Genomic DNA, 55,806 nt, shown 5'->3' on the forward strand with positions numbered 1-55,806 from the left:
ACAATATTTTGGTTACTTTTGTCTTGTCATGTTACAAACATAACATCAAAATACAAGAATTGCAATAGTAAGGTAATAAATAAGTTGATAATGAACAAGATAGGGCCACAAAGGGAAATGTATAAAAGCGCTTTCGCAGAAATGCGGGTGAACATTTCCGCTGAAGACAGAAAGGCCGCTATTGACCACTTGCAAACTACGCGGGCCACTATAAGCAGGTACATAAACGGTGACATAAGGAGCCTCACAACTGCCAACAAGCTTTTGAAATTTTTGGGCACCCGCATAAATGAACGTACAGCAGAAATAAATGCTATACGGGTATGATAGACCAGTTAACCAATACGGAACTGATAGCAGAAATAAGAGAGATGCGAAACTCTTTTGCGCCGTTCCTCAATAATAAAGGCATATCCGTTTTAAAGGAAGCGGAAAGAAGGTTAACCGGGGGCGAATCTTCAAACCTGGTTAACCCTAAAAAAAAGACCCTGAAGCAACGTAAGCGCGAAGCCTTTACGCACTTCCTTTTGAAATGAGCAATCAATTTCTAAATCTATAAAAACAACCAAATCATGAAACTAATCTACACAGAACAAACAGCCGGAACGGTAGTGCTTGCAATAATCGCAGTGGCAATGATATTGAGTTTAGCATACGCGATGTATAAGAGCCGCCCCGCAAAAAAATAGATAACGTTATTAGTATTGATAAGCAGTTCACAACGGGCGGCTGTTTCTACACCGCCCTTCAATTCAGCAATCCCAATAAAAGCATATAACCAATGTCGCAAAAATTTTTCCTAAACCTGAAACATGGAAGTTTCAGCGAAAGGCCAACGCATGCCAATGAGAAAGTTTACAGCTTCACAGAAATCGAAGCACACTTAGTAAACATCACTTTTAAGCCGTCCCAATACGGCGAAATAATGAAGCTACATTTAGTAGATGAAAACAATTTCTACATGGTTTCATTGTTCGTCAATACCGGTGCAGCCCACGCGTTTTTCAACCTGGTAAAAAGCCTGCACCTTATTGAGAAATTCAAGCTAAAGCTTGTACCCAAAGAAGATAAAACGCTTTTATGCGCCGAGCAATTCGGCGCACTGGTAAAATGGTACAGAGACTATAATGTAATACTCCCGGCTGACGCAGCCCAACGCACGGAATACTTCACGGAAATGATTAAGCACGAAATCTTGCCAGCACTTCAAAAGCTTCCTAATCCTTTCCCCTTACACCCACACTATAAGCCGTTGCCGAAAAGAGCGCTTTACGGCGGTTATTTCAATGCTCAACAATCTTATGCCCGCGTAGTAGGCCCAATGTCTGAAGCTGAAAGAACAGACGTTGGCTATGGAAAAGGGTAGTACAAAATATTTACTGGCTGATGTTGTAGGCGTTAAGAAAAACGTGTACGGCAAGGCGGGCGACAAAATTACTGTTGTTTCGGTTTTTCACAATGTCGCAATAGTTCAGGACGCAAAGGGCGTAAAGTTTCCTTGTGCCCTAACGAACCTCACATGATTACACCCCCGTGAAAGGCCAGGGTTGCCGGTCCCATCAAAACCGGGTGTAGTTCTTTGGCACATAATCCCCAGCACAACCCCGGCGTAAAGCCGGGGCTTTTTTAAACTTCTCAATTCTTTTTATACATGCTTAAAATGTCTGCTATTGGCAATCTTGGTAAGGATGCCATAATTAACAATGTAAACGGTCAATCAGTTATAAACTTCAATATAGCGCACACGCACAGCTACACAAACGCCCAGGGTGTAAAAGTCAATGAAACTACTTGGATAAGCTGCGCATACTGGACGCAAAAACTACGTATAGCCGACTATCTTCTAAAGGGGCAACAGGTTTACGTTGACGGCATTCCTTCTATTAAGACTTATGAAAGCAACGGCAGGCAAAGTACCTGTTTTGCACTGAAAGTGTCTAACATAACCCTTTGCGGCTCCCCAAAAAATAATGAAAGCGCCGCCAGCAACCAGCCCGCGGCCGCAACGCAACAAAGCACGGGCGATATAACGGGCGATGTTGAGGACTTGCCATTTTAAACCACACATAAAAACTACAACGATGCAAAAGAGCCACATTCTTTTATTATGTTCATTCATCGCCGGTATGACGTTTACCCTTTTAGTACTATACCTGGCTTCAGCGCAAGCCGTTGCGTTAACCTGGGTTATGGCCTTCGCTCCTTTATGGCTACCAATAGCAGTTATTGCCAGCTTTGCAATTGCTTACGTTGCCTGCCTGCTTGTCCCTGTCTTCGCTGCCTTGTTTCGGGACCTTGTAATAACCCCAAAGCATTCACCCAATAAACACATATAACCACCATGAAACAAGACTTAAAAACAAAAGTAGCTACAGCGTTGAGCGTTGTATATACCAAATGCAAATCCGAAAAGGCGTTTTCCTTAAGTGCGGTAATTAGTATGCTCAATATCACTTCATCCTTTGGCACTATTATCAAAAGAACCGGGGTTATTGAAAGGGTAGGAGCATACGAAGAAAATGCCACCGCTGTTTATAAATGGAAAAAACAAGAGCCTTGCGAAGCTTTGGCAGCGGAAGTTTACGCTTCACTGAAGGAATACCAACAAGTAAACAACCAAAATACAAAGGCAAAGGCGGCAAAGCTTAATGGCCCAGCAGTTCAGCTTGACTTGCCTGGCTCATTTCAAACGGATGGAATTAAAGATGTTACGCCGCACGTTGTTGAAGAAATACCGTTAGATGGTAGAATGCTGTCAGTAAAAGAATTGCTTTTGCCTAACGTGCATCCTTACCCACACAACCACGGACCTTTTTTCACTGCTGATGCTTTTGGCAACGCTATTCCCAATTATCCCCCCGGTCAATACCCTGTAGCCCTTAATGCCGAAATAATGGGCGTTATTAACGCTATGGCTGCAAAGATTGATTACCTGTATTCACAACTTAAAAACTAAATACATGAAACACTTTCTTGCGAACGGCGAACATACGCCGGACGAGATACGGCAGATATTGGAAGACAATTCCGACGGGTGGGAAAAGAAAACATATACCCGGCAGCTTACAGCAGAGGAAATAACGGATTTGAAGGATAGTAACGCCACTATTGACATTGAGCAGGCGCGGTTAACGGAAGTTCTGAACGAAGCAAAGCGGGTTTATAAGGACGCAATGTCCCCGCTTATTGAGGAAAAGAAAGAGGCGCTTAAGGCGATACGCACGAAGCACAGAGAGGTAACAGGAACGGTTTACAAGCTGCCGAACTATGAAAGCGGTATGATGGAACTGGTAGACGAAACCGGGGAAATTATAGAAACCCGCAGGCTGTTACCCAATGAAAAGCAGGGCCGCATGTTCATAATGGACGGTGCACGGGCAGTAAATCAATAAGGCGAGCAATGAGCCGCCATAAACCAATAACAATTTTTACCTATTCAATTTTTACACATGGACGACAAATTATTAATGAACCTTTCGCCTGACAGTGAAGGCAAATACCCTGACATTGTTTACCGTACCGGCTCCGCGGAAGTAATAAGAGAACCGCAGGTAGTAAACCTTTCAGGTGACATAGAAAGCGTTGGGCGCTTTATTGATAAGCGAATTGTTAACCTGGCTTTAGATGAAAACGGCGAACTGAACGAAAATGAGGTAAAAAAAGCTGACCTGCACGGGCTGCAGCATGTAGATGCCAACATTGCCGTAATACTGGTAGATGTTGAAAAAGGGGAAATTGAACTACTGTTAGACCCGGAAAACTACTACGGTGCAAAAGTAAAGGGAACATTAAGCCAAGCGTCAGAGCTTGAAATATTCGAAGTTAACAGCGGGGATATGTACAGCCGCGAAGAACTGATAAAGTTGATTAAGTTTAACCGGTTCCTTTTTGCCGATGAAAAAGAGCAACAAAACCTGTTATTGGCCTTTCAAAAGTTCAAAGCTGATATATTCCTGAACATTCACAAAGAAGACGACAATCGCGGGAACTTCAATGCTGTGTTTAATCGTACAGTAAACACCCAGGTGCCGTTAACTTTTAAGCTTAACACCCCTATATATAAGGGACAGCCAAAAGAAAAGTACGAGGTTGAAATTTGTATCAACCCTGGCGCCACAAATGTTCAGTTTTATTTTGAAAGCGTTGAATTAAAAGACCTTTTAAAAGTCCGTAAAGAAGAAATCATAGCAAAGCAGTTGGCGCTTTGTAAAGCCTTCCCGATCATCAACAAGTAATCAAAATTTCATCACTTAGTAAATCAGTAAAGGCCGGGAAACCAGCTTTATCCGGCCTTTATTTTGCCCATATTATGAAAAAGATTGCATTAGATATTCTTTACATTTTAGCAATGGGTGTTTGGTGCTTCGTTTACTGGTTTGTTTATATCGTCCTGGCTTTTCTTGCTTGCATCTGTTTAGGTAAATACGCCCTTATAGGCATAATTGCTTACCTGTTTATCCGCGGGTATGCAGAAGCAAAAATGTAAGCACCCTACTTGTGGCGATACTTGCCGCCGGGAAACAAAGCCCCGCAAAACCTACGTACTTAAACGCTCACCAATAGAGCGAAAACCCTACAAAATACGGCGTTACAGCCTTAAGCGTTCTAAAGTCAATAAAACCGAATATAGCCCCAAAGCAAAGCAATACATCATAGATAATCCGCTTTGCAACATACAAAGCCCCGTTTGCACTTACTTCTCACAATGCGTTAACCACAGGAAAGGGAAACAAAGCATAGAACTGCTATTAGATGAAACTTATTGGGAGCCTTCTTGTATCGCCTGTAACAACTGGATTGAAGAACACGACGCATGGGCAAGGGAACGCGGGCACAAACTTTCACAGCACGCAATCAGCAATAACACTATAACCAATGAATAAAATTGAAGTCCCCGCTAACGAAGTCTTGCAAGCCAAAGAAGATTTTTTTACTAACAACATGGACTTATCTAAAAAGTTTGAAGGAAGGCCATACCTGTATTTAATGGGCCTTCTTAACCTGGCGGCAGATGCTTACAAAAAAGCATACGAAAGTGGTTACAGGGCCAAAGAGTTAGAAAACGTAATAAACAGCAAGTAAATGAAATATACACCCTTACAAGCTACAGAGGCCCTACACAGCGATGCAAAAGAAGCACTAAGGGCATTAAAGGGCCTTCAGCAGTTAGAATACTTTGAACGAATTTTTAGCCCAGGTGAACAAGGTAGCATAAAAGCTTTGGCAACTGGAATGGAAATTAAAGCAAACATTGTTTCTGTGATTGTAACTGAAGTGTTGCGAACCGAAACCACGGCAACAATGACTGAAGAAGAAAAGAAAGCTGAAATAGCCGACATACTTAAGCGCACTAATGCCCGTATTGAAACCCCGCTTCATACCAGAGTGTAATTTTTAAGCATTAACACCTTATACCAATGAACAAAACAGTAAAAGAACTTTTAAAAGATGCCTACAACATCTTAAGCCACCCGGCAGTATTAGCGGCCGCGGAGCGGGTAGCCGGTCCCTATGATAAGAAAGCCCGTGCCGTTGCTGATGAACTTGAAACGTACTTAGTAATGGCATGCGACGGGGTGGACGCAATAGCCAAAGCGCGTACAGAGCAAATAGTAAAGCACAGCTACACGCTTAGTCACGACGTTAAACACAACGTTGCGGGCACACTGGTAACCGCCGCCATAGCCTTGCTGCAAGAAAACCCTTCAGACTTCCCGGACGACTGGAATAGGGCCAGAATTGCCCGTATGCTTGCAAAGGATGAATTAGGACGTATCGCACACGCTGGCGGCTTTCTGGCAGCAGAGTATGCCCGGCTGAAGTTCATAACTGAAACGGCTGAAGATAATGAGTAGCAAAACGGCTGTAAAGATTACGGGCTTAAAAGAAATAGCAGACGGACTTATAGGACAACAGGGGCGCGTTTATTTGGACGCAATCAATTTAAAGGGGGAAAGAACACCCTACGAACTTACACTACTTGAAGGATGGGACCGCCACGGCCTTGCGGTTGCGGTGCAATCTGTCCGCCTTTGCTCCCCTGACGTTCTAACGGTTCACATAAAATCAATAAAAGTCATACGCTCAAATTCCTTTTAGATGACAAAAACAACAGTTAAAACTTCTTCCGGTAGTATTATACAATTTACCCCGTCTGTACCGGCGCATGTAAAGCCGAAGGTTCAAATAGAGCGCACCGATGACGACGGGGTAACCTGGTATGAAACTGCATGCGGGCGCGTTTTCCGGGCGGACCTGTTTGATAAGATGTTTAAGACCAAACGCGGCACAATACGGCCTATAAATTACCGGGAAGACATTAACAGCAAGCGCAAGAATTAAACAGCATCATTAACGCTACAAAGGATTTATAGAACATGGCAAAAGACCCCGCAGCACTACTATATATTGATAAATGGTTTGTTGCTACAAAGGAAATGAAAGCGGATTGCCGCGGCTGGTATCTTAACCTTATACTGCATCAATTCGACAAAGGCGACTTGCCGAACGATGTTGAAGAACTTGCAAATTTGGCTGATGTACGCATTAGCGAGTATCAACAATTTCAACAAGTGTGGGAACAAGTGTTGAAGCATAAGTTTCAACAAAATGGCAACAATCGGTTAGCAAATGCTTTTGCAAAACAAATTTTGGCGAACAGAGAAGTTTATAAAGAAAAGCGCGGCCACGCTGGAAAAATCAGCGCTTTTTGTAAGTACGTTCGTAAGCATTTATGCCAAGATGAAAACATTATTTTTTTAGCAAAACAAAACATTGACTTTGACAATGTTGGCGAACTTGACGCTAACACAATTCAACACTTGTTTCAACAAGTGTTAGAACAAATGCCGCAACAAACACCTGAACAAAAAGTTAACTATAGAAATGTAAATGTAAATGTAAATACAAGTAAAGAAGATATAGGGGGTGTGGGGGAAAAAGAAGAAACCCGTACAGCAGCTAACGAAGTTTCAAAAAATGTCTTTTTGGTCCCTGAAATGGTTGCCGTCTTCAAAGAGTTTCAGCCCCGCTACCATGTGCAACAGTCAAAAGATTTTCCCGCCCTGCTTTTACTGGCCCAAACAATCGGTGAAGCTGAAAAAGTAAACTACTTAACGCCTGCCGGGTTTGAAACGGTTAAGCGAACCTGGGCGGCAATAGCCGAATTTGTGGCAAAGGATTCGTTTTACGGGCGTTTCTCCCTTGCGCAGATAGAGAAACATATTCAAAGCATTTTCCTCAAAATGCAAGAAGCTAATTCGCAAACAGCGCAAACCAGCAAGCAGGCTGTAAAGACCACAACCATACAAAACAATGCGGATGCTGCCGACGCGGCCCGCCAAATATTAGCGAACAAGTACGGCGCAAATGCCGCGCAAGCGTAAAACATGCAAGACTTATTCGGCAACGAAATAAAACCCGGCAAGCTTGTTAACGGCAAGCTTAAGAAACGCAAATCTGAAGCTGCACACGAAACCCTTATAGCCGTACACGGCAAAGTAGAGGGTAAGAAATGCCGCCAATGCGTTTTCTTCTACTACGTCACATATTCAAAAAGCTACCCCAAATGTTTGCAGTCAGGATGCACGGGCCATACACCTAATCATGATTGGTCTGGACGCTGGCAGGCATGCGGGAAGTTTGAAGAAAAGCAATCAAAAAAGTAAAATTCAGAAGGATGCAAGAATTATTATTAGATACTATTTACGAAGGGGATGCACAAAAAAGGTTGGCTGAATTGCCGGCCAATTCGGTTCATTGCTGTGTCACTTCGCCACCTTACTATGGGTTAAGGGATTACGGTGTAAAAGGGCAACTTGGGTTAGAACGAACGCCACAGGAATACATTGATAACATGGTAAGCGTTTTTAGTGAGGTAAGGCGTGTCTTGCGGGAAGATGGTACACTATGGTTAAATATTGGCGATAGTTATGCAGCTGGGCCAAAGAAGCGTAGCGAAGAACAAGCTTGTAGGAAATCTACCCTTAAGGGTTCGTTAGGTGGGCAAGTCGCATGTAAGGACCAGCCCAATAAAATTACCGGCGATTTGAAGCCTAAAGACCTTATCGGTATTCCCTGGATGTTGGCTTTTGCTTTACGTGCAGAAGGTTGGTTTTTAAGATGTGATATTGTTTGGGCTAAAAAGAACTGTATGCCCGAAAGCGTAAAGGATAGGCCTACGCGCTCACACGAGTTTATTTTTTTACTATCTAAATCCCCTAAGTATTATTATGATTTTGATGCAATAAAAGAGCCTTGTATTTATGATTTGGATGGGACTGGCACCGCTAAGAGAAAAGCAAGGCAGAAACACTCAAATAAAAGTATGCCTATTGGTGTTGTTGCTGGTATTCGCCCTTTAAGTGATAAGCAAAGGGGGCATTCCCGGCGGCATGAAGGTTTCAATGAACGTTGGGACAATATGACACACAAAGAACAGTGTACCGGTATGCGTAATAAGCGCGATGTATGGACAATTGCGCCCGCTCAATTCCCTGATGCACACTTTGCAACATTTCCTGAAGAAATACCTGAACTGTGCGTTAAGGCAGGATGCCCCGTTGATGGCGTGGTATTAGACCCTTTTATGGGTGCCGGTACTACAGCATTGGTTGCTTCAAAGTTGGGAAGGCATTTTATAGGTACAGAACTAAACCCAAAATACATAGCAATCGCAAATAAGCGACTTAAAAACGTTTTGGGCATGTTTAGCCCAATAAAGTAACTTTTATGAACCAGCACACTGAAACAATAGTTTGCCCCGAATGTGAAACGTTGCAGGCTGCAACGGTACTGCATAGCTGGCCCTGGTGGACCTACGTACATAAATGCAGTCATTGCCGGTATATCATTTTAGAAAGTGAATGGCAGCGCCCGCTTAAAGCTTTGCCTTTCATTTCCTTCAACCGGAATTACTCACCGGTAGCAATAGGCCAAATACGCCTACAACTTACGCAACAGCTTTCCGATAAAGCAACCCAGCTAAGGGAGCTACAAAGGGAAATTGATTGCATAAAAAATTCTCTAATCAGCACGGGCCTTAACCCAAACAGCCCGTTTATTCAAATCAACTAACAATGAAACTACTTCGCTTTTTCGCCATTTCGGTGCTTTCGTTCTATACAGGCTATCTCATAGGATTTGCTGGCCATCACCCCTTGGCGTTACTCGCAATGTCTATTTTATTTTACCTCGCCATTTTAACAGAAGACGATTTTTTAACCCTTGAAAGAAAAAGGATGAAATGGAGCCGGGCAACTTTCCCCGAATCTACGGCCCTCAGCAGTCTATCAAAGGCTAAGGGAGAATTAGACGAAATACAAGACAATATTTTGGCGGGAACTAAAGACCCTACAGAATACGCAGACGCTATAATGTGCCTGTTCGACAGTGCCGCCCGTGACGGCATACCCGCTGAAGAAGTAATAAAGGCATACGCCAATAAGCTTAATATCAACAAAGCCCGAAAATGGGTTATAAACTCTGATAATTCTTATTCGCATTTAAAAATGGAATAGACCTATTTACTTCATAAGGAAAGGAAAGGCTGTTTCTTGGTCCTTTATACAATGAACTACGAAATTGACCGCGCCATTTTCATCGAAAAAGATTACGGTTTGTAGTGGCTCCATATAATTCGTAGTGTATTTATAAAATTCAAAGTTTTCGTTTTCTCCTGTTGATTCATAATAGCCTGACGTTTTACATAGGTTTCTGAAATCTTTGTAATCATAAGTGTAAATATGATCTTGATGATGACATCCGTCAAGTACGATAACGTTGGTGCATTTCCTGTAATTCATAATAAAAAATTTGATTACCAAAGTAAAAAAAAATTTAAAAAATGAAGGTAAAAATTGAAATCAACTGCGAAGACGAAAAAGACATAATGGTACATCTTTCAGTTATCCGCCAACAGATACGGCAGGCTTTAAAGCAAAACCCAGGTAAAGCCCGTCACGAATTACAGGACGAAAATTGTTACGGTGGCCACACTGTTATGATTGAATTAGAAAAGTAATGACTTTCAAAGAAATACAATTAAAAACAAAGTATTACAAAGGCGGCTTAGTGAAAGAAAAGCGAAACTGCCGCCACCGCGAAACGCTTTGTACAATCTACGTTCTTGCCAAAGATGAAATAAATAAACGTGTATATGCCTCTATCAATGGCCTTCCGGCTATTTGGTGCGACGCACAATATTACAGGAAATGGAAGAAAGAAAACCCGCTTAAAAAAGCAATAGCATGAACTTACCCGCAATTGTACAGAAAGCCGCTTTAACGGTCCCTAATACCCAGGTAGTACAATACCTGCCACCAACAGACAGAAAGATAGTACAGGCAGCATTACAGCCCCAAATAAGGCAGCTACAGCCCGGTATTGTTCTAAACGACCTTATTACCATACTAACCAGCATTTACACCATTGCCGGCCAAAAGTCAGAGCCGCAAACCTTGGCCCTATATGCTGAAGCTTTTTATGTGAAGCTGGCGGAAAGTTTTCCTATGATAACGCTTGAAGAAATAAAAACAGCGCTTACAAAGGGGGTATTTGACGAATACGGGGAATACTTTGGCCTGAACGTTAAAAGCTTTGTTTTCTTCGTTCGCTCATACCTGGAAAGCGCAACCAGAAAGCTTGCGTTTGAGCAACATGACAAGATAAAAGCCCGGCTGCAGGAATACCGGCCCACGCCTCAAGAAGTGGCCGAAATAACAAAACAGTACATAAACGAACTTTATTGCGACTATTTAAACGGCAAATTGCGGGTTGACTTCATCCCGGCTCACTACTACGACTATCTTTTGTCTTTGGGCCTTGTAAGCCCCGTTTTAGACCGTACACGCGCATTGTTGCACTACACTACTAACATTGAAACGAATAAGCTTCGGTTTATACGCCCTGAACACATCAACGAAGAAGACGCAAGCAAAGAAAGCGCATTGCACAGCATTGCACGCCGGTTTGCCATCGTTGATATGTTTCGGAAGCTTAAATTGAATGAGAAAGAATCAGCATTTAATTAGTTCTGTTTTTTAAAGAATCTAAACAAATCGCTTGAAAATGAGTAATTACAGCCATAGACGATGCCTTTTTTTGTTTGGTTGCAAGGTGCCAACTTAAACAAGTAAATCCCAAACCAATCAAGAAAATTCCAACATTCTGGCAAGTATGTTTGAAGTTCCAAATTCTGTAACTCTTTGTTCTAACTGCAATGGTGGAGATTGTAAGTGCAAGCATGGGTATGGCCAAAGGGTATAAAAATCCAATAATCTTTGAATTGTAATTCATGCTCTTTATTTGATATTCATTTGCATGCCTTTCATTATAAGCTCTCGCTAATAGGATGAAAGGTTCAATATTGTCATTTTTATCAATATTGTAGTTTAAGTAGGTGAGAGAGTTGACTTTAAGTGCACGCAATAATTGTGAATCCTTAGGCAAATAATCTTCTTTTGCGTTAACTGTTTTGGCATATTTCCCACCGAAATAAATCTGCCCTTGATTCAAGGGGACGCCGAATACCAATGAAAACCCAAGAATAATTATTGCTTCATGCTTATTAATACTTATCATTCGTTTCTTTAATGCTGCAAGCTTTCCTCTATAAAAAATAAGCAAATGCAAGGAGCAAAAAAATATGGACCCTATTAAAACCTGATTTAAATAATTAGTGATAATTGGCAAGACGTCTCCCATGGCTTAGAATTTCAAACAAAATAGAGAATAAAAAATTAATGTCAAAGAAGGTCTGCATTAAATGTGAGTTGAATAAATCTTTAAAACAGTTTTATAGACGTCCTGACAACGGCAAACTGCAGAACACTTGTATAAGCTGTAAAGTGAAATACGCATGTACTTACCAAAAGAACGGTGCAGAAAAGAGGCAAATGCCTTTAACTGGAGAATTGCTTCACTGTAATAAGTGCGACGCAGATAAAGACACCACCGAATTTAGTAAGCGTACCGGCAGGCCTGGGTATTTTCAACCCTGTAAGGCCTGCAAGCGCGATTATGAAGCCGCCAGGCGCTTTGAAAAGATAAACAAGCGAAAGCGAATGTATTTACGGGAAGAAGATATGTACGACCTTCTCGCACCGGTAAAATTATTTCATTGATAATGATGGTATTGCTGCTTATTTAAGTCCCCTACATCTTTTTTCAAGTTGAATCCTCTTTTCATCATTCTGCACCCCAACAAACGGATTATCCCCACGTCTGTAAAGAGTTTTTGAAAAAAAAGAAGCGTCAAAAAAGTTAAGTGTGCTATTATCGTTTTCAATATCAATTGCCTCAATTGTATAGCATATATAGAAGTCATCTTTTAACCAATAGGACAGGTGCATTGTGAACAATGGGAAAAAGCCTTTTTCAGCTATTAGTTGTCCGGGTGACAAGCTTGGGGCAAAATCATAAACGTTATTATTCATATCAACCAAATAGGCAGTGACTTTTGAAAACTTAGCACTTCTCCTACCAATATTTTGAAAGTCAGTTCTTATTTTAAATGTGTCATTATTCACTGGAACAAGCGTTGAAGCCGCGATTATGAAATTCGGTGCGTTATTCTTTAAATTGGTTTGTTCTTTAATTAATTCAGCTTGCGCTTGCTCTTCTGCCCTTTTTTCAGCTTTATATGAGTAGTAATAGCTAACTAAGAGCGGAAGAATCCAAGGCAATCCCCAATGAAGAAATTTTTTTAAAAACGTATCCTTTTTAGGTGGCAATTTGGGTGGTTCAGGGTTTTGCTCTTTCATAGATGGTGGCAGAAGCGTTGGGGGCTTTTTCTGATTAGTGTTACTCTGATTTGTATTGTTTGAATTAGGTTTTTTTTTTCGATTTGCTGCCATACTTAAACTGTTTTTTGCTGGTTAGGAGTTGACTTAATAAAATTAATAAAAAAAGATTTATTCTAAAGCCTTCATCAAAGCGGCTAAAATCTTATCATAAACGCTCATATTACTGCCGGTCCCCTCAATCAGCGACCATGTAGGCGCTTTATGTTTAAGACCTTTGTTGCATAGCAAAGGCCTGTTACTTGCTAATACTATTGATTTGTTCCTTCCTGATATGCGGTAACTTTCGTTTGCTTCGTCAAAATGCAACCGTTCTACTTTTGGCATGTAAGCGCGTCTATCTTTCTCTATTCTTATATAAAACAACATATTCACAATGTGTGGATAAACTTAAAATAAAATTCCGTTACTGAAAACGATACTTGCAACATCGCATCCCTCTTATTTCGGCTATTCAAACTTTTAGAGATATGATAAAGATTGAAACCGATAAAGCAATTAAAGACTTTAAAGACCTTGGCAAGCAGCTTTCGCAAAAGCAGCTTGCCAAGGGTTTGTCCAGAGCCATCAACAGAAGTATGATGCAGGGGCGAACCGTGGCGCGTAGAAAAGTGGCCAGCATTTACAACATTCCCCAGCGTGCCCTTACCGAATCCGTAGCCCTAAAGGCCTCGACTTCCAACACTTTGACAGCGTACATTCAAGCCGGTGCAAAAACATTGCCCTTAACCACATTTGCGCCTCAATTTGATACCCCTACAAAGTCGCTAAGAGTTACAAAGCGTGGTGAAATGCGTGTTAGAGACCGTACCCGTAAGGGGAAAAATACGGGTAACGGGGTGAGCTTCGAAATCTATAAGGGCAAACGGGAGCGGTTGCCGTTCGCATTTATGACCCCTAAAATAAAATCTGTGTTTGGTAGGGGTAAGTACGCAAGCAGGGGCTTTGAGCGCAGAAATAAGCGTGTTAAGAACAAGGGCAACGACTTACCTATACAGTCCCTTAGTTCAGTGTCAGTGCATACAGCAGTCATCAATAAGTCTTCTCTCTCTGCTATTCAATCTAAGGTGGCCGACGTGCTGCCCAGAGAATTACAGCACGAATTAAACTACCGATTGGGCAAGATTAAGCCCACGAGCACGCGTTAGTGCCGAGTGTCTCATATTGGGACTCGCTTTCCCATTTTGGGAAAGCGCGGGTCCTTCCGAAGGGGGTCGCATGCGGTTGGCTACAAGCGCAGAACTTCGGTAGATACAGAAATTTTCATAGTTGACAACCTGCGCCCTAAATGTCAATTTCGGAAATGGCTCAAATGTAGGCGGATAAAGGGTTTGAGCCTTTAACATTTCTCCAAAATAAAACCGGTCTAATCTGTCAATTATGGCGAGGCCTCAATTAGAAAGAATTTCGCAAAGGGAATACGCCCGCCGGCTTCAGGTTAGTAATGAAGCAGTAAGCAAGGCCGTACGGGAAGGCAAAATAAAAAAGGGCTGGGACGCTAAAGCGGGTAAAATAATCGTGGAGCATGCCAATACTGAATGGGGAAGTGTTCACATGATTAATAACATCGAAAAGTTTTTGCCCGGCAGCGCTGAAACCCCAAATCCACCAAGCCAAGATTTGCCGGCGAACGCTGAAGGCGATTTTACATTAACAAACAAAACCACTTATGCGGAAGCGCGCCGCGCAAGTGAAATTTTACGCGCCCGGCAAATTTCTTTAGACCTTAAAGAACGAGAAGGTGAATTAGTAAACCGGGATGAAGTCTACAAAAAACTGTTTTCTTATGGCCAGGAAATTCGAAAAACTTTTACGTTAATACCTGACACCTGCATAGACAATATCAGGGCAGCAAAATCGCGTGCAGAAGCTCACAACGTTTTAACTAATGCAATATATACGGCTCTTGAAAAAGTCACATCAGAAAATTTGGATTTGAATTTCTAAAAGGAATGGCTTTTTTAATTCAGGGCTTTATTGATGGCTTACGACCCGAACCGCGGCTAACTGTTACGGAATGGGCGAACGCTCACCGCGTGCTGGATAGCAAAGCCGCGGCAGAGCCAGGCCCGTATAAAAGTAGCCGTACGCCATACCTGGAAGAAATAATGGATAAGCTTAGTGTTACCGACATTACCCGTAAAATAGTGGTAATGAAAGGGGCACAGATCGGATTTTCGGAGGTTGGATTTAATTTCTTAGGTTATGTTATTGACGTGGCGCCGGCTTCTTTCCTGCTGGTAATGCCAACGCAAGATACTATGGAGCGCAACAGTAAGATGCGTATTGCTCCAATGATTGAAGCAAGCCCGCGTTTGCGTGAAAAGATTGGCCCTAATACCAAAAAAAACAGCGGCAACACTATACTACAAAAGGAATTTCCCGGCGGCGTTTTGATTATGACCGGTGCAAATTCGGGGGCTGGGTTGCGTTCAATGCCCATTCGTTTTTTGATGCTTGATGAAGTGGACGGCTACCCAATGGACGTAGAAGGCGAAGGGTCGCCCATAGGTTTAGCAGAACAAAGAACGGCCACGTTTCACAATAAGAAAATTTTTGAGATCAGTACGCCGACTGTTGAAGGCTTAAGCATTATTGATGCTGATTTTAAAACAACCGATCAGCGGTATTATTATGTACCATGCCCACATTGTGGCGCTGAACAGACTTTAAAATTTTCTCAACTGAAGTGGGAGCCGCGAAAATGGGATGAAGTTGTATACCAATGTGAACATTGCGGAGACTTGATAGAGGAAAGGTATAAGCCAACAATGCTTTCAGCAGGTAGATGGCAAGCCACTATGCTGGAAAATGCAAGTATATATACAGTTGGTTACCATCTTAACGCTTTGTATAGTCCTTTGGGTTGGAAATCCTGGGCTGAAGTGGCCCAACAATGGGATGATGCACAGGGCAACGATTCAAAACTGAAACTGTTTTATAACACTGTACTTGGTGAGACGTGGAAAGAAAAAACGGACGCGCCGGAATGGGAAAGGCTTTACGAACGCAGAATTGATTACCCGCTTAACAAACCATTCAAAGAGGTTGTATTTCTTACTGCCGGGGTGGACGTACAGGGTGACCGTTTAGAACTTGAAATTGTTGGGTGGATGCCTGGCAGGAAAACCCAGCAAATAGATTACAGGGTATTCATGGGCAATACCTCTAACCATAAAAACGATGTTTGGCAGGAATTGAACAAAGTTGTTAGTGAAGTTTGGGAAAGAGAGGACGGCGCAGCTTTACCGCTTCGTCTGCTTGTCATTGATAGCGGCTATAATACCGCGGAAGTGTATAAATGGTGTAAGCAGTTTTCATTTTCCCGTGTTATACCAATTAAGGGCAAGGATACATTAGAAAATTATTTTGCGCCGCCGAGGGTGTTAGATACCGTGAAGCATGGTAAGAAAATAGGCAAGCAAAAAATATGGCTTGTAGGTTCGTCTTTCATTAAGGCCGAAGTGTACAACACTTTCCGTCAAGTGGTAGACCCTGATACAGGCGAAGTGCCGGACGGCTTTTGTTACTTCCCACAAGCCCGCGACGCAAATTATTTCCGTGGCCTTACTGCTGAAATACAACAGGACGTAAGAAACAGGAAGGGATATATAAACAGAGTATGGGTTAAAAAGTACGATCGGAACGAACCCTTAGATACGCGCGTTTATAACCGTGCCGCCGCTTCCATTATTGGTATGGATAGGTGGAGTGAATCCCGGTGGAAACAAGAAGCTGAAATGCTCGCAACAGCCATACCCATAAAAGAAACAGTTACGCAGCCAAAAAAACCTGCACAAAAAAGTAAACCAAAGTCCAGCTACTGGAATCGCTAAAATTAAAATCATGGCGGAAATCACTTATCAGGCTTTTCAAAAGCCGATTGAACAGCGCCTAATAGATGCCGCATGCATTTATTGGGAAGTTGATCGCTCGTATTTCTCAAACGCAATACCAGATATGTTAGAGAGCCAGCGGAAGGCTATACTGTATTATCTGGTTAAGCAGCATACGGATTTTACTTATGCAAGCATTGCAAAAATTTTTGGGCACAAATCACATTCCCACGTTGTGAGGCTCACCCAAAACATTGAGGCTCGTATGCATGTTCAACCGGAAATAAGTAGAGCAATGAACCATATAACGCATTTGGCATCAAAGCTTGACGCACAATTTATTACTACAAATGTGCAATTCATTAATAACCAACTTCAAATTACCGCACAATGGCCCAATATACAGTAGCCCAATACACAGCAATTACAGCCGCCTACGCCCAGGGTGTAACGCATGTTGAGTATGGAGACAAACGAATTATTTACCGGTCCCTCAATGAAATGAAACAGATTATTGAGGAAATGCAAATTGATTTAGGGCTTAAAAAAGTCACAAGAAAGAAATATGCACAATTTACAAAAGGCTTACAATGAATTTTATAGACAAACTTATCGGATATGTAAACCCGAAAGCCGGGTTTCAGCGGGTGCAAAACCGTGCCCGCATGCATGCGATGGATGGCCAGGTTAGGCGCTATGAAGGTGCTGCAGCCGGGCGCCGGCATGCCAGTTGGATGGCAAAAGCAAATCCGTCAGTAAACCAGTTGATTAACAAAGATCACAAAACTTTGGTTGGCCGGGCCAGGGATTTGGCAATAAACAACCCGTACGCAAAAAAGGCGCCTGTTTCCATTGCAAACAATGTTGTAGGTACTGGTATAATACCTACGCCAAAAGTGGTACAGGTAGTAAAAGATGGCAAGGTAGTAGCCGCGGGGATTAGCGAACAAACAGAAAAATTATTAGCCGCCGCCTGGAAAGAATGGGCCGAAAATTTAAGCTGTGATTATGACGGGGACTTTAATTTTTACGGGTTGCAATACATCGCTATGCGAACTATAGCAACATCCGGAGAAATTTTAGCCATAAGAAAGCGGGTTAAAACCGATGTTAACAAGTTCGGCTTTCAGATCAAGCTTTTGGAAGGGGACTATATTGATACTTCAAAGCACAGCGATAAAGATAGTGGCGGTGGTTATACCCTGTATGGCGTTAAATTCGATGCACAAAACAAGCGTTCAGGCTACTACATATTCGATCGCCACCCTTCAGACGGCAGCGCTCAAAGCAGCTTTGTTAAGATTGAAGATATAATACATGTTTATGATGTGGAACGAGTTGGCCAAACTCGCGGCGTACCTTTTGCGGCTTCTACGTTATTAAAGCAAAGGGATTTAGACGACTATGAAGATGCTGAATTGTTGGGCAAAAAAGTGCAATCTTGTATGCCAATTTTTGTTACAAAAAATGACGTTGACCCGGACAATGCAAGCGAAGAAGAAAACATAGAGAGCTTGGAGCCTGGGCAAATAAACTATTTACGGAATGGCGAGAGTGTTACACTTGGCAGCACGCCGGTAAGTGCCGGCTTCACCGACTTCACCCGCACACAGCATCGTGCTATAGCTAATGGGTATGGCCTGACATACGAGAACTTTACCGGCGATCTTTCAAATGTAAATTTTTCTTCCGGCAGAATGGGCGCTTTGGAATTTGCTAAGACGGTTGAATATTGGCAATACCTCATGTTCATTCCTCACTTTTGTGATAAGGCTTTTACCTGGTTTGTTGAAGGTGCAAAGATTGCGGCGGGAATAAATAAAGATTTGGTAATCAAATGTTTATGGACTGCCCCGCGCCGGGAAATGATAGACCCAATGAAAGAAATTTCTGCACAAAGGTTAAATGTACGCAGTGGCTTTACAACCTGGCAAAATGTGGTAAAAGAAAACGGGTACAACCCCGAAGATATTTTAGCCGATCTTAAAGCGGCCAATAAAATGTTTAAAGATGCTGGCTTAATAGTCGAATCCGACCCAGCTACAGAAGTTGCATTGAAACAACCCGCACCTGTTAAAAATGAAGCTGGTAACGCTCAAAGCAAAGAAGGAAAGTAAGTATAAAAATCAAAAGTGCATTGTGAACGGTATAACGTTTGCCTCTATCAAAGAGGCCAAACGTTATACCGATTTGTATTACCTGGAAAAGGCCGGTGAAATCTCTGCACTGCAACTTCAGGTCCCGTTTCCTATCGTAATCAACAGCCAAAAGGTCTGTACGTACGTTGCTGACTTTGTTTATCTAACCAAAAAAGGCGATCGTGTTATTGAAGATGCCAAAGGCTTTAGGACTGGAATTTTCAAGCTCAAAGCAAAGCTTTTGTTAGCTATGTATGGCGTAACTATTAAAGAAATTTGATTTTGTCTCAATCTTGTCTCAATGTGCCCTAAAAGTCTTCGGTAATTCGTCGTCGTAATGAGTAATAAGACAATCACACAAAAGCAGGATGAACGTTTTTACACTCGTGCGCAAGTTGATAGCGCCACGATTGTAGACACAGATGCTGAAAAGTCCTTTGAAGTAACGTTCGCCACTGAAACGCCGGTTTTTCGCCGTTCCTGGGAAGAAAATTTTAATGAAATTCTTTCCTGCCTTCCCGAGCACATTAGGAGCGAAAGGCTTGATGAAGGTGCTGTGCCATTGCTTGACAATCACGACCGGTGGAGCGGTGTTAAGGGTCAATTAGGTATTGTGACTGAATGGAGCGTTAAGAACAAAGTTTGCCGGGCTAAAATCATGTTTTCTACCCGTGAAGAACTGAAGGAAATTTGGGGCGATATAAAGGCAAAAATCATTCGCTCCATAAGTTGCGGGTACAATGTTTACAAGTATATCCGCGAAGTTGTTTCTGATAACTCAATACCTAATTACACGGCTACCGATTGGGAGCCAATGGAAATTTCTTTAGCTCCTGTACCTGCGGACTTTAGAAGCAAAATACGCAACGACAGCCAAGTAGTTGCACACGATGTAATCATAGAAAATCTTTCACCCGTTCAAAATGTACGTTCAAATATGGAAAAAGAAACAGAAGTAGTAGAGAAGACTACTACAAACCCACAGCCGGAAGCTGGTAGCCGTTCTGCTACTCCTGTTGCGCCCGCTGTTGATGCGGCACAGGTGCGTGCCGATGCCGTAAAGGCCGAAAGAATCCGCGCCGCTTCAATTCGTACCCGCGTAGCATCCGCTAAGCTGGGCGAAGAATTTGCTAACGACCTTATCGAAAGAGGCGTAACACTGGAAGAAGCAAGCAATGAAATTTTTGCAAAACTGGCAGCGAACGACACAACACCGGCAGTTCGTAACGCTTCTGTTACTTCTGCAACAATTGTGGTTGATGAAGTGGAAAACACTCGTAAGGCAATGAGCGATGCGCTTTTGCACCGTTCAACCCCTGGCAGCGTGAAGCTGGAAGGCAAAGCCCAGGATTATAGGTTTATGAGCATGATGGATATGGCCCGCGCCTGCCTGATTGCAAAAGGCGAAAAAGCTTACGGCTACAGCCCTAACGAACTTATCAGCCGCGCCATTGCTACAACCGATTACCCATTGCTGTTAAACAGTACCGTAGAGCGCACTATACGTAAAACTTACGAGGCGTTACCGGTAGAGTGGAAGCAGATTGCAAAGCAGATTACCGCTAAAGATTTCCGTGAAAAAACCGGTATTGCATACGATGGTAAAATAACTTTTGAAGAAATCGCACAAGGCGGGGAATATACCGAAAGCAAATTTCTGGAAAACGAAAGCGCAAAAATTAAACTGAAGACTTACGGCAAGAAGGTAAGTATCACAAGGCAGACGATTATAAATGATGACTTAGACGTATTTTCTAAGTTGCCTTCTCTTATTGCCCGCGGCGCGGCTAATTTCCAGGCAGATATGGTTTGGGGATTACTTACCAACGGAACTACGAAAACGCCTGACAATGTAAACCTATTCCACGCAAGCCACGGCAATTTGGCCGGTAGCGGTGCAGCCCCTTCAGAAACAACTTTAAGCGCTGCAAGGGTGGCAATGTGGAAACAAAAAACCCTTGCTGGTGAACCAATGCCAATTGCGCCCAAACATATTATTGTGCCTATTGAATTACTCACTACCGTTGAAAAGCTTTTAACGGGCATAGTTGCGAGCACAACCGGCGACGTAAATATTTGGGCAGGGAAACTTTCACCTATTACAAATCCGCGCTTAACTAATGCTACTGCCTGGTACTTGGCGGGTGATATGCAGGAAAACGAAGGCTTAGTGTATGCTTACCTGGAAGGCGAAGAAGGCATTTTTGTTGACAAGGAAATAGATTTTAACAACGATTGCGTTGTAACAAAAGCTCGCTTAGACTTTGCCGCCGCGGCATGGGATCACAGGCCATTTTACAAGAACCCAGGCGCTTAATTGATGCCTTTAGTTTAACAGAAGTCAAAAAAAATTAAGAAAATCAGCCGGGCTTTAAATGGCCCGGCTATCAAACAAAATAGTATGAAAAATTTTCGCGCAAACGGGGATTCAATACAGCCAATTGCAGGCGTTGGCGGCGTAGTTGGTGGCAGCATCATTGCAATTGTTAGCCTTGTTGGGATAGTGGTGGCTGACGCCGCTGAAGGCGAGGCGTACACGCTTCAGCTTAAGGGCGCGTTTAGCGATGTTCCAAAAGCTACAGGTGAATCATGGGCTGTTGGTGATAAGCTTTATTTAAAAGCTGACGGCACCAGCCTTACTAAAACGGCAACGAACAACACATTTGCGGGCTACGCTTATGCAACAGCGCAAAGCGCCGACACAATCGGCAGTATTCTTTTAGCCAACTAAACTACTAAGGCCCCTTAAGATGGGGCCTTATTTGAAACATGGGTAACATTTTTGACGGCATACAAAATACAGCATTTGACATTGTTACTCAAACATTCGGCTACCCTGCATTCTGGACGCCTTCGCAGCAAGATGCTTTTAGCCCTGAATTTACCGGCGAATTTGGTGAATATGGATTAGAGCCAAACGGCGAAACGCAAACCGCTCAAATTCTCTTTAAAGAGCCTACCGAGAAGTTTGGCCTTAGTGACAATGACTACGAAATAGATGCCTATTACATGGAGTACCGTAAAGGAACTTTTCTTGGTCTTAAGTCTTCAGTTAATGCCGGAAGTCTTGAAACGGTTACTATTGAAACGCAGGACGGCCCAACAGATTTTTTTGTGAAGGGAATTAAGGCAAAATACGACGGTAGAACCATTATCGCAACACTCGTTACAAAATGAATTACGAAGTAGCAGAATTGGAAATAGCGGCGCGCATTAACGAAAAGCTTATTGCTGCAGGCTTGCAGGGTTCATTTGTGGCAGTAGCAATACCAGACACGGAAAAAGCCGCGCAGGACGTTGAAAAAGACATTGAGCGCGGAAGGGTTATAGTTGAGCACGTAGATAGCACCTTCGACCCTGATCAGGGCACGGACGTTTCAATAGTTTCGGAACGGGTAAAATTCAGGCTTTCTTTTTTGGCGCGTTCTCTACGCGGTCCCGTAAGCGTTTATAAGTTGGTTGAATTGTGTAAGCTGTATTTAGTTGGCTTCAAACTTTCTAACTCCGAAAGGCTGGTACCGGTAAAGCACGGCCGGCAACAAGTCGAAGAAAACCAATACCAGGTTTATTTAGAGTTTGAATGTAAGACGCTAAATGTACAGGTAGATGAAACGCCGGAGCCTGCTATTGGTGGCCCATTGTCGGGTATATCCTGGGAAGAACAATTCAACAACTAAGCATGAAAAAATATGTTTATACGGCGGTTAACCCCTGCCATACGATTGTAAAAATTAATGGCGAAGAAGTGCACGTGTCTTTTGTTAAAGACGAAGTGTATCTACTCCCGTCAAACGAGCCGGAAATTTTGAAGTTGATCGAATCCGGCTTACTTGAAATTCTAAAATCAAAAAACAAATATTCAAATGGCGACTAATTTCATTCACGGGGTTGAAACCATAGAAATTGATAACGGGTTGGTTGCGGTTAACGAAGTTAAGACCGCCGTTGTGGGGTTGGTTGGTATAGCTCCTAAAGGCGACAAAAATAAAATTGTTCTTGTGCGGAATACCCAGGATGCCGCGCAGTTTGGCATTCAGGTTCCGGGCTTCAATATACCGCAGTCGTTAGCGCATATTCTTGCGCAGGGCAATGGTGCGATTTTAGTGGTGAATGTTTTTGACAACGTGGCGCATACAACTGCTGTAGCTGCTGAAAGCAAAACTGTTGCTGATGGTAAGCTGAAGCTTGCAAGCGCTCCTATTGGCCCTGTTACGCTTTCTAAGCCTGACGATTCGCCGTCTGATTTTGTGCTTAACACAGATTACACCTTAGATGATTTTGGAAACTTCCAGGTTATCAAAGGCCGTATTGCTAATGGCACTGTAATCAAGTTTGCTTACAAAAAATTAAACGCAGCAGCCATAACAGAAGCGGTTATTAATGGTACTGTTGCGGGCAATGGCGCCAGAACAGGGCTGAAGTGTTATGATCTTGCTTTCAATCAATTTGGTTATAACGCCAAAATTTTTATTGCTCCTGGCTATAGCGCTATTGCTGCTGTAGCAGCGGAAATGCTGGTGGCAGCTAATAAGTTCCGCGGCGTTGCCGTACTTGATAGCACCTATGGTATGAGTGTTTCCGATGCCATTGCCGCACGCGGCGGCGCTTCATCTTCCAACTTTAATACTGCCGACGAAAGGGCAATTCTTCTATATCCCTACCTGAAGGCCTATGACGAAGCTACGGGCAGCGATCAGGTAGATTTTCCCTATTCTGCATTTTACGCCGGTGTAATGGCGGCTACAGATCGGGAATTTGGCTACTGGTTTTCGCCATCAAACAAACCAATTCGCGGTATCACAGGCGTTGAAAAACAAATTTCTGCCAGTCTTAACGACGATACCGCCGACACAAACATATTAAACGCCGCCGGTATAACCACTGTATTTAACAGCTTCGGCACTGGCTTTCTTGCGTGGGGTAACCGCAACGCTTCATTTCCTGTTAATACGACGCCTAAGAACTTCATTTCAATGCGCCGCATTGCCGACGTAATACACGAATCCCTTGAACAGGCGTGTATGCAGTTCTCCGACCGGCCTATTAACATGGCTCTGATTGATGACATAAGACAGACCGGCAACAACTTCATAGGGATTCTGGTAGGTCGCGGGGCATTAATTGAAGGCTCCCGCGTAGTGTTTAAAAAGGCAAACAACCCGGACCCCGATTTAGCCAACGGCCATGTAAAATTTGACATTGAGTTTATGGGCGCCACGCCAGCGGAAAGAATTACTTTCTTATCTCGCCTGGATATTTCGCTTTACTCAAACCTGCGATAAGCAAACGGCATAGCAAACAATCTTTTTCAACTAATATAATTTTTTAAAAATGAGCATAAAGGTTAACAGGTGTACCAATGCCAATGTTTACGTGGATGGCAACTCGTACATGGGCCGCGCCGAAGAAATTACCCTGCCGGAGTATCAGGCAAAAATGTCCGATCACAAGGCGCTGGGTATGGTAGGCGAAAGCGAACTGCCGGCAGGCCTTCAAAAAATGTCGGCTAAGTTCAAATGGAACGCGATATACGAAGATGTGATGAAGAAAACGCATGACGTGTACAGCGCGTTTCGTATAATGGTGAGAACCTCTGTTGAAACCTGGGAAGGCGGCACAAGGGTTTCACAGGTGCCGGCAGTTATATACTTAACCGGCAACTGGAAAAAAACCGGCGGACTTGGTTTCAAGGCGCAGGACAACGTAGAGACTGAAAGCGAAATGAATGTTACCGCCTATAAAATGGAAATCAACGGTGAAGAAATTGTAGATATTGACATTCTTAACAACAGGTGGCGTGTTGCCGGGGTTGACCAGTTGGCAACATACAGGGCAAACCTGGGCCTTTAAAATTACATAATGGCCCTTCAATTGCGGGGGCCTCTTTTATAGCGAAAAGAGCAAACAAAAACAAACATGGAAGCAATGTTAATCACTGAAGAAGTGGTATTTAAAGAACCAAAAAAAGCTAATGATTTTCCTGCCGGGGAACATGAAATAAGGCATAGCGAAAAAGGCAAACAGTTGATATACGTTCTTCTCGCTGATGAACGCATAGCCAAAGTGAAACAAGGTACGGGCGCCGCGGTTGAGCAGGCAACAATGATGATGGGTAACGATAAGTCGAAGTACCTTAGTTCTCTAATGGCGGGCTGCATTGAAATTGACGGCAGGCCTTTAGTAATGGAAGAACTTGCTGAACTGCCCATGAAAAGCTATATGCGGTTGCAGCTTGCATTTTCAGAGCTAAATTTTTAGCAAGCGCTGAAAACATTATGTTTTTGGCGCATTTCTCAAATACACCGCTTTCAGAGCTACTAACCTGGCCAACCTCTAAGCTTCATTTCTGGTACAATGAAGCACATGCATTGTACAAAAAAATACATCCACAAGGCGAATGAGTGACGCACAAATGAGAATCGCAGTTGTGCTTTCAGCGTATGACAAAATGAGCGCTGTTATTAACGCTTCCGTTAATAAGGCTCAAAGCAAACTAAAATCTTTTTCTAAAAGCGCCGATGCGCTTGCAGATAAATCTTTCAAGACCGGCCAGCAATTAATTGCTGGCGGTCTTGCTATTGGGGCGCCGATCTACAAAGCGGTTCAAGCTGCTACGGAGTTTGAAACAAAGATGATTGACATTCGCAAGCAGATGCAGCAAGACACGCCGGAAACGGTCAAGGCAATGACGCAAGACGTTATGAAGCTTAGTAAGCAATTGCCAGTTGCCACCGGTGAAATACAGGAAATGATAGCGGCAGGTTTGCGTATGGGTATTGCGCAGGACAAGATAATAGACTACACGAAAGATGTTACAAAAATGTCTGTTGCCTTTGACATGGGCGCCGGCGAGATTGCGGACAATATGGGCAAAATTGCAAACGTGTTTAAAATTCAGGTTGCAGAAATTGGGGACTTTGCAGACACTATTAATTATCTGGATGATAACACAATGGCCAAAGGCTCTGAACTAATAGACGTGCTGCAGCGTATTGGCGGTAGTGCAAAATCGTTAGACAAGAATGCGGCGGCTGCATTGGCATCTACAATGCTTTCGCTGGGTGAAAGTTCAGAAACGGCCGGCAGCGGCATTTCTGCTATGCTTAATAGGCTTTCAGCCGCTACAATGCAAAGCAAAAAGTTTCAGGACGGGTTAGGTATGTTGGGCATTAACTCCGCAAAACTGCAAAAAGACATGTCCAATACCGCTACAGCCCAAGGGGCCATAATGGAAGTTTTCTCAAAAATACAAGGACTTAAACCGGAAAAACAAACAGAAGCTTTGGTGCGCCTGTTTGGGCAAGAGCACGGGCCAAAGCTGCAAAAGCTTGCAAACAATGTTGGCGAATTTAGAAGGCAGTTAGAGTTAGTGAATGGCCAGCAAAAAGGCAGCATGGATAAGGAGTATCAGAAACGCGTTGCTTCAAGTGCGGCTCAAATGCAGATATTCAAGAACCGCATACAGGAGCTTTCCGTTAAAGTGGGTTCAGCGTTGTTGCCAACACTAAATAAGATTGTTGCTTCGGCGGGTAAATGGATGGATAAAATTAGTGGCTTTATTGATAAGCACCCTAAGCTAATATCTGGCCTTGCTATTGCCGCTTCCGCTGCTTCTGGCCTTTCTATAGCTGGGGGGTATTTGAGTTTTGTCGTTGGTGGCCTGGCAAAAGGTTTCAGCATCGTGAGTAAAGGGGTCGGCATCGTCATTCGCGTTTTTAAATACTTGAAAGATGCTTTTTTGATTTTGCGCATAATTTTTATGGCATTCCCTATTGTTGGCTGGATAATGGCGATTGCTACAGCGGCATTCTTTATTATAAAGTATTGGAAAAATATTTCTGCATTTTTTGCAGGGTTATGGGGTCGGGTAAAGAATGTTTTTTCCAGCACCTGGACTTTTTTAAAGCGCCTGTTTTTGAACTATACACCGCATGGCCTTGTAATCAAGCATTGGGACAAAATCACGGCCGCGTTTAGTAATATTTGGGGAAAAGTTAAAGCTGTTTTTTCTGGCTGGGTAAGCTGGGTTTTTGGTCTTGGAAAAACGTTTATCAATGCCGGCGCCAACATTGTAACAAGCATTTGGGAAGGTATAAAATCAATGGCTCACAAACCTATTGAGGCGGTTCAAAATATGGTTGGAAAAATACGACGCTTATTACCTTTTAGCCCTGCTAAAGATGGTCCGCTAAAAGACATTCATCGTATTAAGCTGGTTGAAACTATAGCGGAAAGCATTAAGCCCGCAAGTATGATTAATGCTATGAAGAAAACCGCTTCTTTGGCGCTTAACTTTCTAACGCAGCCATTCCAGCAAAACACAGTAAGGCCTGCTGCTGCCGGCAGTGGCGGAATGAATGTGAATATTAATATAAATCTTTCAGGCAGTGCGACGCAAAAGGATGCGGAAATGATTAGGGCTGCTATTAAGAAAGAATTTTCAGCGCTATTGGCACAGCATAATAACCAAAAGGCCCGTGTAGGGTTCATGTAAAACATGTACGCACAACTTGGAAATATTAGGTTTGAAAATTTAAAAGGCTTTACTGAATATTCTAAAGCCGGTTCTTCCACCTACGCAGAGCATCAACTATTAGACGGTAAACCGAGGCTGCAGCTTACTGGCCACGGCCTGGAAGAAATAACAATAGCAATGCGGCTCCACGCTTCTTTTTGTAATCCCGAAAACGAGTTAGAAGCAATACGCAATTTTCGCTTGAATGGCGAAATATTGCCATTGCTTTTTGGTAACGGTAGGCTGGTGGGCAACTTTGTTATTGTCAGCATGACGGAAACGACCGAAGACGCAGACGCGCAAGGCAATGTTTTTTCTTACATCGTTAACTGCTCGCTTCGTGAGTATGTTACGAATGATAAGCTGCAACAAGAACAGGCACAGAGCCGGCGCCGGGCCGCATCCGTTGGGGATATTAGGCCGGTGAGTGTTATAAAGACTAACCCACCGACCGGCGCGGCTATTGTTTCTTCTTTAGTTTCCAGAACAGAAAACAGCGCCGCCGCCATCAATAACACAATGATTGAGCGCGGCGGCATTGAGAACCCGGTGAACCGAAATAAGGTGCTTTCAAATCTTAAGCTAATTGCTGAAAAAGTAAACGACTTAACGAACCTCACAGGTGAGGCAACAAGCCCAGCCTTTGGCGATAATAGTTTACAGGTAGCAGCTAACCGGGTTTTAAACGAGGCAAACAAATTCATTGATATTGCCGCAAACAAGGCCTACCCGCTGGCCGGGCCGGCAAATAAAAATTTGCGTGAAGCTGTAGTAGGTTTGAAGTCAACAGCCAGGAAATACGTTAACAAAACAATCTTAAGGCGATGATAAGGCAGATAACTACAAAAGGGGGTGAGCGTTGGGATAACATAGCCTTGAGTGAGTATGGCAACCCGGCCATGATGGGGGACATTATTGCCGCTAACCCTGGCATTGATATTACAGACACTTTGCCCGCCGGCGTTGTGTTAGACATACCTATAATACAGAAAGCAGATGTTGCAACCAGTTCCGAAAACGTTCCGCCCTGGAAAAGATAACTATGCAGGTACCAAAAACGACATACGAAGTACTTTACAATGGAAAAAATATTACTGGCGACATATTGCCGTATGTTCTTTCTATCAATTATACAGACCGTGCAACCGGCGAAGCTGATGAACTTGAAATAGTTTTAGAAGATAGTGCGAAACTGTGGCAGCTTGACTATTACCCAACGCACGGCGATACTGTTAGTGTTCAGTTTTTTGACTTAGGCCGCACGCTTAATTGCGGCGCGTTTACCATTGACGAAGTAACTGCTTCGTTTTCCCTGGACGGCGATATAGTGACAATAAAGGCCCTTGCTGCAGGCATTCATAAAGACTTGCGCACCGTTAAATTTTATGCTCACGAAAAAAAGACTTTACGTGAAATAGCCAATACTATTGCTTCCCGGCATGGCCTTACTGTAGAGGGTAATATACCAGATGTTCGTATAGAGCGCAAAACACAGTATCAAAAAACTGATCTGCATTTTTTGCAAGAATTGGCACATGATTACGGGTATACTTTTTCAGTTCGTGAAAACAAGCTAACGTTTACCAACATGCTTGAACTGGAAAGCAAGGAAACTTCGCTTATCATAAACCGTAATGAGGTTACGCGTGTTGAGGTAACAGACAAAACCGCACAGACTTACAGGACTGCCGATATAAAGTACCACCACCCCCGTAAAAAATCAACTATTGTTTTTACAAAGCCGGAAAACGAAACGGCTTTCAAAAGTGCAAAAGCCGACACGCTTGTAATGCGTAAGCGCATAGAGAACAAGCAACAGGCCGAAATAATGGCTACGGTAGCTTTATACCGCGCAAACAGCCTGAAGCAAGAAGGCACGGTAGAAATGCCGGGTAATGTATTCGTTTTGGCTGGCAATAGCGTTCAGCTTACCGGGTTCGGGATGGCAAGCGGAAAGTATTACATAACAGAAAGCACACACAGCGTTTCAAGGGACGGGGGTTATGCTTCTGCCGCACAAATCAAACGTGTTGGCCTCATTTCAAAAAATGACTACTAATGACCTGTTTAAAATATGGCCTTGTTTCGGAGGTAAAGCCAGGCTTTGCAAAAGTTTCGTTTATTGAAGACGAATTTGTAACAGACTGGATGCCCGTTATTGTGCGAAAAACAAAAACGGACAAAGAAAGCTGGCAGCTTGAAATTAACGAGCACGTTGTATGCCTTATGCTGCATGACTGTGACGAAGGTGTAATATTGGGCGCCATCGTAAATGATGAAGACACGCCAGACCCCGGCGAAGGCGCCGGCAAGTTTCGCAAGCTCTTTTCCGATGGCACTTTTATAAAATATGATAAAGCAGCACACGAACTTACTGTTGATGTTAAGGGGGATTTGAAGGCAGTAACAACCGGCAAGGTTGAAATACGGGCGGGTGGAAAAGCTGATGTGCAAGCTGCCGGCGATATTACGGCGCAAACGCCAACAAAAGCCACCATACAAGCCCCTGTAATCAATTTGACTGGCAATGTAGTTGTTTCAGGCAGCTTGCAGGCGGCGGCAATATCTGCAATAGCAAGTGGCGGCTTCGATGGCAAAATAACCAGTAATGCAAACATTGAAACAACCGGGGAAATAAAGGGCGCGGACATTAAGGCAGGTGCCATTAGTTTATTAACTCATAAGCACGGCGGCGTGCAAACCGGCGCGGGATTAACGGGCACACCAGTATAAAGCTAATTGCGTTCCCTAAAATGCAATTCTCTTGGGTATCTAAACAATTTACGAACATCAGTTCCATATCTTGTAAAATCCGCTCCTTTTTCAACGTAAATCAATCCTGAATGATTTGGGTGGTTAGCTAAAGATTTCATATAATATCCGCCGCCGTGGTTTCTCTCGTCTGGTGGGTACCCTAAAAATCCTGTTACATATACCTCATCAAAAATGAATTCCATTTGCCACAATACCGCATCATCTGCTGAAATAATTTCATAAGCCTGGTCGTCATAATTGTATTGGCAGTCCTTGCATGATTCTTTTATTTCCACTACATTATCACGAATTATCGCCAGGGTAATCCCTTTTGAATCTCTTAGTACATAATCAACCAATAACTTTTGGTTTTCTACCTTTGCCTGAAATGTTGGAGCTTTTGTGTCACCTAAAACAAATTCGACTTTCCCATTTCTATTAGAAGCTTCTGTTACAGCATCTCCAAATATTCTTACAATTGGGTATTTGCTTACACGATCGCTTTGCAATTCTGCAAATTTTCTTTTTATATTTTCATCTCGGTTTGTATTATATAGTTTAATTCCAGCAACCCCTGCCCCGGAGATTATCATTATAACTCCAATTATAATTCTTGTTTTTTTGACTTTTTTCGATGGCTTATATTCGGTTTCTTTCGTAACATAATCCCATAATGATATTACGGCCCCTACAATCAAAAGAATAAGTGAAACGGTATACATTTTTAAAAAGTCATTTTAATAAAGGAGCGAAGCTCCTTATTTATGGTCTACGCTACTTGTAATTTTTCTTTCCTCTTGTTTTTTAGTGTGGTTAAGTCATGAAGGTTCTGCATGTTTAACCAAAATTCGGCCGGTATTTTTAAAACCTCTTCCAGCTTAAGTGCTAAGGCGGGGGTTATATTTCTCTTGCCTTTAAATATTTCACTTAGATTGCTTCCGTGTATATCAAGTGCTTTAGCTGCTTCTGATTTTCCTAATCCCCTTTCTTCAATCTCGTCTTTCAGTACTTCGCCTGGATGGATAGCCAGGGCTGAATAAATAGGCTTTTTGTCGTGATCAAGTACGACATTTGCAACTTTGCTCATTTTAAAAAGTTTTAATTAGTTTTAATTAGTTTTATTGCTACCGTGACTAATGGTAGTCTGTTAGTTCGTGAATTTCTGCTATTTCAATGATTTGTGACCCGTCTATTTGTTTCAAAATTTTAAAAACAATTCTGTATTGATCGTTTACCCGTATGCTATGAAACCCTTTGTAATCGCCTTTCAGCGCCTCAAAATGTAGGCTTCCAAATAATTTGAGTTGCGCAGAATTTGTAACGCTTCTCAAAATAGAAACCTTCTTTATAAACGCCCTCACAATTCCTTCGTTATAAACTGGTTTTCTCCGCTCCTTACCATGTGTAAAGATGTATTCCAGTTCGGGGTCTATAAATATAACAACCATAGCAGTAACTTTTACCAAAAGTAGGTAAATTCTTTTATTTACCAAAATCTGGTAAATAATTTTTGTCTCAATCTTGTCTCAATGTGCCTTAGCAATGTTTGCATCTTGCGCCCTACATGGCAACCTTAGATAATATAACGTCTCCCGTATGGGGAATAAGTACTAAAGGCTACGGGGTAGTAGTTGAAGGGTTGCCGGCTATACGTCAGTGTATTGACTTGATTTTGCGAACAACAAAAAGAAGTGACCCGCTAAGGCCGGAGTTTGGTAGCGACATTTATTTACACATCGCTTCGCCGCTTAACATCGGCATACCGAATATTAAAAAGGCCATTATTGAGGCTTTGGAAATTTGGGAGCCGCGCATAAAAGTTACTTACGTAGATCACTACTTAAAGGACGTTCATAACCCGGTCTTCCCAATTACCTATAAACTTGTTGACGAAGATTTAGAGGACAGTATAATTTTCGACTTGCTGGACGGTGTTAAGTCGGATGCCCAGGACGATGAAATAATTTTGCAAGCGCCATACCCGCTCAACCCTGATGCATTCCCTTACTTTATAACGTTTGTGAAGAATGGGGCGGACGTTCCGCCCATGCCGTGGCCTATTGGTTATGCTACGTTGGAAGATTTGTTTTCCTGGGTAACGACAAATTGGGGGTATACTGGCCGCTGGTTTCAGCTTGCTGACAAGTTTGTATTGTATATGCGGGCTGAAGGCGTTGAAAGTGCAAGCCTTGCTATTTCAGTTTTGCCTGTTGTGCGTATTTCATGTGAGTTCCCGCCCTTGCCCATTGACTTTCACTTTTCAATTTCATTTATAGTTAACGGCGCTGATGCTTTACCGCCTATGCCCGCTTTTGCAGGCATGGGCCAGGTGCTGGATTGGGCGCGAACAAATTGGAGCGAATACGGCGACTGGTATGTAGAAAGCCGCACCGCATCCGGGGAGTTAATATTTAGCGAATCGTTTACCAACGAATTTGAAGACGTTGGGCCTATGGCTGTTTACAGTCTTGTTTGTATTTCACGTCTACAAGGGTTTGAAGGCTCGTTAGAAATAATAGCCGAAGCCGATTAGTTAACATGGCTGATCTTTTGAAATTCATTCACGAAGACGCGGACACGATAATAGCGGAGTTGAAGGCCGATTTAGAAACCCGGCTTAATAGGCAGCTTGCGCCGGCAGATGTTGAAATGCTATTGGTGCAGGCATTGGCATACCGGGAAATGTTATTGCGCGCAAACATCAATGATGCGGCCCGGCAAAACCTTGTTGCCTTTTCTCGCGGCGCCGCGCTGGAATATATTGGCGAGTTAGTGGGTGTATATCGCCTGCCGGCTGCGTCTGCTGCCTGTACCATTCAATTTACTTTAGTTAACGGCCATACTGGCGTACAGATATCGGAAGGATTAAGAGTGCAAAGCACAGACGGCAAAGCCATATTTAGAACTATTGAAGCGGTTGTAGTAAATCCAGGCACGTTAACCGTTAACGTAAATGCGAAATGCTCAACGGCTGGTAAGATCGGCAACGGTTATACTTCTAATAAAATAAATATAATTCTTGACCCGCAGCCCTATTTAACGGCAGCACAAAATACAGACACTTCAAGCGGTGGCGCTGATGAAGAATTAGACGAAGATTTGCGCGAACGTATAAAGCTTGCGCCGGCTTCATTCAGCGTTGCCGGTCCTGTTGATGCTTATATCTTTTTTGCGAAAAGTGCTTCATCCGCTATCGTGGATGTTGCTGTAACAAGTCCCGTGCCGGGCCAGGTGAACATTTACCCATTGCTTGAAAACGGGGCATTGCCTACACAAGCCATTTTAGACGCTGTGTTAGCCATCTGTAACGGTGACAAATGCAGGCCGCTTACAGATACGGTTATCGTGGATTCCCCCACTATACAGAACTATGCTATTAACGTTCAATTGACCCTGCTTACAAAGGCTGTTAATACAAATGCAGATACTACGGTATTGCAGGCGCTTACAGCCTGGAAAGATAGCCGTAAAAATCGTTTAGGCCTTGACGTGGTACGCAACAAAATTGCCAGCATGGCAATGCTGGACGGCGTAGTATATAACGTGAATGTTGTTAGCCCTGCAGCCGACATAGTAGCAACTCCGGAAGTTTACACTAACTGCACCGGCATTACTGTAACAATAATCGGTACCGCTGATGAATAAGAACGGAAGTGTATTAGCGGATAGCATAGCGCATGTAAAACACCTGGCCGCGTTTGATTTGCTGGTAAAAAAACGTTACAGCGAATTGGAGTTAGACAAGCTGTTGGTTTATGTTATTGACACGGTGGACGCGGGCGCTATTCCTTACTTGGCTGAACAGTTCGACGTATTGGGTTACAAGGGTTTCAGGCTTGCAACTACTGAAGCGGAAAAGCGCAACATCATAAAAAAGTCAATTGAGTTGCACCGCTTCAAAGGCACTCTTTGGGCTGTACGTGAAGCATTGCAGGGCATTGGGTTTGGGGATATAGAAATAACGGAACATGTGGACGATCATTGGGCAAAATTTAGAGCAACTATTGACCTTGGCGAAAAGAGCCTGAATATTCAGGAAATGCAGGATATCGTAAAAATGATTTACGAATACAAAAATGCCCGTTCTCACTTAGTAGATGTTACCTACACTATAAGCATTACTGAAGATAAGTTAACCATAACTGACGACTTCAGCGACGCTCAAGCAACAGACGATGCCGACGCTATAACAATAGGCGGCAATAATCTGCACGACGGATTAAGGTTGCGTAATGGCTCCATTAATTACGGCCCTGATTCAGATGTTTTAACTATTCAAATTGTATAGAATGTACGACGGCATTAAAGCCCGCGGCGCTGTTCGCATCGAAGTTTGGGAAGGTGACACTTTGCGGGATGTAATAACCGAAAACAACTTAGTTGTAACCCTGGGCAAAACAAATATTGCCCGTTTGTTGGGCGGGCATGCTTCTGGAAAGAAAATTGAAAAGATTGGTATTGGCACAAGCTCCAACGTTGCTGCAGCCGGTGACAGTAGCCTAACAAACGCTTTTATAAAAGCTATTGATACCGTAAGCTACCCAGACGCACAAAGCGTTCAGTACAACTTCGACATTGATAACGGTGAAGGCAACGGGTTAACCATTCGTGAATTTGGTTTGTACAATACGGATAACGTTTTGTGTGCCCGGAAAGTTCGTACCGGTGAAATAACCAAAACAAATCTTATACGCCTTGTTGGCTCATGGAAAATAACAATCAACTAATTTCTAAATGGGACTTTACCAGGGCTTAGACCTTTTCCCTACAGACATATACCAGTTTGATGAAACGGACGTAGTGCAGGGCGGGCCAAACGGCATAGATAACGTTCCGCTAAAACAATTGGCAGACCGTACAACCTGGCTATTTAATCGGACTGGCCGAATTGCAGAAAAAGAAGTATCGGCTTCGGGGGCGCTTGATAAAACCAACGCCAACACGCTTATTAACGTTGTTGCTGGTGTAGGGACGATAACTCAAACGCTTGGAAACTTATCCGATTACCAGCCCGGCGCCGTGGTATATTTCGCGGCTCACTGCGCTTTTGGGGCTAATGTTAAGCTTGCGGCTACAGGTGCCAGCTTTTGGGACTATGAAGGCCATAAAAGCGAATTATACCTGCATAATAAAGAGTTTATAGCACTGCTTTCCACGGCTACACACTGGAAGATATTGCAGGCTTCACCGGGCATATACCAGGCGGGCGAAGAACTTAAAGCTCGTCGTAGGCTTAATAATACCCTTGTGCTTGACGGCTCATTAGTAAGCCGTGCATCATATCCGCGCCTTTGGGCTTTCGTTCAAACGCTCACTATGGGGCAAGAGGTGGTTAGTGAGAGTACTTGGCTTTCTGACCCATACCGTTACCGAAGTTGTTTTACTACTGGAACTACGGGCGCAAATTTTAGACTTCCGGACGAGCGCGGCATGTTTGAAAGAATGTTGGATTTGGGCCGCGGTGTTTCTTTTGGACGTACACACAACTATGCAGGTGGTTACGAAGCTGATATGTTTAAAGAGCATGACCACGAATTTGCTGTAGCGGTAACACCTGGCGGCGGTTCGGCTGGTGGCCGCTCTAACACAACCGGTCCCAATGGGAAAACTACAAAGGCTGGCGGCGAAGAAACGCGCAGCAAAAACATTGGCAAACTCCATTTAATCAAATACTAAATATGAAACGACTATTTTTTATTGCCGCGTTACTGGCATTCAGTAGCCTTTGCGGCGCACAAAGCTTTTCTGACACAGGGCAGTTAAAAACTTATATCCGCAACAATATAAGAGACAAGCGCCCGGATAAGGTAACCGCGGAGCAAATACAAGTTGCCCTGCTTGGTGTGTCAAACTTTTTAAATACTGGCACCAGTTCACAAAAATTTGTAAAGGACACAACAATGACACTTACGGGCGGCGTTGTGGCTGTTGATGTAAGCTTAAGCGGTGCATCTTTTACCCCAGCTTACACAACGGTTGAGGTTTTGAGCAACTCCACAAATGACCCCTTCGCAAACAACCCGCGAAAGCGGTTTAATCCTTCAACCATGAAACAAGAATTAAGGTTCTCCGCTGGTCCGATTACGGTTGTAGCGTACAGAATCACAGCAGTACAGTAAATTTTACTTTCTATGAAATGAAAAAACTTTTTTTCTTATTGCTTCTCTTTATATCCGTTTCATCCATAGCGCAAGACTTTCAGGAGTTTAGTATTACAGTGGATTCGGTGGGGGCTTTGCGTAGCCGCGCAGGCAATCATAAAGGGTTAGCACTGGTAAAATCACCAGACTATAACCGTAATGGAGAATTTATATTTTATGAATATGATTCAACATCCACGGACGCGGACGATGGTGCCTTAAATATTCGTGTAGGGATTCTTTTAAAAGGTGCATGGAAATTACTCGTTACGGAAACGGTAAAAGCTTCGGCATTTGGAGTAGAGGCAAAAGATAGTGACAATGAGGGGCAAGCAGGTTTGAAGAATATGGCAGGCAGATTAACGTATCTTATGAACTACCTGCGCTATACTAATACCGGTCGAATAAGGGCGGTTTATCTGCCGCCGGGGTATATATTTACCGGTTACTTTGAGGTCCCCAGCAATGTCATTATTGTAGGCTCTGGCGGAACTACTGAACAGTCAGGCCGTAGCGGCACTACCCTCGTGCAATACCCTGGATTAAATCAGGACATTATGTGTTTGAAGGGCACCCAGGGCAGCACCATCGTGTTTTGGCAGGGCGATATAGTGAATATAAAATTTAAGGGCAGTCCGACAGCTACCGCAGGTTGTGGTATCACAACAAAAGATAGTACGGGAGCCATCTCAACCCCTTCTGATTTATCCCGTGTAAGCGGCTGTATTTTCAGGGATATAGCGGGTTATAACTTATACTTGGCTAATGGGGCCGCGCCTATGCTTATTGAGTTTTGTAAGTTCCTTAATGGCAAAACGAAAGCGCTTGTAGCTGAAAGGCCAACTATTGGAGAAAGTGGGCTGCAGAACTTAGAAATTAATACTTGTTCCTTTGATGCCATCTTGGATATACCACTACTTATTAAAAACTTTGGTTCAAAGTCTCAAGTAAATATAAGAGGTTTTAAAAACGAAGCGCGTAGAAATTCTGCCGCTGGTAATCAGCCGGGCGGTGAGATAGCCATAAGGTTTGAAGAATCAGCAGTAAAAGCGAAAATTGACGGGGCATATCATACCAGTAGCATTAATGATGGTGGAGATACAACCCGCTATCCTGGGCCATTGATTGAAATTGTGAGCACGGCAGGCCGTAAACCCACATTGAACATTTCAAACGCTGTAATTCGCCTGCCGGAAGGCCCAAATAGCGGAGATACGCCGGTATTAATTAAAGGAACGCATATTGATTACGATGCTACAGATGTAAAGTTTGGCGGTAAAAACAGCCAGCTTAGTGATACTATTAATGGAAGTGCTTCGATTCTTCCAATAGGCTCTGAAGGGTACAGGATTAGGCCACCGCTGGCCGGACGTTACCCAATCCTGCCACTTAGCGGCGCATGGCCCGGCATGGCATTTTACCAGCCCCCGTATTTGGGTGGCGTAGCAAATAAAACACTTTCATATTTGAGGTTGCGAAATGGAAATATCACGTTCAGTAACTACGCTGATGACGGAACGGAACACGCATTTTACAACCAATCCTTTGGCAGTGCCGGTAACGGACAGCGTGCAACCTGGCAAATAGTGGAACACAGGCAGATAGCCAATATGCCGAAAAACCAGTTTATTAACAACGGTGTTTCGGTGCCGGTAAATGCTGGCGGGTGGGAATGGCGTGCCCGTAGTTCATCTACAAATATTTTGGGCTTTGGTACGATCAGCGATGATGCAGCAACCTATAACCCCGGCTTTGATATTGTGCGCTCCATGAATTTTACAAGGCCTGGCGGCATGTATATGTATATGCCTTTCATTTTTGGCGGTCCGACTTCGCGCAGTGCTGGTACATCTGTATTTGCAACCCTTGCTAATGTTAACGACAGCGTAGGCAATGGCAAGGATGAAAACAGTTGGACAGTTGTAAATGCAACTGCTAAAGACCTGGTAAGGCTTGACAGCGTGCAGGTAAACCAGCTTATTATACTGCACTTCGCAGATGGTAATACAACCATGCGAAACAAGCGGCCTGCCATCGCAACACAAAATCAATTTTTGTTACAAGGCGGCTATGATTGGAACCCTACCGCAAATTCAATGTGGGCGGGCATGAAGGTTGGCAGTTATATTGTTGAGCTTGGACGCAGCTATGGTACTTACACCGGTAGCCTGCCGTGGGTTCAAAATCAATATTCGACCTTCCAGGCGGCAAGCGCAAGGCTTGACAGCTTGCAGTCAAAGTATTTTAAGCCTGGCGATTCGGTTTTTGTTCGGTTTTCTACTCCCCGCGGCCTTGAATGGGGTACAGATGCTAAGGTAACAGGTAATAATGTGCCACTTTCAGCCACCGCGCGGAGCAACAGCCGCCTATTTATGGAGTTTTCGCATACCGCTGGTAGCGGCATCGGTTCAGCACCAATTCTAAGCACCCGTGACACTTCCGGCGTAATTAACTTCCAGGTTGACGGACGTTCTTTGTTTTACCGCGGCGTGAAAATTTCAGATGGTACAATCTGGTTTGACAATCATCCAACAACAGTTTCCAATGCTTATGCTGTTGTAGTGTATGATAGTATTGATAAGGCTTACCGCACAATCCCGGCAAGTTCACTACCTGGCGGTGGCGGCGGTTCTGGAACCGTAAATAGTGGCACAGCAAACCGGTTGGCATACTATAACAGTACCGGCACAACGGTAAGCCAATTAGCTGCAATGACTGCAGCCCGTGCTGTAATTACGGACGCGAACGGCCTTCCAACAAATAGCACGGTAACAGCCACCGAATTAAGTTATTTGAGCGGTGTTATATCTGGCGTGCAAGGGCAAATAAACAACAGAACAACAGAAGCCCGTGTAATTGAATTAATAGGTGAGCATGCCCCTTCAGGTGGCGGCGGTGGTGGTATTCAAAATTTAGTAACACGAACAATTGGCAACCCTTATCAGCTTTTGTTTCCACAAGACAGTACTAAGCTTGCAATTAAGCCTTACTTGTTTTCAACAGAAAGCTTTGAAACTGAAGTGGCCGACAGTGCAATAAACATAAAGCGAAAAGGGGAGAGGTACTATGAAGCGCAAACAACGAACGCAACAGCAGCCAACACGGATTACCCTGTAACTGCAAGCGATGTTTACCAAATTACCATACGGGCAACATCTGCTGCCGGTCTGGAAAAACATTGGGAATATCTGGCCCCTATAAAATGGGCACCTGGTGGATGTACCTTACTTGGTGGCTCCGCTATTGCTTCTGTTAATGGTATCGGGGATAGCGGTATATCTTCTGCAAGTGTTGCAATAAGTATAAACGGTACTGATTTACGAATAGCGCGAACTGGCATAGCGAGTACCACAATAAATTGGAACATAATTGTAGTAAAACGCATGTAGCACTATGAAAAAACTCTTATTATTCCTGTTAGCCTTGCATCTGTTTTCCCTGGCAGATGCAAGGGTTATAACCAACATGCGGCGAAACTCTGGCACCGCAGTTTCTTACTCTAATTGTTCGGGCGAAGGTGGCGGCATACAGCTTACAAACTTTTCCTTTTTACGCATTTTGCCGGGCGATACTATACAACTTGAAGCGGGCGCAAACCCTTACCCCGGCATTGGCCTTTACAATGTTCTTGGCACGGCGGATTCGCCTGTGGTTATTATAAACCCGCCAACAGGCTTGCCTTCACAAATTGGCATGTCAACCACCGGGGTTAACCAATCTTTTATAATTACGGGCCGTTACATTAAGGTGTTAGGCAACGGTAATCCTTCTTATGCCCGTGGTATCAAGTTTCAGGGGGGGGACGGTGCTACCACATGCGCTATAAAACTGTATGCAAGTGTATCAGCAACAGCGGGCGAATATGATAACACCAGTGATATAGAAATAGCATACTGCGAAATTGGTAGTCCAGTTAATGCTGGCAAGCTTAGTAAGGGCATTTTCCAAGCCCCTAACGAAGGCAACAAAATGCGCAATATTAAAATTCATCACAATGACTTTTGGAATATTGGGTATATAGACGATTGGTCCAATCTTTTTGAAGCAATGTATTGCGGGTACTACAGCCTGACAAACCCGAATTTAGAATGGACTTACGAAAACTTTGAACTTGCCTATTGTAACTTTTACAATGTTCACGGTGACGTTTTCCAGGGCAAAGGCGGTGATTTTTGGGTGCATGATAACTACGCATACAATTGCGGCTTATCTCGTAATCCTGGGCAGGCATGGATATTTCAATATGGCGAATGGGCTTACGGTAGATGTTGGAATAATACAGTAATTAACAGTCGTGCAGGCTTTCTATTTAGTAAGGGCCTTGGCTTTTTGCGGATTGACCACAACTATATTTTTGGCGTGCAGTTGCGACGCGGCGAAAGTTCAGACGGTGCAGTGTTTTATTTCAATGGAGATAATTTTTCAGGCTGGCCGAACTTCAGATATCAAATTGACAGCAACACAATCGTTAACAGCTTTGGGTTTTCGGCGGTATTTCAAAACATAACTCCAACCGGAAGCCAAGATATGAGTTATTATTTCGATAATAATATTGTGGGCTTGCCTGCTGGTAGAGTATTAATTATAAAGACTTCAAAAGACGACACAACCAACATAAGGCGCGGCTTTATTGATATATCTAAAAAGCTTCAGCTAATTAGAGGGAAGCGTATTAATCTGACTACAAGCGTCAATTATAGCGAAAGTTATTTCAGAGAAGATAAGCGGCCCGCTACAGGATGGCCGGTTGATTGGCCTGTGTATAACATTACACAAAGTGTTTGCGCGGTATTGCCTAATACGGGATGGGGAAATATTATGAATAGACGAAAAACGAACCCGACAAACATTTAAAAGTAATTATTTGATACATTTGCGCTTTAAGGGTTTAGGGTTGAAAATGCCGGGTATTCTTGCCCGGCATTTGCTTTTATAGCCATTGTCTCAATCTTGTCTCAATGCGCCTTCACTATTGCTGTCCCTTTGTATTCCACATGCGTTAAGCAAAATTGTTTCAAATACCTGTTTTATGTAAATGGAAAAAGAAGTTATTCAGAATGTAGTATCTGAAAGTTACAAGTATGGTTTAGCGGTTACGATACTTGTTGTTTTAAACATCGCCCTTTCAGCTTTCATTTTTTTTATGTGGAAACAAACCATTAAAGAGAAAAATGAATTGGTTGAAGTGATTAAGGAAAACACCGCTGCCTTTACAAGCCTACAGGGTACTATTAACCAGTTACAAGGCACTATAACTACTCTCATCCAATTAATCCGCAAGTAATGAACGAAGTAATAAACAACTTCAAAAAACCGGCTCCTAAATGGTTTAGAAAGCTAAAAAATTCCGTTTCAATTGCAAGTGATACGGCAATAGTTCTGCTTATATCAACGGGGCATTCGGAAAACAGTGTAGCAATGCTTATAGCCCGTGTAGTTGTAAGTAACGCTATGAAAATGCTTGAAGGCATTTTAGTTGAAGACGAAGCTTAAAAATCCTTTTTATGAAATATGCAACCATTATTTTACTCACTCTTTTTGTTTCATGCGGGCCGGTTAAAAAAACCGGCTTTGAGCATTCTACCCAAAGCGACAGCACCCAGATAAAAAAGCAGATCAGCATAGACTTACAAAAGCAGGATAGCGCGGCCACAACGGAAAAGAATACCAAAGCGCAAAGCAATGTTGACAGTGGTTATAAGAAAACAACTAAGGTAAAAGAGTGGCTTTATATAGTCCCTGGCGATGATTCTGAATTTTCAAGCGGGCTTTTAGATTCGTCAGTAGGGGACGCAAAAAACTTACAACAAAAATATTTCCCGGAACTCCCGGCGGTTGCCGGTGCCCCCAATAAAAAGAAAGGAAACGCCCCCAATACCGGGGCTTTCCTTTACCGGGAAACTGAAATAGAGGAAACGGGTAAGCTTACAAAAGAAGGTGTTCAGGAAAGCACAGAAAGGGCCACTACTAACGTTTCGGACATTGGGGCCGCTATTGATGCAAATAGCGATTCTACAGCCGTTAAAAACGACGAAAAGCAAAGCTTCTTTGAAAAGCACCGGGGCAGCATTACCGGCAGCATATTGACTTTACTAATCGTTGCCGGTGTTGCTTTTGGACTGTACCGGTTCTTAAAAAAATAGTAGCATGGTAAACGCATACCCTGAAAAGCCGGCCATCCCCTACATGCGTACAACTGTTGAAATGCCGGAAGTAATTCACTACTTAAAAGCTTTAAACGTTCCTGCTGAAATAAAGCGCGGCGCATATATCATATTTCGCAACGAAGGTGCTAACGGAAGGTCTGGCATAAATCATAACTATATCGGCGTGCAGGCTGATAGCGGGCGGTGGCCTGCAGCACTGGAACATCATATAGTAGGCGTGGTAACAAAGCGGGAAAATCAAACTGGTAAACTGCGCCTGTTTTGTGCTTTCAGGTCTTGGCAGCCAAGTGTTGACTTTTTGGTAGATCGTGTACAAAAGCGCGGTTTCTATATTGGTGGCACCACTACCAAAATTGTTACAATGAAGGTTAACACGCCTGAAGACCTGGCAACCGCTTATTACCGTAGCTGGGTAAAAGGTGACGCAAAATACAAGCTTACAGAATCCAATTTTTCATCAATAAAGAGTATGTACAATCAAGCAAGCAAGATTTTTTTGTAGTGTTTATTTTGGTTGCTTTAAAAGCGAAGGCCCCTTTTTAGGGGCCTTTTGATTACCAAACTCCAAGAGCGCTACATCCCTCATCTATTTTCTCCCCAAAACTATAGTAAGGTAATAACTTCAAATGGATGCTTGGCACCTTCTTCTATTCTCGTGCACATTATCTTTTTTAAGGTTTTAAATGAAAGGCTATCTTTTCAAGCATTTTATCTAAGTCAAACGGCTTTTCAATATAGTCATCCGCTCCGCACTTTTGCATAAACTTTTCTATTTCTTGGTTTGCTGACATAAGCACGATGGGTATGCTTTTACAGGCTTGTTTTAGTTTTTTACAAAGTTCATCGCCCTTTATACAGAGTAACCCATAGTCAATCAAGTATAAGTCAGGCTTGCTTGAGCTATATAAAGCTTCTTGTGAAAAACAAAATGTTTCTATTGTATAGCCTTTCTGTGATAACCATAATTGGAGTAATTCGGCTATATCAGGGTCGTCTTCCACTATTGTAATTTTCATAAAAATACTTTTCAGGTTAACAAATGGACAAGGTTTGCTAACACACTGCGCGCAGGTAAAAAAACGAACAAATTTTGTTACGCCTGCCGCAGTTTCTGTTATGGTAGATAATTCTAATATAAAGCTTTTGATTGAATTTTTAGAATTAAAATGTTTAGCCCGTGGGTTGTTAAATATTCGGGTAGCATTTAAATGAAAGCTCTAAACAATGGCCGTTTTTGAGATCCCAAAATCAATATTGTTTCTAAGCAATTTTAATAACTTTTGCCTGGGTAAAAGAAGGGGACTTATCAATAATTTCATTTTTATAAACTTCTTTGATTTGCTTCACGTATCGTTCTGTCATTTTCTTATTGCTATGCCCATACATAGACCGGAGTGCGTCAAGGTCTACGCCAGCCATTATTTTATCATCCGCGCCGGTATGTTTCAGTGCATACAGGTACTTATTAATACCCAATTCTTTTTTAACTATAGTGTCCCATGTTTCTGTAATTAGGTTTCTTCGCACACGAATGGGGGAGGACTTTAAAAAGTCAGAATGCCCCACTGAAACGCACTTATTGCCCCTTTTCCCTGACCGGTCCGCATGTTTCCCAAAAACATAATAGTTCGCCGGGTAATCCCGCAAATTCAATTCCTGTAATAAGCTGGTAAGTTCTGCATTGATCGGTACACGGCGTTTTGTTTTCGTTTTTGAGTTTTCTTCTTTTAGGTCCGGGTTAATATTTATTAATTGACGCTCTAAATCAATGTCGCTAATTTTAAGGGCTAATACTTCTTTTGGCCTAATTCCGGTATGATATACAATAAGGGTGCAGACATAGTAAGTGAAATGCTGCTTTAGCCGCTGTTCAATGGCCTTTTTTTCGTCGCTGGTGAGTTCCTCGTATTTATTTGATTCGGCAATGGCCCGCCTGGGTATTTTTGAAGCTGGGTTATACTCTATAATTTCCCAATTGTGAAGTATTGAGAAAAGGCCGCAAATAAATGTCGCATACTTGTTGTACGCATGGTTGCTTAAATTCTTGTCAATACAAAGCCTTTCCAGAAGGGAAAGCACGTTGAAACGCTTGAAGTCGGAAATCTGTAAATGCTGATAGTTTAAATTTTTGGCTGATGCTAAAGTAAATTCTAACATGCTTTCATAGTCAACTACTGATTTGCGGGCAAGGCCGGGTTTCTTTTTTTCAAGTGCCCACTTTAGCGCATCAGTTGCCTTCATTTGGAGTTTACTTTCCAGTGTATCAGCTTTACGGGCTAAGTATTGGGGGTCAGTAATCGGGTTCCATCCAGCCTTTAGCCATTCATAACGGGCATTAGCAAGCCCTTCGCCTGCTATTGTTCTTTCTTTTCGGGAAGGAATACGGTTAATGCCTTCTCTTAGTTTACGTTTATACTTTACCCCTTCATGGGTGAAAGTAAAATAAACGAACCATTCTTTTTTGGGATTGCCGCCGTGGTCGCATAAAACCGGCCTTGTGTAGTTTGGTTGTATGTTCATGCTTATAATTTTAAAAACCTGCAAGGTTCCGGGTTGGTTCCGGGTTTTGCGTTTAAAATTTATAAAGCATTGATAAGCAGTAGGTTACGAAATATTGGTGGAGAATACCGGAGTCGAACCGGTGACCTCTTGCATGCCATGCAAGCGCTCTAGCCAACTGAGCTAATTCCCCTGACGGGCGGCAAAAATAATGCGCTAAACAACTTGACCCAAAATAAAATTAAAAAACATTTTTAAAGGCGTGGCGCATAGGTTATCCAAACAATTCCAGCCATGCTTTTATGCCGCCTTTTAAAGAAAAAACTTCCGCACCAGGAATTTGCTGCTTTATCTGTTTTGCCGCCTCGGCGCTGCGCTTGCCCGATGCGCAGTAAAACAGAACAGGTTTACTGCTGTTAATGGCAGAGGCACTTAATTCATTCAGCGGAATATGCCTTCCGCCAATATGAAAGGTTGCCCTTTCTGAGGCATCCCTAACGTCAATTAACTCGTAAATGCCTGAATCTATGACATGCGTTAGTTGTTCTACAGTAACCAGCGGAACATTTATAAAGTAAGGCAGGTGTGTGATGTTGGTTGATGATTGTTTGCCCAGTTTAATAATCCTGCTTTGCAGCGTGTACGCATCAAGCATCAACATTTTTCCGGCCAGCAACTCCCCGGTGCCGGTAATATATTTAATAACTTCATTGGCCTGCATGCAGCCAATAATACCGGCCAGCGTAGGTATTACGCCACCTTCGGCGCAATTGGGTACCTGGCTTGCATCCACCTCCGCAAAAACATCGCGGTAGTTAATGCTCCTTGTACCGTCCCCGTTCTCAATGTTCCATACGGCAACCTGCCCTTCAAATTGATAAATAGCGCCATACACCAACGGTTTGCCCAGTAATACGCAGGCATCATTCAGCAGGTACCTGGTATCAAAATTGTCTGTGCCGTCAACAACTATATCGTAGCTGCCCATAATATCCATGGCATTGCTGCCGGTTACCCTTTCAGTTATGGCGTTTAAAACAATCTGCGGGTTTTGTTGCCTCAGTTTTTGTATAGCTACCACGGCTTTGTGCAGGCCTACTTCGGCAGGGGTGTACAGTACCTGGCGGTGAAGGTTGCTTAGGGAAACTGTGTCATCATCAGCGATCGCAATGTTGCCAATGCCGGCAGCGGCAAGATATTGAGCTGCCGGGCAACCCAGGCCACCTGCGCCAACAATAAGTACCCTGGCATTTTGCAGTTGCTGCTGTTTGTGCAGGCTAAAGCCGGGTAATGCTATCTGGCAACTGTATCGTAAAAAATCGGGTTGCAATGTTATCTGTTTTGATGATTAAAAAACTACCTGCTAACAATGTACTTTAAACATGCCAAAGTTATGTATTGCAATAAAAACCTGGAGCTTGTTATAGTACACGGCGTTTGTGGATTATGTTAACCACTTATCCCTACATGCTGTGGGATGCGGGATTAGTTGCTGCGTAAAGTGATGGACGTACAAGAGTGCGACGCAAGGAACGTTCAATGATGGTTCCTTCTGCCGGGCCCATAAAAATCTGTATGCAACCAACGGGTGGCTATTTGAAACGGTTAATCCAGGTAGGGCAATTCTACGTAAAATATGGAGCCTTTGCCAACCTCGCTTTCAAACCATATACGGCCTTGGTGTTCTTCAATAATCCTGCGGGAAATGGAGAGGCCAAGCCCATAAGATTCTTCACCGGCAGTTCCCTCCCTTGAGCTGCCCGGCTGCAGTGCCATGATGGTATTTTTTAAATCTGCCGGTATACCTATACCATTGTCTTGCACGGAAAGTAATATGTTATGGTCTTTACGTTCCAGTGTTATGATGATTTCGGCATTATCGGGGCTAAACTTGATGGCGTTGTTGACGATGTTATTGATAACGCGGCTGATTTTTTGCCGGTTAAGCATTATCATCGGGTGGTCAATGTGCAGGGTTAGCTGCTGGTTTTTTTCTTTTGCTTTTGCCTGGTTTAAATCGGTGCATTGTTCAATCAGCTTACCAATGTCAACGAGGTCTTTGCTGAGGTCTGTAACCTTGCGTGTATTATTGGATAAATCCCTGATAAGTGCAATAGAATCAACACAGGTGGTTTGCATAAGCTCCAGTGTTTCCCGGAAAGGGCCGGGTTTTTCGTTTTTAAGTAAAGAATATAAGAGCGTACGTATGGCCGTGATAGGGTTTTTAAGATCGTGGGCCACCACCCGCATGATGTTGTTATTATCCCTGTTGCTTTGCTCAAGGGAGTCAAGGGTTTGCCGGAGGTCTGTGTTCTTGTTGCTGATTTCAATATTCAATAAGCCCAGGCGCTTCAGGTATTGAGATTTACGCTTGAGGTTCTTCCAAATAAGCAAGGCAATTGTAAGAATAGTGATTGCCAAACCAAAAGCTACCAGTATGTAAATACCTTTTATCCTTTTTTGTTCATTTAGTGATTCAGTAATCGCCTTTTGCTCGCGGTTTTCGAGTTCTTTTCCTACGTCAATAGCATTAAACAAACGGTCTCTCCTGGTAATTGAATCTTTTATGTTGTAGGCACGCAACAGGCTTGCATGTGCTGAATTGTTGTTGCCGTATTGGGAATGAAACTCAGACAGCAGTTTGAAATACTTCTCCAGCACTAAGTTTACCTGCGTGGTATCAATAGTGTTGGCTATGTTGCTTATAACGGCCCCGGCTTTTTTTGTTTCCTTAAGTTGCAGGTACATACTTAACAATGATAACCGCGTTGAGGCGGTAAAATATGGATCTGCGGCCTTTGTACCGCTAATGCTTTGTATAAAATAATGCTCTGCATCCTGGTATTTCTTCTGTAAGGACAACACATCTGCCATGTTGCCATAAACTACGGCCTTGGTTAAGGCAACATTTTCTACCTGGGCAGGCAACGTAAACTTTGTTTCATTTTGTTGGATGTAATTAAGTGCGGCATTGTAATACCAGGCGGCGCTATCCGGCATCCCGGCTTTAAAATAACAGATGCCTACATTGTCAAGGTTTTCCTGTATGGTTAAAAATTGCAGAGCCCACTCACTAAAGCAGTTTTCAGCAAGCTGGTATTTGCGCTGGAAAAAAGGCACTGCCATGCGAAACTTTTTTTGCGCATACAATATGTTGGCCATATTGTGATAGTACTTGTAGTATTCGCAACTGTCACTAATGCCGGCATTGGATAGCGCGGCCTTGGAAAGCACAAAATTCCTGATGGCTTCATCATAGTTTTTCAGGTCAAACGAAAGGTTGCCTTTAATAGTTAACGCTTCGGAATACAGTAAAGCGGTGGACTTATCTGCTGTGGCATAGTTTTCTAAAATGGTTACAGCGCTATCGGCATTAAGCCTTTTTGCCGCATAGTTGTTGCCAAAGTAAGTTTTGGAAACATACCGGGCGCCAAGGTGATATGCACCTGCGCCTTTTACATGGGCAAAGGCAGAATCCAGGTAATGCATGCTGGCTTCATTATAACCCTGTTTTCTAATCGTATCAAATACCTGGTCGAAATATTTGCGGTTAGTGCCGTATAGTGGGTCGGTGCAGGAGTAAAGTTGAAGTACAACAATAGAAAATATTATTGCAAAAATGCTGTAATAGCAAAGTGGTGATTTTCGTTTTAGCCGCAATAACATTTCAAAAAAATTTCTGTTATTTCTTATTCTAAAATTACGCAGTGGTTTTAATTAATTCTATTCCGGCCTGTTCTATGTTTAGGTATACTCGAAAAACGGTTTATGAAGCAATAAATTCTTTTTTCAAATGTTATACGTTTGCTTTCAAAAGAAGATTGGCCTCTTCCAGTTCTTCTGTTGTGTTAACATTCAAAAGGTTTTCCTTTTTTTCCGGCGTTATTATATGTACATCATTGTTGCGCAGCACTTTTCTAGGGCAGCTATACCCTTGCGCAAGGAAACTTAACAATATGGGATAGGCCTTCGGTTCCCAAACAGTTATCAGCGGTTCCGGCAGGCCGTCATGCGGGCTTTCAAAGGTGGTGGCTATGGCAGATGCATCCCTGTTTTGCAGCAGGTATTGCAAGGTGGGGGTGTCAAGTAACGGTAAGTCGCAGGCTGTTACCAGCCAGGCGGCATCCGGCTGTTCCCTGAAAGCTGACAGTATTGCGCCATAGGGGCCAAGCCCGGTAAAACTATCGGCAATTGTTTGGTAAGCAGCATCTGTTTGCGCCACCTGGTCGTTACGGCAGGAGATATAAACCTGCCGGCATAGTGCGCCCAGCATATCAGCCATATAATACTTCTGTTCTTTTCCATGCCATGCAATGGCGCTTTTATCGTACCCCATCCTGGTGCTTTTGCCGCCAGCCAGCACCAAACCATTGACTTTCGGGATTGATTGCTGTGCCAAAGCCTCGAAAAAATCAACGATTTTTTCTGTTTCATTAAGCCCATATATTGGCAGTTGCTGCCAGTGAGGGATGGCTTCTTTTACAAAATCGAATACAGCTTCTGTATTTTCTGCCATCAGTATGAGTACCGGGTTGGTTATTTGCGCAACCCGCTTAAGCAAAGAATTTTCTTTTACCTTGTCTATGATGATTACCTGGCTTTGGGCCTGGTAATGATTGCCGTTTACTAAAATCAAATCTGCTTCATTCAGCAACCCGCGAAACTGGAAGTTGCCGGGGGTATTGCTGTAACGTATTTCTTTGTAGCTAATCCTGTCAGTGTATTCTGCAAAACAGTGTGGCGTATCCACATCGCCGGATTGGTGCGATGCATCTATGTAAGCGCATTTACGCGTTGCTGATGAGGCGGCCATTATTTTATCAGCCAAAGCCTTTACATTGCCGCAGGTGGTACCGATGAATGAAAATTCGTTCCTGCCAAAATTGCCCAATGACGGCCTGGCTATATCACTATGTTTCTTATGGTCTTTTGAAATCATTTTTGCCTCCTGTTTTTTCCATCAGCCTGGTTTCTTTTATCACAATATTATGGCTTAGCGCTTTGCACATATCGTACACGGTAAGTGCGGCAATGGAAGCGCCTACCAGCGCCTCCATTTCAACGCCGGTTTTTGCAGTAATCTGCGCGGTACAATCAATTACGAGCTGCCGCTGCTCATCCAGGTGAATATGGATGTTACAGTTTTCCAGGCCCAGCGGATGGCAAAGTGGGATTAAATCCCCGGTTTTTTTGGCAGCCATTATACCTGCAATGATAGCTGTTTGAAATACAGCTCCTTTTTTGGTCTGTATATCGCCATTAACCAGTTTTGCCAATACTTCGCCGGGAAGCACAACAACGCTTCTTGCTGTAGCAGAACGACGGGTAACTATTTTGTCACTAACATTCACCATCGTAGCTTTCCCCTGCTCATCCAGGTGGGTGAAATCTTTTTCCCTGGTGGCGGAGGTTGTATCGCTTTCGTTATTTACCGGCATAAAGCAGTATTCTGTGTGTAATGTGAATTATTTAAACGGCGCCGAACTTCCATACTTCATAAATTTCGCCTTTTGTAAAATTATTGCGTTCCAGGGGAAGTTCCATAAAAGCATCGGCATCCAGCAGGTTGGCAAAATCGCCTGAGCCGTTACCTTCCACAGGGCTGGCAACCAGCCTGGCTTCTTCATTTATCTGCAGCTTTACCTGCAGAAAGTATTGCAACGGCGGGTTGAAGCTGAAGTCTTTATCGAGGATGGCATAAGCTTTAGGCTGCTGTATGCCCAGGCATTTTTCCAACCAGGGAATAAAATAACGGCGCAGGCACATAAAGGTTGAAACAGGGTTACCCGGCAAAGCAAATACAACAGGCCCTTTATGGTGTTTTCCAAACCAAAATGGTTTGCCCGGCCGTTGCTGCACTTTGTGAAACAATTTTTCAACATGGCAGTCTTCCAACGCCTGGGGTATGTAATCGAACTTACCCATAGATATGCCGCCACTTAATATGAGTACATCGTATTGCTGGAGACAATTTTCTATTTGTTTTTTGATTATATCCGCATTATCGGGAATGTGCAGCATGTGTGCATTGATACAATAGTTTTTTAAAGCAGCCCTGATATTGTAATTGTTAGACCTGCGGATTTGAAACGGGGTAGGGGTGTCTGTTACTTCCACCAGTTCGTCGCCGGAAGAAATGATGACTACTTTTGGCAATTTTTTTACTGTCAGCCTGTGTTGCCCAACGGCTGCGGCCATATTAACCACGGCGGGGTTAATTAGCTGGCCGGCCGCGACAACCACTTCGTGTTTTTGTTTGTCTTTGCCCCGGTAATGTACACATTGGCCTTTTATCAGCGTTTCCGTATTGATGGTGGCTGTTCCGTTAGTAATGGTAAGGTCTTCGTACCGGATTACTGTATCCGTAGTGGATGGCATGGCTGCGCCGGTCATTATCTCAATGCATTCCGCTGGGCTGTTAATTTCCAGCGGAACATCACCGGCTGCCTGTGTGGCCACAATACTAAAAGTGCGGATACCATTTTCAAACGCGTTGAAGTTGATGGCGATGCCATCCATGGTAACCCGGTTATATGGCGGCAGGTCGCGGTCGGCAAGTAAGTCCTGCGCCAAAACCCGGCCCAAAGCATCTTCAAAATAAATGTCTTCTGTTCCGTAATCTTTTGCCTGTTGGCTTATCATTTTTTCTGCTTCCTTAACAGTCGTCATTCTTTTTATGGTTATTGGTTTAAAAGTAAATACGCACCTGGGGTATCTGCTTTTTCGAAAGCTGTATTTTAAAGATAGTCAAATGCAAAGGCTTGCCAATGAGATATAAGATTGCCATTTCTTCGATTATGACATACTTGATTACAATTAATATTTGGCATGTTTTTTGGCAATAATTTGTTAATTGTGTCAGCATACCTATTCAGCGTAACCTTCGCGCTGAAATCTTAAGCGTGTAACCATGTTAACCGTACAATCCCCCCCAATGACAGGTACTATCATTTCTATTGATGGTGACGATTCATTTGATGAACTGGCCGCCGAGTATTTACAAGAGACCATAAAAATTATGCTGATCCCATTTGAGAAAGAGCTTCGAAAGCAGGGTGTTTCTCCCGTTGTAATTGTTGATATCCCAAATTCAAATGTAATACTTGATATTGAAGGTGCAGATCAGCAGCTTGTTCAACGTATCCGGAATGTGGTTCTTGACTTTTAAAGTAAATGAAATACAGCATTGAGACTCAATAATAAACAAAAGCAATGCAGCGGGCTGCTGGTATTGTTGCTGCATGAAGCGGTACAGTACAAGAGTGCGACGCAACGAAAGCCAAATTGATGTTCCTGTCGCCGGGCCCATAATTTCTTTACCTCAGCCACCGATGGTGGCCATGCTTTCATGCACCGGCGCATTGGTTTTTCTTTTGTTTTCAGCTTCCCATCCATCTTTTGCACGGTGATGCATGGCATACAATAAATCTGTTGATATGGCTTCATCTGTTAGGCCATTACGCATCAGCTCTTTTATATTCAGTACGCCGTTATCGTAAAGGCATGTTTTTAATATGCCTTGTGGCGTAATGCGTATGCGGTTGCAACTGCTGCAAAATGTGCGTGTATAAGCTGCTATTATTCCTACGGAACCCTGGTGGCCGGGAATGTGGTAGTTGTAAGAAGTGGAAAAAGCTTCGTCTTTTACCTTCTGGATGTTTGGGTAAGCCTGCCTGATGGTATCCAGTATTTTCAGGTAATCCCAGTTAAGTTTGCTGTAATGTGCATCGCCGCCGTTAAAAGGCATTTCTTCTATAAACCGCACACTGATGGGCTGGTCTTTTGTTAGCTGTACCAAGGGCAGGATATCCTGGGTATTTCTTCCATCCATTACCACCGCGTTAAGCTTTACTTCCATACCGTGTTGCAGCAAGGCTTCCAGCGTTGCCATTACGTTGGGCAGTTCATCCCGTTTGGTGATGGAGAAAAAACGGTTTCTGTCGAGGGTATCAAGACTAAGATTTACAGAACTTATGCCTATCTTCTTTAATTCGGGCACCAGCGGTGCAGTTAAAACGCCATTGGTAGTAATGGTTAACTGTTGCAGGCCATTTAACCGGGAGATGGCGGTAAGCAACTTCATCATATCCTTTCTTACAAACGGTTCGCCACCTGTTATGCGGATTTTTGTAACGCCCATGTTAATCAACAACGAGCAAATGCGCAGCATTTCTTCGTAAGTCATCAGCTCTTTACGCGACAGCCATTCAAGCCCTTCTTCGGGCATGCAGTAAAAGCAGCGCAGGTTGCACCGGTCTGTAACTGCCAGCCTAAGGTAATTTATCGTTCTTCCATGGTTATCTGTAAGCACTTGTTGTTTTTTTTCTAAGAAAGCTATTAGCTTCAAAAATGTTTAGTTGCCATATATTGTTCCTTCCCTAAGCCTAAGGCTTGCACCCTTACGGCCAGCAAAACAGCTTCTTATTTCGGCCACAATAGAAACCGCTATTTCTTCAGGCGTGGCGGCGCCTATATCAAGCCCTGCGGGTGAGTAAATACGCTGCATGTCTGCACTGCTTACCGGCCTGTCTTGCTGCTGAAGGGTATCAAACATTTTAACGCTGCGTTTACGCGGGCCAAGCAGGCCAATATATTTTGCATTGGTCGTAAGAACTGCCTGCAAGTTATTGAAATCTGCTTTGTAATCGTGGGCCATCAGCACAACAGCGGTATATGCGTCAATAGCAGGTTCTTCCCCACCTTTATTGTGCAGTACATGTGTTGCGGTTGTAAACAAAGCTTTATCTGCCTTGTGTATGTTGGTAACTACGGTAGTACTCCAGCCCAGTTCGCCGGCAATGCGTGCCATCGTGTGTATATCGTAATTACTGCCGTATAAAACAAGCTGGGTAACAGGTTGTACCACTTCAATAAAAATTTTAACTGTGTTGCCGCCATAGCTGTAATTGCGTGTTACAGATGCCTGGTTTTCCAGTGCATTCTTAATGTCTGTCAAAACAGTATCAGCAACCGGCGCAACAGAGAATTGTTGAAAAAAACTTTCATCGTTTTCGTACAGCAAAGCCCGCCCCAGTATGCCGTCAGTTATATCGCCACCCGTAATAGATACAACAACCCTCGGCTTCCTGGTGCCCGTAATAGACGATAGCAGGTTTACCGGGTTGTAAACGTCTGGCTGTAACGGAGTAAACAGTACATCAATGATGCCGTTGCAGCCAAGCCCAACGCCAATTTGTGCGCCATCATCCTGCGTGGTATCGTAGGTAATAACAGATGGTTTGTTTTGGGCAATGGCTTTTTGCGCCCGCCTTAACGCATCACCTTCCAGGCAACCGCCGCTTATACCGCCCAGGTATGTGCCGTTATCCAGCACCAGCATCCTTGCGCCTGTGCGCCGGTAAGAAGAGCCCTCCACACGGGCCACTGTGGCCAGTGCAGCCTTTGTTTGGGTAAAATCTATGCTGTTATACGCGTTAATGATTGCTTTAATCTCTTTCATAAATCCTTAGCTCAACTTACTTTACTTTTTGTGTAAAGCCGGGTAACAATACTATCAAAATAAACAATCAAACAGTAAAAAATCAGGCAAATAATGATTTGCGGTATTGCGCAGGGGTAAGGCCGGTATAGCGCTTAAACAATTTTAGAAAATAGTTGAGGTTATTAAACCCGCAGCTAAAACTTATTTCGGTAATTGTTCTGTCTGCCGCATGCAGCATCATCCGGGCATTTTTAATGCGTTGCTCGTTTATGTAATCTACAGGCGTTATTCCAAACTGTTGCTTAAAACAACGAAAAAAATGAGGCTCGCTCATATAAGCTTTCTGGCTAAGGGTTTTAATGGTTATGTTATCCTGCAGGTTGCTGTTGATAAACTCAATCACATACGCCATCCTGTTGCTGGATGCGTGTTGCTTGTAATTTACCATCAGGGCCTGTTTTGCTTTTGTTTGCATCAACCTTATCAATAATTCCTGCAGTACAAGGTTGGCAAAAAAATCTTTGGCCTGGTTGTTTTCGGTAAAAATAAATACCAGCCTTGCCAGTAACTGGTTAATTATTTTATCGTTGCTGCAAACGTAATCTTCACCATTGTAGTTCCAACCGGTTGCGGTATCTGCCAGCGGTGCTTTGTCATTTAACCGGCCGCAAAAAGCCGATACCGTTTCTGGCGCAACAGCCAGTGTTAAGCACTGCGTAGGCGTACCGGCGCCTGCTTCCGGAAAATCTATAAAACAGGTTTTTTTAGGGGGTAGCACCAGGCTTTGGCCGGGCAAAAATTCAAATGCCGGCTTATCGTTTATGTGCATTATTTTTTTGCCGCTAATCATACCTGCCAGTACGGGTATGTCAAATTGTAATGCCACGTTCCAGGCTGGGTGCAACGTTTCGTAAATGCTCAGTTCCGCATTGTCAAGCGTGTAAGCCGTACGGTTTTCCACTTCCTGTTCAAGCCTGCGGGTTTGCAGGTGCGTGGCTATGTTGTAAACTGGTTTTTTCATGTGCAGCAAGCTGATTTGTTGTAAGTTAAACAAATTCGGCTTTAGAGTAGGTTTTTACAACAGCCATTTGGATACCAGCGCCCGGTTTTTTATGGCATCGTCCCTTGCGTCGCAATCCTTTCATCGTTCAATTCTTTGGGCTGCTTTTCAGCCCCGGATAGTTGGAAAAAAGGTTAGCCCTTTATTAAACAAAAAACCGGGAAGCGTAGCCCCGGTTTATGTTTTCAACATCATTGATTAAAATATAGTAAACTTTACGCTTTCACTTCCACCTCTTTCTCCCAACCGGTTTCTTTTAAAGCCGGGTCGTTTTCTTTCTTTAAAAAGTCGGCGTTTGAAAGGGACTCGGCCTTGCGGTTAAGGATAGCATCATTGGGCACTACTTCAACCGGCACTTTCCATGCTGTAGAAGTTTCGTTATAGGCAATGTTAGATTGCGAGCAGTAGCAGGATATAATTGACCACCTGGGATGGTCAGAAAGATTGGCTTCTGA

Annotated in this window: 67 protein-coding genes and 1 tRNA gene (1 of these 68 only partly in view); 50 read left to right on the plus strand and 18 right to left on the minus strand. The window is 43.3% G+C overall.

Annotated features, from left to right (window positions below; translation table 11 throughout):
• The first annotated feature begins 90 nt into the window (after positions 1-90).
• The 17 genes from F0364_RS17195 (at position 91) to F0364_RS17280 (ending at position 11,030) form a co-directional block, all read left to right on the plus strand.
• Positions 91-327: a hypothetical protein gene (locus F0364_RS17195; protein ID WP_153799040.1), complete on the plus strand. Its 237-nt coding sequence runs from the start codon at positions 91-93 to the stop codon at positions 325-327.
• Positions 324-536, plus strand: coding sequence for a hypothetical protein (locus F0364_RS17200; protein WP_153799041.1), 213 nt, complete (start codon positions 324-326; stop codon positions 534-536). Before F0364_RS17195 ends, F0364_RS17200 begins: the two co-directional genes overlap by 4 nt.
• Before the next feature lie 389 nt (positions 537-925).
• Positions 926-1,366 (plus strand): hypothetical protein, encoded by a 441-nt coding sequence (locus F0364_RS17205; RefSeq protein ID WP_153799042.1) that lies wholly within the window; start codon positions 926-928, stop codon positions 1,364-1,366.
• A gap of 285 nt (positions 1,367-1,651) precedes the next feature.
• Positions 1,652-2,059, plus strand: a complete 408-nt coding sequence (locus tag F0364_RS17210) for a single-stranded DNA-binding protein (protein ID WP_153799043.1) — start codon at positions 1,652-1,654, stop codon at positions 2,057-2,059.
• A gap of 282 nt (positions 2,060-2,341) precedes the next feature.
• The gene (locus F0364_RS17215; protein ID WP_153799044.1) at positions 2,342-2,956 is read left to right on the plus strand and encodes a hypothetical protein; all 615 of its coding nucleotides are present in this window, start codon (positions 2,342-2,344) and stop codon (positions 2,954-2,956) included.
• Between the two features lie 4 nt (positions 2,957-2,960).
• Complete coding sequence (locus F0364_RS17220; protein ID WP_153799045.1) at positions 2,961-3,392, plus strand: hypothetical protein; 432 nt, start codon at positions 2,961-2,963, stop codon at positions 3,390-3,392.
• Positions 3,393-3,449: 57 nt separating this feature from the next.
• The gene (locus tag F0364_RS17225; protein WP_153799046.1) at positions 3,450-4,235 is read left to right on the plus strand and encodes a hypothetical protein; all 786 of its coding nucleotides are present in this window, start codon (positions 3,450-3,452) and stop codon (positions 4,233-4,235) included.
• A 231-nt stretch (positions 4,236-4,466) separates the two neighbouring features.
• Complete coding sequence (locus F0364_RS17230; RefSeq protein ID WP_153799047.1) at positions 4,467-4,883, plus strand: hypothetical protein; 417 nt, start codon at positions 4,467-4,469, stop codon at positions 4,881-4,883.
• A complete protein-coding gene (locus tag F0364_RS17235; protein ID WP_153799048.1) occupies positions 4,876-5,082 on the plus strand; it encodes a hypothetical protein in 207 nt (68 codons plus the stop codon). Before F0364_RS17230 ends, F0364_RS17235 begins: the two co-directional genes overlap by 8 nt.
• Positions 5,083-5,391, plus strand: coding sequence for a hypothetical protein (locus F0364_RS17240; protein WP_153799049.1), 309 nt, complete (start codon positions 5,083-5,085; stop codon positions 5,389-5,391). It begins immediately after the preceding gene.
• A 26-nt stretch (positions 5,392-5,417) separates the two neighbouring features.
• A complete protein-coding gene (locus F0364_RS17245; RefSeq protein ID WP_153799050.1) occupies positions 5,418-5,855 on the plus strand; it encodes a hypothetical protein in 438 nt (145 codons plus the stop codon).
• Between the two features lie 522 nt (positions 5,856-6,377).
• Positions 6,378-7,385, plus strand: a complete 1,008-nt coding sequence (locus tag F0364_RS17255; protein WP_153799052.1) for a DUF1376 domain-containing protein — start codon at positions 6,378-6,380, stop codon at positions 7,383-7,385.
• 293 nt (positions 7,386-7,678) lie between these two features.
• Entirely contained in the window at positions 7,679-8,725 is a 1,047-nt protein-coding gene (locus tag F0364_RS17260; protein ID WP_153799053.1) for a DNA-methyltransferase, read from the plus strand.
• A gap of 352 nt (positions 8,726-9,077) precedes the next feature.
• On the plus strand, positions 9,078-9,518 hold the full coding sequence (locus F0364_RS17265) for a dATP/dGTP pyrophosphohydrolase domain-containing protein (protein WP_153799054.1): 441 nt from the start codon (positions 9,078-9,080) through the stop codon (positions 9,516-9,518).
• Positions 9,519-9,844: 326 nt separating this feature from the next.
• Positions 9,845-10,021: a hypothetical protein gene (locus F0364_RS17270; protein ID WP_153799055.1), complete on the plus strand. Its 177-nt coding sequence runs from the start codon at positions 9,845-9,847 to the stop codon at positions 10,019-10,021.
• Entirely contained in the window at positions 10,021-10,251 is a 231-nt protein-coding gene (locus F0364_RS17275) for a hypothetical protein (protein ID WP_153799056.1), read from the plus strand. Before F0364_RS17270 ends, F0364_RS17275 begins: the two co-directional genes overlap by 1 nt.
• The gene (locus F0364_RS17280; protein WP_153799057.1) at positions 10,248-11,030 is read left to right on the plus strand and encodes a hypothetical protein; all 783 of its coding nucleotides are present in this window, start codon (positions 10,248-10,250) and stop codon (positions 11,028-11,030) included. Before F0364_RS17275 ends, F0364_RS17280 begins: the two co-directional genes overlap by 4 nt.
• Here the strand turns inward: F0364_RS17280 and F0364_RS17285 are convergent.
• The 3 genes from F0364_RS17285 to F0364_RS17295 form a co-directional block, all read right to left on the minus strand.
• Positions 11,023-11,703 (minus strand): hypothetical protein, encoded by a 681-nt coding sequence (locus tag F0364_RS17285; protein WP_153799058.1) that lies wholly within the window; start codon positions 11,701-11,703, stop codon positions 11,023-11,025. The two genes, F0364_RS17280 and F0364_RS17285, sit on opposite strands and share 8 nt — an antisense overlap.
• Before the next feature lie 437 nt (positions 11,704-12,140).
• Complete coding sequence (locus tag F0364_RS17290) at positions 12,141-12,854, minus strand: hypothetical protein (protein ID WP_153799059.1); 714 nt, start codon at positions 12,852-12,854, stop codon at positions 12,141-12,143.
• A 57-nt stretch (positions 12,855-12,911) separates the two neighbouring features.
• The gene (locus F0364_RS17295; RefSeq protein WP_153799060.1) at positions 12,912-13,127 is read right to left on the minus strand and encodes a hypothetical protein; all 216 of its coding nucleotides are present in this window, start codon (positions 13,125-13,127) and stop codon (positions 12,912-12,914) included.
• 143 nt (positions 13,128-13,270) lie between these two features.
• Here F0364_RS17295 and F0364_RS17300 point away from each other — a divergent pair, with 143 nt between their 5' ends.
• The 20 genes from F0364_RS17300 to F0364_RS17395 all read left to right on the plus strand — a co-directional run bounded on the left by F0364_RS17300 (position 13,271) and on the right by F0364_RS17395 (position 30,022).
• A complete protein-coding gene (locus F0364_RS17300; RefSeq protein ID WP_153799061.1) occupies positions 13,271-13,948 on the plus strand; it encodes a phage tail protein in 678 nt (225 codons plus the stop codon).
• Between the two features lie 232 nt (positions 13,949-14,180).
• Positions 14,181-14,747, plus strand: a complete 567-nt coding sequence (locus tag F0364_RS17305; protein ID WP_153799062.1) for a hypothetical protein — start codon at positions 14,181-14,183, stop codon at positions 14,745-14,747.
• 5 nt (positions 14,748-14,752) lie between these two features.
• A complete protein-coding gene (locus F0364_RS17310) occupies positions 14,753-16,636 on the plus strand; it encodes a phage terminase large subunit family protein (protein WP_153799063.1) in 1,884 nt (627 codons plus the stop codon).
• Positions 16,637-16,646: 10 nt separating this feature from the next.
• Positions 16,647-17,045, plus strand: a complete 399-nt coding sequence (locus F0364_RS17315; protein WP_153799064.1) for a hypothetical protein — start codon at positions 16,647-16,649, stop codon at positions 17,043-17,045.
• A complete protein-coding gene (locus tag F0364_RS17320; RefSeq protein WP_153799065.1) occupies positions 17,027-17,230 on the plus strand; it encodes a phage head-tail joining protein in 204 nt (67 codons plus the stop codon). The genes F0364_RS17315 and F0364_RS17320 overlap by 19 nt, the downstream gene beginning before the upstream one ends.
• Before the next feature lie 80 nt (positions 17,231-17,310).
• Positions 17,311-18,753: a phage portal protein gene (locus F0364_RS17325; RefSeq protein WP_262885390.1), complete on the plus strand. Its 1,443-nt coding sequence runs from the start codon at positions 17,311-17,313 to the stop codon at positions 18,751-18,753.
• Positions 18,754-18,775: 22 nt separating this feature from the next.
• Positions 18,776-19,054, plus strand: a complete 279-nt coding sequence (locus F0364_RS17330) for a DUF1064 domain-containing protein (protein ID WP_207632736.1) — start codon at positions 18,776-18,778, stop codon at positions 19,052-19,054.
• Positions 19,055-19,111: 57 nt separating this feature from the next.
• Positions 19,112-21,091, plus strand: a complete 1,980-nt coding sequence (locus F0364_RS17335) for a prohead protease/major capsid protein fusion protein (protein ID WP_153799068.1) — start codon at positions 19,112-19,114, stop codon at positions 21,089-21,091.
• An 84-nt stretch (positions 21,092-21,175) separates the two neighbouring features.
• Positions 21,176-21,505: a DUF2190 family protein gene (locus tag F0364_RS17340; RefSeq protein WP_153799069.1), complete on the plus strand. Its 330-nt coding sequence runs from the start codon at positions 21,176-21,178 to the stop codon at positions 21,503-21,505.
• A gap of 38 nt (positions 21,506-21,543) precedes the next feature.
• Positions 21,544-21,951 carry a hypothetical protein gene (locus F0364_RS17345; protein ID WP_153799070.1) on the plus strand — a complete coding sequence of 136 codons (408 nt, stop codon included), beginning with the start codon at positions 21,544-21,546 and terminating at the stop codon, positions 21,949-21,951.
• The gene (locus F0364_RS17350) at positions 21,948-22,451 is read left to right on the plus strand and encodes a Gp37 family protein (RefSeq protein WP_153799071.1); all 504 of its coding nucleotides are present in this window, start codon (positions 21,948-21,950) and stop codon (positions 22,449-22,451) included. Before F0364_RS17345 ends, F0364_RS17350 begins: the two co-directional genes overlap by 4 nt.
• A gap of 2 nt (positions 22,452-22,453) precedes the next feature.
• Positions 22,454-22,648, plus strand: a complete 195-nt coding sequence (locus tag F0364_RS17355) for a hypothetical protein (RefSeq protein ID WP_153799072.1) — start codon at positions 22,454-22,456, stop codon at positions 22,646-22,648.
• Entirely contained in the window at positions 22,638-24,056 is a 1,419-nt protein-coding gene (locus F0364_RS17360; RefSeq protein WP_153799073.1) for a phage tail sheath family protein, read from the plus strand. Before F0364_RS17355 ends, F0364_RS17360 begins: the two co-directional genes overlap by 11 nt.
• Positions 24,057-24,105: 49 nt before the next feature.
• Positions 24,106-24,624, plus strand: a complete 519-nt coding sequence (locus F0364_RS17365) for a phage major tail tube protein (protein WP_153799074.1) — start codon at positions 24,106-24,108, stop codon at positions 24,622-24,624.
• 66 nt (positions 24,625-24,690) lie between these two features.
• On the plus strand, positions 24,691-25,032 hold the full coding sequence (locus F0364_RS17370) for a hypothetical protein (protein ID WP_153799075.1): 342 nt from the start codon (positions 24,691-24,693) through the stop codon (positions 25,030-25,032).
• Between the two features lie 190 nt (positions 25,033-25,222).
• Complete coding sequence (locus tag F0364_RS17375) at positions 25,223-27,268, plus strand: phage tail tape measure protein (protein WP_262885391.1); 2,046 nt, start codon at positions 25,223-25,225, stop codon at positions 27,266-27,268.
• Positions 27,269-27,271: 3 nt separating this feature from the next.
• Positions 27,272-28,117: a phage tail protein gene (locus F0364_RS17380; protein WP_153799077.1), complete on the plus strand. Its 846-nt coding sequence runs from the start codon at positions 27,272-27,274 to the stop codon at positions 28,115-28,117.
• Positions 28,114-28,329, plus strand: coding sequence for a tail protein X (locus F0364_RS17385; protein ID WP_153799078.1), 216 nt, complete (start codon positions 28,114-28,116; stop codon positions 28,327-28,329). The genes F0364_RS17380 and F0364_RS17385 overlap by 4 nt, the downstream gene beginning before the upstream one ends.
• A 2-nt stretch (positions 28,330-28,331) precedes the next feature.
• Complete coding sequence (locus tag F0364_RS17390; protein ID WP_153799079.1) at positions 28,332-29,348, plus strand: phage late control D family protein; 1,017 nt, start codon at positions 28,332-28,334, stop codon at positions 29,346-29,348.
• Positions 29,348-30,022, plus strand: coding sequence for a phage baseplate assembly protein V (locus tag F0364_RS17395; RefSeq protein ID WP_153799080.1), 675 nt, complete (start codon positions 29,348-29,350; stop codon positions 30,020-30,022). Before F0364_RS17390 ends, F0364_RS17395 begins: the two co-directional genes overlap by 1 nt.
• A gap of 2 nt (positions 30,023-30,024) precedes the next feature.
• Here the strand turns inward: F0364_RS17395 and F0364_RS17400 are convergent, their stop codons facing one another.
• From F0364_RS17400 to F0364_RS17410, 3 genes are read right to left on the minus strand one after another with little or no spacing between them, the layout of a single operon-like run.
• A complete protein-coding gene (locus F0364_RS17400; RefSeq protein WP_153799081.1) occupies positions 30,025-30,765 on the minus strand; it encodes a hypothetical protein in 741 nt (246 codons plus the stop codon).
• A 47-nt stretch (positions 30,766-30,812) separates the two neighbouring features.
• Entirely contained in the window at positions 30,813-31,130 is a 318-nt protein-coding gene (locus F0364_RS17405) for a HigA family addiction module antitoxin (RefSeq protein ID WP_153799082.1), read from the minus strand.
• A 46-nt stretch (positions 31,131-31,176) separates the two neighbouring features.
• Positions 31,177-31,491, minus strand: a complete 315-nt coding sequence (locus F0364_RS17410) for a type II toxin-antitoxin system RelE/ParE family toxin (RefSeq protein WP_153799083.1) — start codon at positions 31,489-31,491, stop codon at positions 31,177-31,179.
• A gap of 116 nt (positions 31,492-31,607) precedes the next feature.
• Between F0364_RS17410 and F0364_RS17415 the strand changes: the two genes are divergently transcribed.
• From F0364_RS17415 to F0364_RS17470, 12 genes are all read left to right on the plus strand, one after another.
• On the plus strand, positions 31,608-32,576 hold the full coding sequence (locus tag F0364_RS17415) for a GPW/gp25 family protein (protein WP_153799084.1): 969 nt from the start codon (positions 31,608-31,610) through the stop codon (positions 32,574-32,576).
• Positions 32,577-32,581: 5 nt separating this feature from the next.
• Positions 32,582-33,688, plus strand: a complete 1,107-nt coding sequence (locus tag F0364_RS17420) for a baseplate assembly protein (protein WP_153799085.1) — start codon at positions 32,582-32,584, stop codon at positions 33,686-33,688.
• Positions 33,681-34,331, plus strand: coding sequence for a phage tail protein I (locus tag F0364_RS17425; protein WP_153799086.1), 651 nt, complete (start codon positions 33,681-33,683; stop codon positions 34,329-34,331). The genes F0364_RS17420 and F0364_RS17425 overlap by 8 nt, the downstream gene beginning before the upstream one ends.
• Before the next feature lies 1 nt (position 34,332).
• Complete coding sequence (locus F0364_RS17430) at positions 34,333-34,770, plus strand: hypothetical protein (RefSeq protein WP_153799087.1); 438 nt, start codon at positions 34,333-34,335, stop codon at positions 34,768-34,770.
• Positions 34,771-34,777: 7 nt separating this feature from the next.
• Positions 34,778-35,719: a hypothetical protein gene (locus F0364_RS17435; RefSeq protein ID WP_153799088.1), complete on the plus strand. Its 942-nt coding sequence runs from the start codon at positions 34,778-34,780 to the stop codon at positions 35,717-35,719.
• 2 nt (positions 35,720-35,721) lie between these two features.
• Positions 35,722-36,162 carry a hypothetical protein gene (locus F0364_RS17440; RefSeq protein WP_153799089.1) on the plus strand — a complete coding sequence of 147 codons (441 nt, stop codon included), beginning with the start codon at positions 35,722-35,724 and terminating at the stop codon, positions 36,160-36,162.
• A 17-nt stretch (positions 36,163-36,179) separates the two neighbouring features.
• The gene (locus F0364_RS17445; protein ID WP_153799090.1) at positions 36,180-39,572 is read left to right on the plus strand and encodes a hypothetical protein; all 3,393 of its coding nucleotides are present in this window, start codon (positions 36,180-36,182) and stop codon (positions 39,570-39,572) included.
• Between the two features lie 169 nt (positions 39,573-39,741).
• On the plus strand, positions 39,742-41,037 hold the full coding sequence (locus F0364_RS17450) for a hypothetical protein (protein ID WP_153799091.1): 1,296 nt from the start codon (positions 39,742-39,744) through the stop codon (positions 41,035-41,037).
• Between the two features lie 181 nt (positions 41,038-41,218).
• Entirely contained in the window at positions 41,219-41,467 is a 249-nt protein-coding gene (locus F0364_RS17455) for a hypothetical protein (RefSeq protein WP_153799092.1), read from the plus strand.
• Complete coding sequence (locus F0364_RS17460; protein WP_153799093.1) at positions 41,467-41,676, plus strand: hypothetical protein; 210 nt, start codon at positions 41,467-41,469, stop codon at positions 41,674-41,676. Before F0364_RS17455 ends, F0364_RS17460 begins: the two co-directional genes overlap by 1 nt.
• Before the next feature lie 11 nt (positions 41,677-41,687).
• Positions 41,688-42,326, plus strand: a complete 639-nt coding sequence (locus F0364_RS17465; protein WP_153799094.1) for a hypothetical protein — start codon at positions 41,688-41,690, stop codon at positions 42,324-42,326.
• 4 nt (positions 42,327-42,330) lie between these two features.
• Positions 42,331-42,852, plus strand: coding sequence for a hypothetical protein (locus tag F0364_RS17470; RefSeq protein ID WP_153799095.1), 522 nt, complete (start codon positions 42,331-42,333; stop codon positions 42,850-42,852).
• A gap of 169 nt (positions 42,853-43,021) precedes the next feature.
• Here the strand turns inward: F0364_RS17470 and F0364_RS17475 are convergent, their stop codons facing one another.
• The 8 genes from F0364_RS17475 to F0364_RS17510 form a co-directional block, all read right to left on the minus strand.
• Complete coding sequence (locus tag F0364_RS17475) at positions 43,022-43,366, minus strand: response regulator transcription factor (protein WP_153799096.1); 345 nt, start codon at positions 43,364-43,366, stop codon at positions 43,022-43,024.
• Positions 43,367-43,610: 244 nt separating this feature from the next.
• Entirely contained in the window at positions 43,611-44,591 is a 981-nt protein-coding gene (locus tag F0364_RS17480; RefSeq protein WP_207632737.1) for a tyrosine-type recombinase/integrase, read from the minus strand.
• A gap of 374 nt (positions 44,592-44,965) precedes the next feature.
• Positions 44,966-45,042: transfer RNA gene (locus F0364_RS17485), tRNA-Ala, on the minus strand.
• A gap of 81 nt (positions 45,043-45,123) precedes the next feature.
• On the minus strand, positions 45,124-46,179 hold the full coding sequence (locus tag F0364_RS17490) for a HesA/MoeB/ThiF family protein (RefSeq protein WP_153799098.1): 1,056 nt from the start codon (positions 46,177-46,179) through the stop codon (positions 45,124-45,126).
• 275 nt (positions 46,180-46,454) lie between these two features.
• Positions 46,455-48,515, minus strand: coding sequence for a tetratricopeptide repeat-containing sensor histidine kinase (locus F0364_RS17495; RefSeq protein ID WP_153799099.1), 2,061 nt, complete (start codon positions 48,513-48,515; stop codon positions 46,455-46,457).
• Between the two features lie 130 nt (positions 48,516-48,645).
• Complete coding sequence (locus tag F0364_RS17500) at positions 48,646-49,788, minus strand: NTP transferase domain-containing protein (protein ID WP_153799100.1); 1,143 nt, start codon at positions 49,786-49,788, stop codon at positions 48,646-48,648.
• Positions 49,769-50,287 (minus strand): cyclic pyranopterin monophosphate synthase MoaC, encoded by a 519-nt coding sequence (gene moaC, locus F0364_RS17505; protein WP_153799101.1) that lies wholly within the window; start codon positions 50,285-50,287, stop codon positions 49,769-49,771. Before moaC ends, F0364_RS17500 begins: the two co-directional genes overlap by 20 nt.
• Positions 50,288-50,318: 31 nt before the next feature.
• Positions 50,319-51,518, minus strand: a complete 1,200-nt coding sequence (locus F0364_RS17510; protein ID WP_153799102.1) for a molybdopterin molybdotransferase MoeA — start codon at positions 51,516-51,518, stop codon at positions 50,319-50,321.
• Between the two features lie 265 nt (positions 51,519-51,783).
• Here F0364_RS17510 and F0364_RS17515 point away from each other — a divergent pair, with 265 nt between their 5' ends.
• A complete protein-coding gene (locus tag F0364_RS17515) occupies positions 51,784-52,017 on the plus strand; it encodes a hypothetical protein (protein ID WP_153799103.1) in 234 nt (77 codons plus the stop codon).
• A gap of 153 nt (positions 52,018-52,170) precedes the next feature.
• Here F0364_RS17515 and moaA read toward each other — a convergent pair whose 3' ends face one another.
• The 4 genes from moaA to F0364_RS17535 form a co-directional block, all read right to left on the minus strand.
• Entirely contained in the window at positions 52,171-53,196 is a 1,026-nt protein-coding gene (gene moaA, locus F0364_RS17520) for a GTP 3',8-cyclase MoaA (protein ID WP_207632738.1), read from the minus strand.
• Positions 53,197-53,202: 6 nt separating this feature from the next.
• Positions 53,203-54,309 carry an XdhC family protein gene (locus tag F0364_RS17525; protein ID WP_153799104.1) on the minus strand — a complete coding sequence of 369 codons (1,107 nt, stop codon included), beginning with the start codon at positions 54,307-54,309 and terminating at the stop codon, positions 53,203-53,205.
• Positions 54,310-54,391: 82 nt separating this feature from the next.
• The gene (locus F0364_RS17530) at positions 54,392-55,312 is read right to left on the minus strand and encodes an AraC family transcriptional regulator (RefSeq protein WP_153799105.1); all 921 of its coding nucleotides are present in this window, start codon (positions 55,310-55,312) and stop codon (positions 54,392-54,394) included.
• Between the two features lie 254 nt (positions 55,313-55,566).
• Positions 55,567-55,806, minus strand: partial view of a phytanoyl-CoA dioxygenase family protein gene (locus F0364_RS17535; RefSeq protein WP_153799106.1) — the 3' end only. The gene runs 621 nt beyond the window's last position; 240 of the gene's 861 nt are visible here — the last part of the coding sequence; its start codon lies beyond the right edge, outside the window; its stop codon occupies positions 55,567-55,569.

Origin of the sequence: Foetidibacter luteolus, assembly GCF_009650435.1 — a bacterium.
GTDB lineage: Bacteria > Bacteroidota > Bacteroidia > Chitinophagales > Chitinophagaceae > Foetidibacter > Foetidibacter luteolus.

What these genes read in the sequence shown, in the direction of transcription:
- F0364_RS17335 (WP_153799068.1), top strand. Translation starts at nt 19,112, where the DNA reads ATGAGTAATAAGACAATCACACAAAAGCAGGATGAACGTTTTTACACT.
- F0364_RS17225 (WP_153799046.1), top strand. Translation starts at nt 3,450, where the DNA reads ATGGACGACAAATTATTAATGAACCTTTCGCCTGACAGTGAAGGCAAA.
- F0364_RS17370 (WP_153799075.1), top strand. Translation starts at nt 24,691, where the DNA reads ATGGAAGCAATGTTAATCACTGAAGAAGTGGTATTTAAAGAACCAAAA.
- F0364_RS17430 (WP_153799087.1), top strand. Translation starts at nt 34,333, where the DNA reads ATGTACGACGGCATTAAAGCCCGCGGCGCTGTTCGCATCGAAGTTTGG.
- F0364_RS17205 (WP_153799042.1), top strand. Translation starts at nt 926, where the DNA reads ATGAAGCTACATTTAGTAGATGAAAACAATTTCTACATGGTTTCATTG.
- F0364_RS17445 (WP_153799090.1), top strand. Translation starts at nt 36,180, where the DNA reads ATGAAAAAACTTTTTTTCTTATTGCTTCTCTTTATATCCGTTTCATCC.
- F0364_RS17310 (WP_153799063.1), top strand. Translation starts at nt 14,753, where the DNA reads ATGGCTTTTTTAATTCAGGGCTTTATTGATGGCTTACGACCCGAACCG.
- F0364_RS17480 (WP_207632737.1), bottom strand. Translation starts at nt 44,591, where the DNA reads ATGAAGGCAACTGATGCGCTAAAGTGGGCACTTGAAAAAAAGAAACCC.
- F0364_RS17270 (WP_153799055.1), top strand. Translation starts at nt 9,845, where the DNA reads ATGAAGGTAAAAATTGAAATCAACTGCGAAGACGAAAAAGACATAATG.
- F0364_RS17525 (WP_153799104.1), bottom strand. Translation starts at nt 54,309, where the DNA reads ATGAAAGAGATTAAAGCAATCATTAACGCGTATAACAGCATAGATTTT.
- F0364_RS17420 (WP_153799085.1), top strand. Translation starts at nt 32,582, where the DNA reads ATGGCTGATCTTTTGAAATTCATTCACGAAGACGCGGACACGATAATA.
- F0364_RS17230 (WP_153799047.1), top strand. Translation starts at nt 4,467, where the DNA reads ATGCAGAAGCAAAAATGTAAGCACCCTACTTGTGGCGATACTTGCCGC.
- F0364_RS17360 (WP_153799073.1), top strand. Translation starts at nt 22,638, where the DNA reads ATGGCGACTAATTTCATTCACGGGGTTGAAACCATAGAAATTGATAAC.
- F0364_RS17275 (WP_153799056.1), top strand. Translation starts at nt 10,021, where the DNA reads ATGACTTTCAAAGAAATACAATTAAAAACAAAGTATTACAAAGGCGGC.
- F0364_RS17350 (WP_153799071.1), top strand. Translation starts at nt 21,948, where the DNA reads ATGAATTACGAAGTAGCAGAATTGGAAATAGCGGCGCGCATTAACGAA.
- F0364_RS17215 (WP_153799044.1), top strand. Translation starts at nt 2,342, where the DNA reads ATGAAACAAGACTTAAAAACAAAAGTAGCTACAGCGTTGAGCGTTGTA.
- F0364_RS17410 (WP_153799083.1), bottom strand. Translation starts at nt 31,491, where the DNA reads ATGGTTGTTATATTTATAGACCCCGAACTGGAATACATCTTTACACAT.
- F0364_RS17290 (WP_153799059.1), bottom strand. Translation starts at nt 12,854, where the DNA reads ATGGCAGCAAATCGAAAAAAAAAACCTAATTCAAACAATACAAATCAG.
- F0364_RS17380 (WP_153799077.1), top strand. Translation starts at nt 27,272, where the DNA reads ATGTACGCACAACTTGGAAATATTAGGTTTGAAAATTTAAAAGGCTTT.
- F0364_RS17415 (WP_153799084.1), top strand. Translation starts at nt 31,608, where the DNA reads ATGGCAACCTTAGATAATATAACGTCTCCCGTATGGGGAATAAGTACT.
- F0364_RS17255 (WP_153799052.1), top strand. Translation starts at nt 6,378, where the DNA reads ATGGCAAAAGACCCCGCAGCACTACTATATATTGATAAATGGTTTGTT.
- F0364_RS17320 (WP_153799065.1), top strand. Translation starts at nt 17,027, where the DNA reads ATGGCCCAATATACAGTAGCCCAATACACAGCAATTACAGCCGCCTAC.
- F0364_RS17470 (WP_153799095.1), top strand. Translation starts at nt 42,331, where the DNA reads ATGGTAAACGCATACCCTGAAAAGCCGGCCATCCCCTACATGCGTACA.
- F0364_RS17305 (WP_153799062.1), top strand. Translation starts at nt 14,181, where the DNA reads ATGGCGAGGCCTCAATTAGAAAGAATTTCGCAAAGGGAATACGCCCGC.
- F0364_RS17235 (WP_153799048.1), top strand. Translation starts at nt 4,876, where the DNA reads ATGAATAAAATTGAAGTCCCCGCTAACGAAGTCTTGCAAGCCAAAGAA.
- F0364_RS17475 (WP_153799096.1), bottom strand. Translation starts at nt 43,366, where the DNA reads ATGAAAATTACAATAGTGGAAGACGACCCTGATATAGCCGAATTACTC.
- moaC (WP_153799101.1), bottom strand. Translation starts at nt 50,287, where the DNA reads ATGCCGGTAAATAACGAAAGCGATACAACCTCCGCCACCAGGGAAAAA.
- F0364_RS17395 (WP_153799080.1), top strand. Translation starts at nt 29,348, where the DNA reads ATGACCTGTTTAAAATATGGCCTTGTTTCGGAGGTAAAGCCAGGCTTT.
- F0364_RS17345 (WP_153799070.1), top strand. Translation starts at nt 21,544, where the DNA reads ATGGGTAACATTTTTGACGGCATACAAAATACAGCATTTGACATTGTT.
- F0364_RS17500 (WP_153799100.1), bottom strand. Translation starts at nt 49,788, where the DNA reads ATGATTTCAAAAGACCATAAGAAACATAGTGATATAGCCAGGCCGTCA.
- F0364_RS17400 (WP_153799081.1), bottom strand. Translation starts at nt 30,765, where the DNA reads ATGTATACCGTTTCACTTATTCTTTTGATTGTAGGGGCCGTAATATCA.
- F0364_RS17315 (WP_153799064.1), top strand. Translation starts at nt 16,647, where the DNA reads ATGGCGGAAATCACTTATCAGGCTTTTCAAAAGCCGATTGAACAGCGC.
- F0364_RS17220 (WP_153799045.1), top strand. Translation starts at nt 2,961, where the DNA reads ATGAAACACTTTCTTGCGAACGGCGAACATACGCCGGACGAGATACGG.
- F0364_RS17285 (WP_153799058.1), bottom strand. Translation starts at nt 11,703, where the DNA reads ATGGGAGACGTCTTGCCAATTATCACTAATTATTTAAATCAGGTTTTA.
- F0364_RS17455 (WP_153799092.1), top strand. Translation starts at nt 41,219, where the DNA reads ATGGAAAAAGAAGTTATTCAGAATGTAGTATCTGAAAGTTACAAGTAT.
- F0364_RS17460 (WP_153799093.1), top strand. Translation starts at nt 41,467, where the DNA reads ATGAACGAAGTAATAAACAACTTCAAAAAACCGGCTCCTAAATGGTTT.
- F0364_RS17375 (WP_262885391.1), top strand. Translation starts at nt 25,223, where the DNA reads ATGAGCGCTGTTATTAACGCTTCCGTTAATAAGGCTCAAAGCAAACTA.
- F0364_RS17280 (WP_153799057.1), top strand. Translation starts at nt 10,248, where the DNA reads ATGAACTTACCCGCAATTGTACAGAAAGCCGCTTTAACGGTCCCTAAT.
- F0364_RS17245 (WP_153799050.1), top strand. Translation starts at nt 5,418, where the DNA reads ATGAACAAAACAGTAAAAGAACTTTTAAAAGATGCCTACAACATCTTA.
- F0364_RS17425 (WP_153799086.1), top strand. Translation starts at nt 33,681, where the DNA reads ATGAATAAGAACGGAAGTGTATTAGCGGATAGCATAGCGCATGTAAAA.
- F0364_RS17365 (WP_153799074.1), top strand. Translation starts at nt 24,106, where the DNA reads ATGAGCATAAAGGTTAACAGGTGTACCAATGCCAATGTTTACGTGGAT.
- F0364_RS17265 (WP_153799054.1), top strand. Translation starts at nt 9,078, where the DNA reads ATGAAACTACTTCGCTTTTTCGCCATTTCGGTGCTTTCGTTCTATACA.
- F0364_RS17355 (WP_153799072.1), top strand. Translation starts at nt 22,454, where the DNA reads ATGAAAAAATATGTTTATACGGCGGTTAACCCCTGCCATACGATTGTA.
- F0364_RS17385 (WP_153799078.1), top strand. Translation starts at nt 28,114, where the DNA reads ATGATAAGGCAGATAACTACAAAAGGGGGTGAGCGTTGGGATAACATA.
- F0364_RS17465 (WP_153799094.1), top strand. Translation starts at nt 41,688, where the DNA reads ATGAAATATGCAACCATTATTTTACTCACTCTTTTTGTTTCATGCGGG.
- F0364_RS17325 (WP_262885390.1), top strand. Translation starts at nt 17,311, where the DNA reads ATGGATGGCCAGGTTAGGCGCTATGAAGGTGCTGCAGCCGGGCGCCGG.
- F0364_RS17435 (WP_153799088.1), top strand. Translation starts at nt 34,778, where the DNA reads ATGGGACTTTACCAGGGCTTAGACCTTTTCCCTACAGACATATACCAG.
- F0364_RS17515 (WP_153799103.1), top strand. Translation starts at nt 51,784, where the DNA reads ATGACAGGTACTATCATTTCTATTGATGGTGACGATTCATTTGATGAA.
- F0364_RS17300 (WP_153799061.1), top strand. Translation starts at nt 13,271, where the DNA reads ATGATAAAGATTGAAACCGATAAAGCAATTAAAGACTTTAAAGACCTT.
- F0364_RS17195 (WP_153799040.1), top strand. Translation starts at nt 91, where the DNA reads ATGAACAAGATAGGGCCACAAAGGGAAATGTATAAAAGCGCTTTCGCA.
- F0364_RS17495 (WP_153799099.1), bottom strand. Translation starts at nt 48,515, where the DNA reads ATGTTATTGCGGCTAAAACGAAAATCACCACTTTGCTATTACAGCATT.
- F0364_RS17510 (WP_153799102.1), bottom strand. Translation starts at nt 51,518, where the DNA reads ATGACGACTGTTAAGGAAGCAGAAAAAATGATAAGCCAACAGGCAAAA.
- F0364_RS17340 (WP_153799069.1), top strand. Translation starts at nt 21,176, where the DNA reads ATGAAAAATTTTCGCGCAAACGGGGATTCAATACAGCCAATTGCAGGC.
- F0364_RS17260 (WP_153799053.1), top strand. Translation starts at nt 7,679, where the DNA reads ATGCAAGAATTATTATTAGATACTATTTACGAAGGGGATGCACAAAAA.
- F0364_RS17210 (WP_153799043.1), top strand. Translation starts at nt 1,652, where the DNA reads ATGCTTAAAATGTCTGCTATTGGCAATCTTGGTAAGGATGCCATAATT.
- F0364_RS17530 (WP_153799105.1), bottom strand. Translation starts at nt 55,312, where the DNA reads ATGAAAAAACCAGTTTACAACATAGCCACGCACCTGCAAACCCGCAGG.
- F0364_RS17390 (WP_153799079.1), top strand. Translation starts at nt 28,332, where the DNA reads ATGCAGGTACCAAAAACGACATACGAAGTACTTTACAATGGAAAAAAT.
- F0364_RS17405 (WP_153799082.1), bottom strand. Translation starts at nt 31,130, where the DNA reads ATGAGCAAAGTTGCAAATGTCGTACTTGATCACGACAAAAAGCCTATT.
- F0364_RS17240 (WP_153799049.1), top strand. Translation starts at nt 5,083, where the DNA reads ATGAAATATACACCCTTACAAGCTACAGAGGCCCTACACAGCGATGCA.
- F0364_RS17200 (WP_153799041.1), top strand. Translation starts at nt 324, where the DNA reads ATGATAGACCAGTTAACCAATACGGAACTGATAGCAGAAATAAGAGAG.
- F0364_RS17295 (WP_153799060.1), bottom strand. Translation starts at nt 13,127, where the DNA reads ATGCCAAAAGTAGAACGGTTGCATTTTGACGAAGCAAACGAAAGTTAC.
- F0364_RS17440 (WP_153799089.1), top strand. Translation starts at nt 35,722, where the DNA reads ATGAAACGACTATTTTTTATTGCCGCGTTACTGGCATTCAGTAGCCTT.